Genomic DNA, 57,671 nt, shown 5'->3' with positions numbered 1-57,671 from the left:
TGAGCTGACTTACACACTGGAAGTGGCACTGGCTCGTTTAAGTAAAGAGCTGGATGTAGCCGCGAACTCTCTGGAAGAAGTGCATCTGGGTTCAGAGCAACTGAATAAGCAGCGTGTTAAAGGCTTTGGTAAAAGCTATTTAGGCACTCTGAACCATGTGTTAGGCGAGCACAGCAAACACCACGAAAGTGATCACAAAGAGCATCACTAAAAGTCTAAAGTGTCTCTAAAAAAGCCTTAAAGTGTCGCAGCCAAAAGCTTTGTGGTTGCGACATGGCGTTTCTTCCAATTGAAATTTCACAAATAGCTTCACCATTGATCTCTGCTCTTGGCAGCGGCAGTAGCATGACCCCAGTATTGCTGGCGTAATCCGTTATTTTCTCACCAAGCTCATTGGCAGACAAAGCAAAATGAAGGTGAAACATCGCGGCTTGCGGTATTTCCGGGTTTACCCTTAGCGCCTCTAACTCGTTTAGGGCGTAACCCAGTGCTTTGGCGTAGTTAACTGCGTCCGGCATAATGGGTAAGTTCTCTCTCAAGCCGTAACGGGCAGACAAAACCTGCGGGTACTGGGTAATGATATTGCCCCCGGCACGGCGAGCCCAGATTTTAGCTTGTTCTATGAAGGCCTCTGAACCCGCCAGAATGGCCCCCGAGATAGCGCCTAAATCCTTATAAAAACTCACATAAACCGAGTCAAATAACTCACAAATTTCGGGCAGTGAACAATCATAAGCGCTGGGTACTTGCCACAGCCTGGCTCCGTCTAAGTGCATGGCAATATTGTGCTGGCGAGCCCACTCTGATTGTGCCACTAAGTCATCCCACTCAGGCAATTGCCCACCAATTTCACGCATGGGCAGTTCCAGTAAAACGGCAGCCAGATCGTCCGTTTGCACAGATTTTAAGTCGCCAAGCGTTATCGGTTTATCAGCAAAGCCGGTGGTGGTGCCGTTGAGCCGCCACAAAGCTTCAAATCCCATCTGCTCGTGCAGCATCAAGTGCGAGGTAGGGTGCAGTGCCACACCATTGCGCTGGCGCTGGTCCGCATGTAGGCGCAGGGCAAGCGGTTGCGCCAGGGTTCCGGTCGGCAAGAACAAAGCGGCTGGCTTGCCGAGCAATTTTGCAACGTCGTCTTCAAAGTCATTAATGAGCGCCCCGCTGCCGTATACGTCTCTCTTCTCATTGCCCTGAAGTTGTTCAGACAATAATTTGAGCTCAGCCGCCATGCCGAGCTGGGGCTGACGCAGAAGAGATGCGCTCGCCTGTTCAGCAGCATGCTGGTAGGCCTGTTTTGTTTTTACCGTTATTGAGGTTGTCATGGTTTTCCTACTTTGAATGGACTTTACCGCCAATAATCTTGTAGGCAGGGGTGCCACGTATCATGGTCTCGCGCGCAAACTCCTGTCCACAGCCGGGGCAGTGGCATGGTTTGGTGGTGTGGTCTTCAACAATACGCTCAATAAAGCATTTTACCAAAGCGCCTTTACCACCCTTGCGGTATTTAAATATGGGCGTTTTGCATTGCAGACAAGAAATCTGCACGGTGCGAACCGGCCCTTTCTTGTTGGGTTTCGCCATAAAACAGTCGGTTACAATTTAAGCATTTCCATTAGTGTAACAAGCGCGCTATAGTTTTTCTTCCTGTATCAAAAGAAGAATAAAGGACACTGCTATGCGTTATTCCATTGTCGCCCTGGCTGTTTTGGGCTTACTAACGGCTTGTGGGCAACCGCAAGAGAACAATTCTGGTCAAAACTCTCAAACGGCTGCTGAGCAACCCAAACAGACTGAGCAAAGCTCGCAATCTGAAACCGAACGTCTGAATCAGTGGTTTGAAGAAAAGTACGAGCAACAACTTCAACAAAGCCCTATTCAAATGACCTTCCTGGGCCGCAAAGATCGATACGGCGACATTGATGATATGACCGTTGCTGCTGAAAAGAAGCAGCTCGATTGGCTGGAAGGCACGGTTGAAGAGTTGAAAGCGAACTTTGATTACGACAAGCTGAACCTAGAAGCTCAGACCTCTTATGATGTTTGGGTTTACCAATACGAACAAGCCAAGCGTAATGCCGAATTCCGTGGCATGGATTACGTGTTTGACCAAATGCGTGGGGCGCACACCTTCTTACCGCAGTTTTTAATTAACTTCCACCGGGTTGATGATGCGGAAGATATGGAAGCTTACATTTCTCGTATTAAGGGCGGTGCAACGGCTATTGAGCAGTTACTGCAGCGCGCGAAAGAACAAGTCGAGAACGGTGTTCGTGCGCCGCGTTTCGCGTACGAGCAAGTTATTAAAGAGGCGAAAGGCCTGACTTCAGGCGCCCCTTTTGATGAAGAAGGCGATTCAAGCTTATTAGAAGACGCGAAAAACAAGCTCAGCGCGCTTCAGGAAAATGATGCGATCTCCGCCGAAAAAGCCGATAAATACGAAAAAGAAGTGCGTAAAGCACTTTTAGAGCGTTTCCGTCCAAGCTACGAAGCGCTTATTAGCTTCCTTGAAAGCGATATTGAAAACACCGACGAAGTTGCAACCGGCGTACACCGCCTGGAAAACGGCGAGGCCTACTATAACGCTCGTTTGGCCAACTATACGACCACCGACTTAACCGCTGATGAAATTCATGAGATAGGCCTCAGTGAAGTCGAGCGCCTGACCAATGACATGATCGCCATTAAAGAAAAAGTCGAATTTGACGGCGATTTGCAGGACTTCTTTGATTATATCCGTACCGATGAGCGTTTCTTCTACCCGAACAACGACGAAGGCGCAGAGATGTATCTGGAAGATTCGCGCGAATACCTGGCTTATATCAATGAGAAGTTACCGGAGTATTTCGGTATTTTGCCAAAAGCCGATTTGGTCGTGAAACGCGTTGAGCCTTTCCGTGAGCAAGATGGTGCGGCTCAGCATTACTATCCAGGTTCGCCTGACGGTGAGCGTCCGGGTATTTACTATGCGCATTTATCCGATATGAGCTCGATGCCGAAAAATGAGATGGAAGCCATTGCCTATCACGAAGGTAATCCGGGTCACCATATGCAGATTTCTATCGCCCAGGAGCTGGAGTCCGTACCAGAGTTTCGCACTCAGGCTGGCTTTACGGTTTACAGCGAAGGCTGGGGCTTGTATTCAGAGCAGTTAGCCAAAGAAATGGGTGCCTATGAAGACCCTTACTCTGACTTTGGTCGCTTAACCACGGAAATCTGGCGCGCGGTGCGCTTAGTTGTGGATACCGGCATGCACGCTAAAGGCTGGACGGAAGAGGAAGCGGTTAAATACTTCCAGGATCACACCCCAATTGCTGAAGGCGCGGTGCGTTCAGAAGTTCGTCGCTACCTGGTGATGCCGGGTCAGGCAACGGCCTACAAAATTGGCATGATCCGTATTCTGGAACTGCGTGAAGAAGCCAAACAAGCTTTGGGCGACAAGTTCGATATCCGTGGTTTCCATGACACCGTTCTTGGTGGTGGCGCATTGCCACTGCATATTCTGGAACGTCGTGTAGAACAGTGGGTAGAGAAGCAAAAACAGGCTTAACTTATAATAAGCCTAAGTCAATGGCCTTTAAAACAGCTCGGGTGCGATCACGCACCCCGAGCTTGCCCATAAGTGACGATACCTGATTTTTAACTGTCCCAGTCGACTTGAATAAGCTTTCCGCTATTTCGTTGTTGCTGAGCCCGGCTGCTATCAGTCTTAAAACTGCAACTTCTTTATCCGTAAGCGGCTCTATCAGAGCACCCTCATCAGAATTTTGGCTCGTTCTGTTTTCCTTTAAGCCTTGTATAATACGTTCTGTTACAGCGGGCTGAAACCAGGTTTTACCGTTGGCCAAAGCTTCAATGGCATCAACCAGAACTTCCAGAGATACGTCTTTTAATAAGTACCCTTCGGCGCCAACTTGAATGGCTTTCATTATAGATTCGTGATCGTCAAAGGTCGTCAGCATTAAGACGGGGATTCGGGAGCCGTTTTCTCTCAGAAGCTGAACGGCTTCAATACCGTCCATGTCAGGCATGCGAATGTCCATGAGAATAACATCAGGTTCACACTTCGCGCTTTTTTGAATAGCCTCTTTACCCGAGCTGGCCTGCGCAGTTATTTCAATTTTATCTGACAAAGACAAAAGCGAATTGAGACCTTCCCGAACGAGAGTTTGGTCATCAACAAGCATGACTTTTATGTTCATAAGTCATCCTTCAGAGTTAACTGAATCCGAAAGCCTTCGGAAGCTGCTTCAATTTGTAATTCCGCCCCAACCTTTGCAGCCCGTTCGTGTATTCCGCGAAGGCCGTTTCCCTCTTTAACCTGTCTGACTTTACCGTTGTCTGTAATGGTTAGATTAAGTAATTTGCCTTGGCGCGATACCACCAGCGCTTGAGCATCTCCGTTGGAGTGTTTAAGAAAGTTAGTGACGGCCTCTTGAGAGACCCGCAGTATTGTATCGGCGATATCCACTCTTTGTATGTTGAGGTCTTTGTCGCACTTTACCTTAATCGTTTTCTCTCCTGATATACCAGAGAGAGCCTCTAATGTTTCTTCGATATTCAGCACCGCTGAGTCGCGTAAATCAGAAACGGCTTCACGCACATCAGATAATAGCAATTTGGTAATGCTTTGACTTTTCTCTAAAACGGGTCTCAAGTCGTCGCCCGCCTTGCGGGAGGCAACCTGCAGGTTTATAGACAGTGCGGTTAAATGATGGCCAATTAAGTCGTGAATATTCCGGGCTATTCGAGTCCTTTCATTCTGCTTACTGGCCTCTTGAAGCAGCATTTGTGTCGCGCGCAGCTCACGGTTGATAGCCTGCTCGCGCTCAAGTGCCTTGGTCTCTCTCATGCGAGTTCCCATGGTCACTATGGAGAATAAATTAAACGCCCAGAATAATAATGCGGATATCCACGCATAATTGTCGCTCCAGACAAACTGATAAATAAACCAAAGAGGCAGCGACAAAGGAACTGAGAGCAAAACTGAGTTGCGTATAGACGTGTAATAAGGCAGTTGGGCAACGCAGATGGTCATTAATATGGCGACAAAGCTGTAAGGTACTAAATAATAAAGGCTATAAATAGCAACGAGCTGAACGACAATAAGGCTTAAGCGCAGCCAGGGTTCGTTACTGTATGGTTTATCCCGAGTGGCAATTGCGAAGCTCACAATGAAGACCAAAAAGGCTGTTGCTGAAACAAGCCAATGCAAGCCAAAGAATGGACTGGTAGCCCTTTGCCCCAGCATATACAGGCAAAATGACGTCAATAGTGCCCAGGACAGTATGGCAACCCACTGTTCATGGTCTAGGTGTTCTGAAATTAATGACTTTATATTCATAGCCTTAGTATGACCCACCCTGACCTTTTCGCAATAGGCCAAAAGTCACGTTTTATAAAGTGACTTCTTACACTACTTGAAGCCATGAACCAAGCCTAACCTGTAACAAAACAGGAGGGTTTGTCATGTTGACGCTGCACAGCTTTTTACTTTATTTGCACATCGTTTTCGGTGCCATAGCAATGGCCTTGTTTTGGGTACCCGTGGCGACAAAAAAGGGAAGTCTGAACCATCGACGGTTCGGAAAGGCATATGTCTGGACCATGAACACAGTTGCCGTTTCGGCCATTATCATGTCAATTATGGTGTTGATTGCTCCCGCGTACTTTAAAGCGGATATTATTGAAAACAGCCAGCGACCAGAGGCCGTCTCTGAGGGTATTCGGTTCTTTTGGACGTTATTGTTGTTTCTTTCACTATTTACTTTTGTCTCGGTTCGGAACGCAACGGTTGTTTTGCGGTCGAAACGGAGTCGTGCTAATTTAAGAAAATTCAGTTACTTATCCATGCCAATGGGGTTAGTGGGCATGTCGCTGGTCTTATTATGGCAGTACCTAAGTGCACCAGCAGTTCAGTTCGTGAGCCCATGGCTTCATATTATTTTTAGTATCTTAGGGCTAGTAAGCGCATATCAGATGCTTCATTTTGCATTGGCCAAATCCGTCAAAAAGAATGGCTGGCTTATTGAACATTTGAGCTCAATGTGCAGTTCAGGTATTGCGGTATATACGGCCTTCTTCGCTTTTGGCGCCAGGCATATACTGGCGTATTTGGGTCAGTGGCAGTTATTATTTTGGGTTGTGCCGGGTGTTGTGGGTACGGTGCTTATATTTTTATGGTCACAAAAATACGATCAAGGAGAACTCTCGTGAAGTGGCTTTTATTTGTATTAACAACATTCATTTTGGTTTCCGGCGCTTATGCCGGGGAGTCACATCAGCAGATGATTCAACAGCATTTGTCTGAAAAGCAATTGGATGAGGCAGAAGACATTGCGGAAAACTGGGTTGAGAACGAGCCTGAAAATGCCACCGCCTGGCATACCAGGGGCATTGTCATGGCACAGCAGGCGCAGGATGCTTTTTTTAGTGCGCTCAGTTATGCCGGGAAGTCACTTGAGTCGTTTCAAAAAGCGGTGGAACTTGAGCCGGATTCGCTGAAATATCGCAACGCCTTAATGCAATTCTATTTGATGGCACCTTCAATAGCGGGTGGCGATGACGAAAAAGCACTGGCTCAGATTGAAGCCATTAAAGCGATTGACCCGGCACAGGGTACGCTGGCAAGAATTGGATACTTTCGACACCATGAGCAAGAAGAACAAGCAGCAGAGCTACTAACGGAAGCTTTAACTCAGTACCCCAATAACGCCGATGTTCTGGTTTATGCAGGCTTTCAGGAGCAAAGAAGCGAGAACTACGAAAAAGCGCTGTCTTTTTTTGAACAGGCCGCTGCAGGCGAATCTGCTGAGGGCGATTCTTCTGTCATGGCTTTGTATCAAATTGGAAAAACCTCAGTTTTGGCTGAAACTAAGGTAGAGGAAGGCATTCATGCTTTAAGGCAATACCTGAAATTGGAAGTACCGGAGAATGCGCCGGACACTCATTGGGCAAACTTCCGACTGGCTCAACTGCTGACCTTAAAAGGAAACGACGAAGAGTCTAAGCAGTTGCTGGCTGAACTTAAAGAGGTGGATGACAAAGCGTTACAGAAGCAGATATCCAGCTGGAACTAGTTATCTAAATAACCCCGGTTACGACCATCAGACTTGGCACGATACAGTGCTGAGTCTGCTTTTGATATCATGCGGCTGATGAGGCTTTCGGTATCTTCCTCGGCATCAGGTGTGTGAATGTAGCCGCCAATACTAATGCTCAGATAGGGCGCAACCTCTGACTCGTCATGCGCTATGTTGAGGGTCCGCACGGAGTCCAGCAACCGCTGTATGCTCTCTTTGGTTTTCTGTTCATCAGTGGCAGAAATGACTGCGACAAACTCTTCTCCGCCATATCTCGCGAGAAAGTCAGTGTTACGCTGCAATTGATCAAACATGGCATCGGCAACCGACTTGAGTGCCTGATCACCCTGTAAATGACCATAGTGGTCGTTATAAGGTTTAAACTGGTCGATATCAATGATGAGTAAAGCCAGCGGGGTGTTGTGACGAGAAGCACGCTGAATTTCATTGGTTATGCGTTCATCAAAGGCGCGACGGTTTGCAATGCCGGTTAATCCATCCTGTGCTACCTGAGCTTGCAACATACGGTTAGCCTTTTCCAGCTCCCGCTGGGTTCGGATGAGTTCCGCGTAGGTACGTTGCCGTTCAAGCGTATTCGCTACCATATCGGCCACCAGGCCTAAATGGCGGATGTCGGCGGATTGCCACTCTCGTTTTTTCCGGACCATATCACAGCCGACAAAACCCAGAAGTCGCTGATTGGCCACCAGGCCAACGCAGATAACCGATTTGATTTCTTCGCGGTCAAACTCAGCTTTTTCAGCACTGGCTTCTGCCGGCAATTGCTCAACATTGTTCACAATGAACTTGTGGTGTGCTTTTATTTCTTTAAAAAACCAGGGGAGCTCTTCTAATGCTATCGATTGCAAATCGTCGATATGTGCCTGATAACCATTTCTTACCCATTCATGGGTATTGGTCATATGCTGGATATTGTCATCGAATTCAAATACGTAACAACGATCGGCGTCAGTGTAGTTGCCAATGGCAGCAATGACTTCTTCAATGCATTCGTAGGTTTCCGCTGGCTCACTATTAATCAGGCGGGTCGACAATTCCGAGATGAGTTGATCAAAAGATACTTGCCCAGCTTTTACGTCCATGACTCACCTTTTTCGCCTGTATGGAGAATAGTTAACCATATCGTTAGTTTAGCGTAAATTGTTATTTTTATGTTGCCCACCGTTTCGTTTAACTAAAATAAAACCGCCATATGTCCAATACGACAGGAATCACAGAAAAGACCAGAAGTACCGCCATGGAGATATTAAAAACTCTTTGTGCTGTGTGGTTAGTCAGTAATTGCCTGAGTCCGGCACCGGCGACAAGCCAAATTCCCACACAAGGAAATGCGACGGCTAAAAAGGCCGCTGTTATTTCCATTACCTCTGACCACAGTGTTCCCGCCACGGTAGTAAATGCCGCAACGGCACCCGTTGCCATCACCCAGGCTTTGCCGTTTACCCACTGAAATAAAACCGCTTGCCAAAAGGTGAGTGGTTTGCGATTTCCTTTTTCAATGGCTTTGGGAGTTTGCGAAGCAATGACCCAGGCAAGCCAAAGCAAATAAGCGGTGCCCGCAATTTTGATCATTTGGTGCAGTAGTGGAAATTGTTCTAACACCGAGCCAAAGCCCATTCCGACGACCAGCACCATGGCCGGAAAGCCAAGACAAATGCCAAGAAAGTGCGGCAAGCTGGACTTAATGCCGTAGTTCACGCCCGATGACATGATCATAATGTTATTGGGGCCGGGTGTAATTGTGGTGGAAAAGGCGAAGAAAAATACCGCAATAAAAATTTCCATTATCCGATCCTTTTACGTCTTATCCAGGGTTGGCGGCAGACCAAAGTGTGCGACTAAATTCTGCAATTGTTCGTCATTGCCACCATCTTCACGCTTATTAAATTGCCATAACGAGCTGTCACCACTGCCTTTCCAGTTGATGAGTTTGGGGTTGTTGCCCACCCGGCGAATGACACAATGGTTCAAGCTGGCCAACCAGAACCACCACAAGTCATCGGCGTAAGGTGCCAGTGATGATGCCAGGTTCTGGTCGGTAACGCGTTGATCAAAGCAGCCCGGCGGGAACAGCACACCGGCGCCACTGGTAAAAAATAAGTTCGGATCGGGACCGCGTACTTCCGTTTTCGGATACCACTGCCGGTACGGCCTTATTTCTCCGTTGCTAGTACGGCGAAGGTAATGTGCTCGCCAACACACTATTTCCCGATTATTGCCCTGGTAAGCATTAACTAAAGTTGCCAGCCAGTCCGGACGGTAATAAATATCATCGTCAGCGGTTACATGAAAAGCGTCGGGATAGCTCTCAAGTGCCGGAATCAGTTTCTTATAAGAACGCGTGTCGGCCCTGACAGGCGCTATTGTTAATCCATCTTTTTGCAGCTCAGTGACACTTTCAGGAAGTTTGGCGATATCGTTTTCATACAACCATAAAATGACGGAGTCAGCTTTTACCGACTGCAGCAGCAGCGATTTTAACGTCAGATGCAGCTTAGCAAAGCGATCGGGGAACGAGGTTAGGTTCACTATCAGTTGAGCCGGCAGTAAGTGCTCCTGATGCGCTAACGTGTCACGCTGTTGCCATTGCAACTCTGTTATTGCCTGTGCGTTCCGCTTCAGGCCTGAGCCCGCCAGTGACTTATACTTTCGTAACCAGCGATAACGCAATTGTGCAAAAAACTCTCTCATTAAATTCATAGGTTTAACAACTGACCTCCACGTTCGTCATAGCGCGGTTACAAAGTACACAATTCTTCTGTAGCCTGTACGGAAAATACCACAGTACATTAAAAAAAAGCGAATACGAGGCAACCCTATAATGGCGTTACAACATTGGCTACAGCAGAGTAAAGAGTTCATGCTACGGTTTGCGGTGTCCAGCCCCGTTCCCGCCAGTTGGTTTTATGATGTTCCGGAATCAACGGAAATTGATGATATCACCAACACTCCGGAGCACATCGAAATTGTCAGTCACTGCTGGAACTACTCGCATTTATTTGTGTACCAGCTCAAATCACTGGTTGAGAACGCCCCTAAAGACTTTAAAGTCACGCTGACAGGGTTCTATTGTCCGGAAGATAAGGGCTCGGTTGCTTTGGTGGAAGAGTTTTCCCGTAAGCAGGTTGATAACGTCGACTGGAACTTTGTCGCGCTTGAAAAAGGTGACCTACTACGTCGTGGTATTGGTCGTAATAAAGCCGCAAAAGAGACCAAAGCTGACTGGATTTGGTTTACGGACTGTGACTTACTGTTTGGGAAAAATACCTTCCCAAGTTTAAAGCAGGCATTACGCAAAGAGTCCTGCATTTTGGCGTTTCCTGAGCAGGTTTCCCGCACGTCGTTACTGAGTAAAGAGCATGACGTACTGTGCAACGGCAAAGAGACCTCGATTGAAGAGTGTCTGGAAAAGGCTAAATTTAGTACCCACACCTTTTCAAAAGCGACGGGCCCGGTGCAAATTGCTCATGGTGATACCGCGCGTCGTTATGGTTACTGCGATCAGGTGGACTGTTACCAACAGCCAAAAGACCGCTGGGTCAAAACCTATGAAGACCGTGCGTTTCGTTGGTTATTAGGCACCCATGGGAAGCCGTTAAATATTGAAGATGTATCCATTATCCGCCATGTAGAAAAGGGTCGCTATAAAAGCGGTTCCGCTTTCTCTGAAATGCGCAAAGCGAATCGTCAGGCCAAGGATAAGTTACTGACCAAATAAGCGCGTCGATAAGTTGCTCTATAACTAGTAAGATAATTCGCTATTGATTAGGATGGATGTCTTACATTAACCCGACAGGGAGAGCAGCGAGTGAGTGAATTGACCCCCGGCTTTATTGTCGCGCATGGACATCGGCTGGAAGACCTAACCGATGTGGCGGTTACATTCACCCAAAACTACCCGCTGGCGCCGCTGGAGCAGGAAACCGTGCTGGTGCAAAGCAACGGTATTGCCCAGTGGCTTAAAATTAATTTAGCCCAGGCCAGCGGCATTGCTGCGATGATAGACGTCACCCTGCCGGCGCGGTTTCAGTGGAAAGCGTATCGTTCAGTGCTCGGCGACAACATTCCCAAAACCTCCCCCTTTGATAAAGACCGCTTAACCTGGCGGTTAATGCGTCTTTTGCCTGAGCTTATCGAGCACAACCCGCACTTTGCACCGCTTAAGCACTACACCTCTGACGATAACGACGGTCGCAAGCTTTATCAGCTAAGCGGGCGATTGGCTGACTTGTTTGATCAGTACGCGGTGTACCGTGCCGACTGGCTGGATAACTGGGTGCGTGGTCAGGATGTGCTGGAGCACGAGCAGCCGGTTGAAGCCGAGCAGTTGTGGCAGCCGGAGTTATGGCGCGCGGTCAGTAATGACATTGGCATAGATGACTACTGGAATAACCGGGCTGAACTGCATCAGCGCTTTATTGATACGGCGCAGGCGTTAACTGAGCGTCCGGCGGGCTTGCCGCCACGGGTGGTGGTGTTTGGTATTTCCTCGCTGCCGCAGCAAATGCTGCAGGTGCTGGATGCCATTAAAGGCTATACCCAAATTCTGCTGTGTGTGCATAACCCGTCGCAGTACCACTGGGCCGATATTGTCGATGGAAAAGAAGCCCTGCGGCAGGCGGTCAAAGCCTCTTCGCGCTTAAAGCACAAGCCGGAACTGCCCGACGACCCGAATGACGACGAACTGCACCAGCTGGCGCATCCGTTGCTGGCGTCCTGGGGTAAGCAGGGCCGTGACTACATTCGCCTGCTGGACTTATACGACGAAACCCTGGCCAAACAGGAAGCGTTTAACACCATTAAACTGGAGCTGTTTGAGCCGCATAACACCGACCATTTATTGGCTCAGTTGCAGGACGATATTTTGAACCTGCGGCCGGTGCAGGAAACTCGCGAGCTTTGGCCTGCGCCGAATGCCTCCGATAAATCACTGCAGTTTCATGTCTGCCACAGCCCGCAGCGTGAGCTGGAAGTGTTGCATGACCAGCTACTGGATGCCTTCGCAAAAGACCCCAAGTTAAAACCGCGCGATGTTATGGTCATGCTGCCCGACGTTAACACCTACGCGCCCTACATTGATGCGGTATTTGGTCGTTATCACAACCGCTTTGGCGAACGTGACCCACGTGCCATTCCTTATACCATTGCCGATCAGGGTGAACGTCACCAACGACCGTTAATGATAGCGCTGGAACTGTTGCTACAAGTTGATCAACTACGTTTTACTCAGACTGATTTATTTAACTTACTGTCGGTTCCGGCGGTGCAGCAACGCTTTGATATGAGTGACGATGACCTGCCGCAGTTAAAGCGCTGGGTAAAAGAAGCCGGCGCACGCTGGGGGCTGAATGCTGAGCAGCGCGGGCAGTTTTATATGCCGGCAGCGGAAGAAACCAACAGCTGGTGGTTTGGCTTAAAACGCATGATAGCCGGTTACGCCATGGGTGATTTGGCTGACGTTGGTATAGAAAACGACTCACCCTGGGCCAATGTAGAGCCTTATACCGAAGTTGCCGGGCTAAGTGCCGCGCTGGTGGGGTGTCTGGCAGACGTGGTGCGCACGCTGGAACAATGGTGGCATCGCGCGCAGGGTGAACACACCTTACCGGAGTGGGTCACTCAGGGCGAGTGGCTGCTGGAACAGTTTTTCGAGGCCGAAGAAGACAGTGATCGCTTACTGTTAGCCAAACTGAGTGACGAGCTGTATCAACTGCGGGACATTTGCGTCGAGGCTGATAACGAATCACAGCTGCGCCTGCCCATATTTAAAGACGCTTGGCTGGAGCGCGTGGATCAGCAGAACCTGAATCAACGCTTTTTAGCGGGCGCGGTAAACTTTGCCACCTTAATGCCCATGCGGGCCATTCCGTTTAAGTACGTGTGTGTGCTGGGTATGAACGAAAGTGATTACCCGCGTTCAACGCCGCGTGTCGACTTTGATTTAATGACTGACCGTTACCGTCCGGGCGACCGTTCCCGTCGTGACGATGACCGCTATTTATTCCTGGAAGCCATGCTCTCAGCCCGCGACTGTTTTTACTTAAGCTGGGTAGGTTACAGCGCTAAAGACAACAGCGAGCGCACGCCATCGGTGCTGGTGGCGCAACTGCGTGATCATCTGCAGCAGGGCTGGGATGTGGACATTAACAGCCTGATCGTTGAGCACAAATTACAGCCGTTTAACCCGTATTACTTTAACCAGGAAGACCCGGACTATTTTACCTATGCCAGTGAATGGGCGCAGGCGCATCAGGGTGCGGTGGCTTCTGTGAGCCGCAAGGCTTCGGAAACCGCCGCGGACGACGAGTTGGAACGCACCCTGAGCATTAACGACATTAAACGCTTTATTGAAGAGCCCGCACGGCTGTACTTTAACTGGCGACTGGACACCTACTTCAGCCGCAACAGCGAAGATCTGGACGACAGCGAAGCCTTTGTTATGGATAACCTGCAAAGCTGGTCGTTAACCACCCGTTTAGTGGATTCTGGAAAAAAGGCGTTATTGAATGGCGCAGGCATTGAAGCCTCGCTATTAAAAGAGCTGAACCGGATTAAACGCGAAGGTGCCTTGGGCATTGGTGCAATAGCCGAGCAAAATGGACTTCAGTTACTGGAGCAGTCACAGGAGATACTGGAAACCTATCAGCAGAGCATTGCCGGTCACTCGGGAGTGAATGAGTTTCCGGAAACGGTGTTTTTTGAGCACAGCGGGTTAATTATTGACGACACGGTGACCGGGCTGCACAGCAATGAAAATGGTGATCGCCTATGGGTTGTCACCTCTGCCAGCAACATTGCGGCTAAAAATGGTAAGGGTGTTAACAGCGGTGGCTGGAAACATGCCAGCGCGTATTACCTTGGCCTGTTGTTGTTGAATTTGAAGCAACCCACTCGGCTTTTAATTGTGTCCAAAGGTGGCTGCCAGCTGCAGGCGGCACCGGTGCCGGCTGAGCTTGCGGTGCAACAACTGGAGCAAATACTGGAGCTAGTGGCTCTGTCAGCGCAGCAACCGCAGCCCATGCATCTGGACGTGGGCATGACCTGGCTAAGCGCAATGGACAGGAACGAGCATGATGAAACGCTGGCGCACGAAGCCGCCCGACAAAAATACGAAGAAGACGGCTTTCAAGACCCGGCATTGGTCACCAAAAGTGATTATTGCGGGCGCGTAGCCGAAAGTTACGAAGCCATTCAGGCATCACCGCACTTCCGTCGCTTTATGGACGAACTTTATGACCCCATGCGCTTAACCCTGGTGCCGGAGAACAAGTCATGAGCCAGTTACCGTCACATACCTCAGGACATACGCTAGAGAATCCGCTCGATTTTCCGCTAAACAGCAGCCGCTTAATTGAGGCCAGCGCCGGTACCGGTAAAACCTACACCATTGCTGCGCTTTATGTGCGTTTGGTTATTGGACACGGCTCACATAATGGTACGGAAGAAACCGCGTTTGAACGTGAGCTGGTGCCGAAAAACATTCTGGTCATGACCTTTACCAAAGCCGCCACCGAAGAGCTGAGTGATCGTATTCGTGCGCGCTTAGCCGAAGCCGCAGCTTACTTCCGTGACCCGGAAGCCGTAGAAGGCGATCCCTTCTTAGCCAGCCTGCGCGAAGACTGCGCCGTGCAGGGACAGAACCTGATGCACTTGGCGCGGCTGCTGGATTTAGCCTCGCAGTCCATGGACGAAGCCGCGGTGAAAACCATTCACGGCTGGTGTCAGTCCATGCTGAAAGAGCACGCCTTTGCCAGCGGCAGCTTGTTCAGTCAGGACGTTGAAACCGACAACGAAGAGCTGCGCCTGCAGGCCGCCGAAGACTACTTCCGCCGCTTTATTTACCCGGCTGACGCTGAACTCAGCGCCCGGTTGCTGGAGGACTTTAAGTCACCGGAAACCTTGTTAGGGCTCACTTACAGCTTAAGTAAAAGCGGACAGGCACCGGTCAATGGTGACTTGCACCGCCTGTTGAAAGAAGCTGAAAGCGCCCATCAGCAACGAATGGTTGCTATAAAGCAGGAAGTTGCGCCTATTGTGAAGGAATTGGTTGATAAAACCTCACAAGCCAAGGGCGCGGCAACCAAGCTCAAACAGTTTCAGAAATTTGCGGACTGGTGCGGCGATCCTGACCTGGTTGAGCCGGAGGCTACGGCGGCTAACTGGAAGAATATAAGCATTGACGAGCTACAGAAGTTTGCCGATGCCAAACTCGGTGGCATGCCTGATAACTGGGCGGTGTTAGGTGAGCTGCAGGAGCGCATTAAACGCAGCAAAGTACAGCAGCAGGAAGAGCTGGCCAAAGTAAAACAACATGCGGCCTTCTGGGTCAGCAGCCGTTTTGCCGAACTGCAAAACCAGCGTGCCGAAATGGGCCACGACGACATGCTGACGCGTTTACGGGACGCGCTGAAAGGCCCCAGCGGTGAAGCTTTAGCTGCGGCTATTCGTAAGCAATATCCGGTGGCTATGGTGGACGAGTTTCAGGACACCGACCCGGTACAGTACGAGATTTTTAACCGCATTTATAACCTGGCGGACCCGCACCCGGGCACCGGTATTTTCCTTATTGGTGACCCCAAACAGGCTATTTACAGCTTCCGTAACGCCGATATTTACACCTATTTAAAAGCCCGGCGCGATACCGAAGGCCGGCATTATAATCTGGCACGTAACTTCCGTTCGTCGCAGGCCATGGTGGACGGCGTTAATGCTCTGTTTGAGCGCGCCGAAGAGCTGCCGCGCGGTGCTTTTCTGTTTAAAACCGAAGCAGAAAACCAGCTGCCCTTTAACCCGGTGGGTGCAAACGGGCTGAAGCGAACCTTCAAGCATTGCCTGTTATCCAGCAATTTAAAAACTGCACCGGCGCTCTTGTGGTCAGTATCCGATGAAGAAAAACGCAATAAAAATGACTTTTTCCGGGCTGCGGCGAACCATCACGCCAACCTGATAGCCTCCCTGCTTAATGATCCGCAGGCGGGTTATTACAACGGCGACGATAAACTCGAGCAGCGCGTAAAAACCAGTGACATTGCGGTGCTGGTAAACAACTTTAACGAAGCCAATGCTATTAAAAAGGCGTTGAGCGATCGCGGGCTGAAAAGCGTTTATTTGTCAGACAGGGAATCGGTATTTGCCCAGCGTGTTGCCAAAGACTTACTGGCCTTAGTGAGTGCCTGCGCCGAACCACGCGACCCGTCGTTGATACGCAGTGCCTTAGCTACTCAGATACTTGGCCTGCCGCTGAGTGAGCTGGAGCATATTCACAGCCACGAACGCGAGTGGGAACAGCGGGTAGAGCAGTTTTTAAGTTATCACGACCAGTGGCAGCGACAGGGTGTACTAGCCATGTTACACAGCCTGCTGCACGACCATCAGGTGCCGGCGAAGCTATTGGAAGACCGTATTCACGGAGAGCGCCAGCTGTCCGACGTACTGCACATTGCCGAGCTGCTGCAACAACAGAGCCTGGTACTGGATGGTATTCCGGCGCTGGTGAACCATTTTGCCGAGCAGGTGAATGAACGCCACGGCTTTGGCAGCAACAGCCGCACTCAGAGTGACGAGCAGCAGCTGCGCTTAGAAAGCGATGACGAACTGATAAAAATTATCACCATTCACAAGTCAAAAGGCCTGCAGTACCCGCTGGTGTTTATGCCTTTTGTGGCGTACACCCAGGCAGAAGCCTACCGGATAAAACCGCCGGCGGTGTACCACGATGAAAACGGTGAGCTACAAGTATTGTGGTCAAAAGACGACGACAACAAACAGCGCTTAAGTAATGAGATCCTCGCCGAAGACTTACGCAAAATGTACGTGGCCGTTACCCGCGCGCAATACGCCACTTTTATTGCGCTGGAAGCGGTGAAAGAACATCGCAATAACCCGCTGTTTTATTTGCTAAACGGTGGCGAGTCATTAACCGATGAGCTGTACAACGAAGTCAGCGAGCGCTGGCAGCAGGCACCGCACACACAACTAACGCGACTGGAAGACGACGAGCCTTTAGTCCGTGCGCTGGAGCAGGAACAAACAACGCCTAAACTCACACCGCGCAGCATGCCCGCAGACCGCAAGCTGGAGCGTTGGTGGGTAGCCAGTTACAGCGCGCTGAAGTACGAAGGTGCCGTGACAAAAAGTGTGCAGGCACCGCAGTCGCCCGATGAAATGAACCTGTTGGACGAGCGCGATGATGACGTAGAAGTCGCCAGTGCCGCCGAGCCAAGCCCGGACAGCATTCATCATTTACCCAAAGGCGCGGGGCCGGGCACGTTCCTGCATAACTTGTTGGAAGAGTCCGCCAATATCGGCTTTACGAAAGTCGCGGGTGACGCTGCCGAGCGTACCGAGCTGGTTGAGGGCTTTTGTGTCAGCCCGTATTGGCAGGAACACCAAAACAGTCTGGAACACTGGCTGGATGCTTATTTACACAACGAATTCCCCATTAACGACAGTGGTGAAAGCGTGAGCTTAAGCGCTCTGGAGCAATACAAAGCCGAGCCGGAATTCTGGTTCGGCGCCAGTGAAGTTAACGCACAAAGGCTGGACGCCCTGGTTCGTGAACACATTCTGCCGGGGCATGAACGCCCTGCACTGGAACCTAATGTGCTGAACGGCATGCTGAAAGGCTTTATCGATTTGGTGTTTGAGCACAAGGGTAAATATTACGTGGCGGATTATAAGTCCAACTGGCTGGGCGAAGACGACCACGCCTACACCGAACAAGCCATGCGCGAGAAAATTCTGCACAGCCGTTACGACCTGCAATACGTGATTTACACCCTGGCACTGCATCGCCTGTTAAAAGCGCGGCTAGGCAGTGAATACGACTATGACACCCATGTAGGCGGTGCCGTGTACCTGTTCTTGCGTGGGCACCGGGCGGAAACCGGCGGGGCATTTTGTGACAGGCCGCCACGGAAGTTAATAGAGCAGCTGGACGCACTATTTGCGGGTAAGAACCTTTCAGATAAGGAGTCGGTATGACAGAAGTAACCTTAAACACCTTATTTGATGCCCTGCGTGAGTGGCGCGATGCCGGCTGGATACGCTCAATAGACCTGGCCTTTGTGGAGTTTTTGCAGCAAGCTGGCGAAACGCGCAGTGAGGTATTGCTGGCAGCCCTGTGTGCATCGCACGAAGCCGGCCGCGGGCATACCAGCATTGACATAAATGCGCTGCAGAATGAGCCCGAAAGCGCACTGAATTTACCACCCGAGAACCGCTATTCACCAAGCTGCGAGACTCCCAGCGAGTTGTTCCGTCAGTTTGGTACCGATGTTGAAGCGGCATTAACCCAAAGCCATTGCGTAGACGTCGACGGAAAGGGCAATCAGCCGCTGGTGTTAAGTGGCGGCAAACTGTATTTGCGTCGCTACTGGCAGTACGAAGCTTTTATAGAAAGCGACTTGCAGACGCGAATGAGCGACCGGCCGGTTACCAACGACGAATTATTGAAAAGCACGCTGGCCAAGTTGTTTGATAAACCTGACGGTGACAAAACCGAAGAGATTAACTGGCAGCGCTTGGCCTGCGCTAACACCGTGCGCAACCGCTTTAGCGTAATAACCGGCGGGCCCGGCACCGGTAAAACTTACACCGTCGCGCGCTTGCTAACTGCGTTGCAGCATCAGACTTTATTCCTCGGCCTACCGCCGCTGCGCGTATCGTTGGCAGCGCCTACCGGTAAGGCCGCCGCGCGACTCACCGAGTCCATAGAAAGCGAGCTGAATAGGCTGCGGGGTGATGCAAAGCTCGCCACCCTGAAAGACGCCTTAGACGTCATAAAACCTGAAGGTAAAACCCTGCACCGCTTACTGGGTGTAAAACCGAATTCGCGCGCGTTTAAACACCACGCCGACAACCCACTGCGCACCAACGTTGTGATAGTCGACGAAGCCTCAATGATAGACATTGAAATGATGACTGCGCTGCTAAAAGCCACACCCAAAAACGCGCGGCTGGTGCTGATAGGCGACAAAGATCAGCTCGCCTCCGTAGAAGCAGGTGCTGTACTCGGCAACCTGTGTGAAGGCGCAGACGAGGGCCATTACCACACAGAAACCGCCCAGTGGCTGCAGCAAGTCGCTGATACACCCGAGTTCCCAGGCGACTTAATTGACGAAAGCGGCGAGCAACGTCTGCAACACGTCGTGAAATTCCGCAAAAGCTATCGCTTCAAAGGTCCTATTGCCGACCTGGCTAACGCCATTAACCAGCAAAACAACACCGCAACAAAACAGGAACTCGAAAAAGCCAAAAACGCCGATAAAGACTACCCCGTTAGCCTGTACGAAATCAGCAGCTTAGATGACCCAGCCTTCGAAGCGCTCATCAGGCGTAGCCTGACGTTACACGTCAGGAACGATGCCGACAAAACAACCGATGCCAACAACATCAACGATATTGCCCAGGAAGCCCTGCAAAACCTAAGCAACTTCCAAATACTGACCGCCCTGCGCGAAGGCCCATGGGGCGTAAAAGCCGTTAATCAAAAAGTCGGCGACATACTCGGCGTAAACGCCAACACCTGGTACGAAGGCCGCCCCGTTATGGTCACCAAAAACGACTACGGACTGAAGTTGAACAACGGCGACATCGGCCTAACCTTTAAAGACCCCGAACATGGCTACCTGCGCGTCGCCTTTCCCGACCAGACCAACAAGTCTGAAAATAAAGGCGTGCGCTGGGTACTGCCCAGCCGGCTCACCCACATCGAAACCGTTTACGCCATGACTGTGCACAAGTCTCAAGGCTCCGAGTTCAAACACACGGTTATGGTCCTGCCCGACCACGACAGCCCTGTGCTAAGCAAAGAACTGCTGTATACCGGGATTACTCGGGCTAAGGAGCAGTTGAGTTTGGTGGGTACTAAACTATTTAGCCAGGGAGGCAAGGGTGTCTAATTTACACCGTGGCATTTATGACTTGTTGCAAACTTCTGCTGTTAAGGATGGGTTATCTGAACAGGACGGTCATCTTGTTTCTGATTTAGAAAATCTAAGCCTTGAAGTTAGCCATAATCGTTTAGTGGAGTCATTGTCAGAACAACTTTCGCGTGTGCTAGCGGCAGTGGGAGAAGGTGAAAAACTAACTGATAACGAAAAACTGAGTCAACAAGTTGAGCTTTTAAACGGGCTACTTCAACACGCTCGCAGCGCGCTTAAAGATGAGACTGCTGCTGAAATTATTGACGAGTTTATCTCTCCTCCTCAAGTGTTGCGATCGCTTTACCGAAAAGGTGAGCAGCCAGAACTGCCTCAAATTGGGCTAGCACAGCCGTGGCTATTTACCGCGGGAAAAGACTCACCAGCTTTGCTTAATGAACTCATTGCAGAGCTATCCAGTTGCAACCATGTAGATATTCTAGTTAGTTTCATTACAGTCTCTGGTGTCCGAAAAATTCATGATGTTTTAAAGCAAATTACAGCGACTGACGCGACCGGAAAAAGTGAAACGTCGATTCGTGTACTTACCACGACATATATTGGCGCTACAGAGAAAAACGCGTTGGATATGCTCGCTAAGCTTCCTAACTGTGAGGTTCGTGTCTCTTTAGATGGACGGCGGACTAGGCTTCATGCAAAGGCCTGGATATTTGAACGTAAGACAGGTTTTGGTAGCGCTTATGTGGGCAGCGCCAATTTATCTGGAGCGGCCTTAATGGGCGGATTAGAGTGGACTGTGAAGTTCACAGAGCGAGGGCAAGAGAATCTCTATTCGAGAGCAAAGGCACACTTTGAGACCTTGTGGGAAGATGGAGAATTTCAACCTTATGATCCGAATGATCGCGAGCATGTTGACGCACTAGAGCAAGCCTTAATTCGAGAGTCTGGCGGCAAGTATTCACTTGAGCATGTCACCACAACGTTTTTTGATATTACCCCAAAACCGTTTCAATCGGATATTCTTGAGCAACTAGATAATGAAAGGGCACACGGGCGCTATAAAAATTTGTTGGTTGCTGCCACAGGGACAGGGAAAACAGTCATGGCGGCGTTTGATTACCGCCGAATTTGTGAACAGGAGAAAGGAATACCTCGATTATTATTTGTTGCGCATAGAGAAGAAATTCTTAGTCAGTCATTAATGACTTATCGGCAGATACTAAGAGATTCGAACTTTGGCGACCTATTAACAGGGCGACATAGACCTAAACAGTATGACCACTTATTTGCCACCATTCAGAGTTTACATTCGCAAGGAATCTTAGAGCGTTTCCCGGAGAACCATTGGCAAGTTGTGGTCGTTGATGAATGTCACCATATTGCGGCGCAAAGTTTTGATGACGTTGTGTCTCGTATGCAGCCGAAATACCTACTTGGTTTAACAGCGACGCCCGAACGTGCGGATAACAAAAACGTACTAGCGTATTTTGATTCTCGTCCAGATGGCTCCCCATCAGTACAAATGCGGCTTTGGAATGCGTTAGACCAGCAGTTGTTGGCTCCATTTGAATATTATGCCTGTGACGACGGACAAGACTATCGTAATGTTAACTGGGCCAATGGGGATGGACGTACAGATCTTCATAATATTCTCTCTGAAAATGACGTGCGCGCGCGCAATGTTATTCGAGCATGGTCCGAAGTTGTTAATACGGTAAGTGACTCAAGAGCGTTAGCATTTTGCGTTGATGTCGAACACGCACGATTCATGACGCAACAGTTTAACAAGGCAGGGATTTCTGCTGCACTGATTTATGGTGAAAGCTCTAGAGACGAGCGATTGTCGTTACCTAAAAAGCTGGCTAACAAGGAAATCAATGTCCTTGTGACGGTCGACCTTTATAACGAAGGCGTCGATTTGCCTTTTGTCGATACGCTTTTATTATTAAGACCTACTCAAAGTGTCACTTTATTTCAGCAGCAAATAGGGCGCGGATTGCGTTTACATCCCGAAAAAGAGAGTTGCCTAGTTCTAGACTTTGTCGGTCAACACCGAGCAGGATTTCGTTTCGACGTGTTATATGGAGCTATCACAGGTTTAACGCGAAACGAAGTATTTGAAGGTGTTAAAAATGGTTTTGGGAAATTACCTAGCGGTTGTTATTTACAGTTACAAAAACAGGCACGCGAGTCTGTTTTAGGAAGTTTGTGCGAAGCTATAAATCAAAGATGGAACCAGCTTCGAAACGAACTCAATCACTTTGCTCGAATAAAAGGCCGTAGCCGAGTTGGACTGTCAGAGTTTTTAACGGAACAACAGTTAGAGCTCACTGATATTTATCGAGGAAATGGCAACAATACGGGATGGACAAACTTACAGCGGGCAGCCCAACTGTTGCAAGGCGAAGCCAATGATGTGGAAACCTATTTTAGTCGTCGCTTTATTAGCTTATTGCATATTGATGATCCAGAGTACTTGCAGTCTATTCAGAGAATATCAGAATCCAGTCGCCCGGTTAGTCTGAGCCAACGAGAAAAGCTATACGCGCAGATGTTGGCCTATCAAATAGATGGGCAAAATAGGCAAGTCGGGAGCGGCAAAGCATTTATTCAGCGACTGCATGATGAATCGGAAGCATGCGGTGAATTAAATCAGCTATCGCGATATCTTGATGCGAAAACAAACTATGTATTTCACGACTTACCAGGGCTAGAAGATACAGCGTTAAAACTTCATGCGTCCTATCAAATACGCGAAATACTCACTGCAGTTGGTTTTCTAAGTGAAGATCATCGTGCCCCATTCCAAGCAGGAGTATTGCGTTTGCAAGATAGGAAAGTGGAGCTGCTATTTGTTACCTTGGACAAAGCAGACGCGTTACACGAAGGTGTTGCCTATAATGATTATGCAATAAGTCGCGATAAATTCCATTGGCAGTCGCAAAATACCGCTTCTTCGAATACTCCAACGGGTCGTCGCTATATTGAGAGTGATACTAATGGTTGGCAGTTCCAATTATTTGTAAGAGAGAATAAGCAAAAAGCTTACAAAGCTTGTGGGCCTGTGACGTTTATTGACAGTCACGGAGAGCGACCAATGAATATAACTTGGGAGTTGAAAAACAAACTTCCAACTCGGCTTTATCAAGCATTCAGTGTGTTGCGGTAGGGATAGCCTACCGTATCGCTTAGATCTAGCAGTTCTCCAATTGCCCCCACCCAAGAATAGTTCTAATATACCCCCACGACACAGTAACTTACTGATCTCATGCCTCTTTCCTTTAAAAGCCTAACCCGTTCATTTGCCTGTCTGCTCGTTCTATTCACCGCTGTCAGTGTGCATGCGTCCGAAATCTTCACTATGGAATCTAAGCTCCTTGATGAAGGGATAACGGCAAGGGTCGCGTTGCCGGAAAGCTATGAGCATTCAGACAGTTTTCAGTATCCGGTGCTGCTGGTTATGGACGGTTCAACGCAGTTTGAACACATAGCGGGTAACGTTAATTTTTTAAGTACGTTTTCTATTGTGCCGGAAATGATTGTTGTCGGGGTAAGTGCGAGGAACCGCTTAAAGCGTTTTACTCACACAAAAATGGAAGCCTACGCTGACCGCTCTGGCGGTGCTGAACAGTACACCCAGTTTTTGCAAGATGAGCTGATGCCAGCGTTGCAGAAAAAGTACAGAGTATCGCCTTACACTGTGGTTACCGGGCACTCGTTGTCGGGGCTCTATACCAGTTATCTGGCGACTCACCATTCAGATTTTATCAACGCCGCAATATCGGTCAGCCCAAGCCTTTGGTGGGATGACTTTGCGCTTATAAAAGACATAAAAGTGGCAGAGCAAGAGGCAGAAAAACCGGCGGTACGTTGGTTTGTCAGTATGGCGAATGAGCCCAATGAAATGGCTGAGGGCTATGAACGTTTATTGAACGTGCTGGAAGCGAAGCCGGAATCGACTTTTAACTGGGAGTCAAAGCAGTTCCCCAACGAAACCCATGACAGCACGCCATTAATTGGCAATGTTGAGGGGCTTAAATCCGTTTTTCGTGGGTTTAACGCGGTGCCGAACATCGAAATTAAGTCGCTGGAGCAGTTGCAGGCGTTCTACTCTGATTACGAAAAAACAGTGGGTTACGACTTTCCTATGTCGGTTCAGCAATACAACGTGTATGGTTTGAAGGCCGCTTATGAAGGCCAGGTTGACTGGGGACAGGCTATTCTGGAGAAAGGTGTTGAGGTATTCGACCAATCCGAAGTTTTATGGGACAGCCTGGCAACGGTTTATGCAATGAATGACAACAACGAGAGTGCGCTAAAGGCCTCGAATAAAGCTGTGCAGTTCGCACGCGAGCATCAGTCAAAGTACATCAGTGAAATTGAAGCGCAGAATAGTGATTTGAAAAAACAGACAGAAAATTAAATTGTACATATTTATGTATATTATTTTGTTTGTAATTTCGTATGTTTTGTGGCTATAATTTAGTCAATAGGTATAAAAGTGGTGAGGTAAAGTATGAACACACAAACTATATTGGCTGAAAAAACGGTATCTGCCAGTGACGTGCGCAAGCACCCCTGCCAGTATTTTGAAGCTGAGCCTGTGGCGGTACTTTCCCACAATAAAACCGCTGGTTACATGGTAGGTGCTGAGTTATTTGAAGCTATGGTGCGCCAGTTGGAAGCCTGTAACCCTAAAGTAGAGTCCCTTTTTAGGCCGACGACAGCGCGGCTAAAGGCTATTAGTGCCGAAGCAGAGAAGCTTTTAGCTGAAGCGAAAAAGTCTGATCTGGATGACTTTGAAGAGTGATTCGGGTTTTTAAAAGCAAACAGATTCGTCAGCAATTAACTGATATTGAACTGGATGCATTAGTAAAAGACTTTAAGCGGTATAAAAGTGGCGAGGGCGTGCCTGACCTGTTCGGGCGCGATGAACGTTACGATCATCCAGATACCTTTCCAGTTCTTCGTGACAACGAAGTAATGCATTTGCATCTACAAGATCCCGATGAACCTTGGCCTTTGCATTGTATTCAGTTTGCTAAGAAAAGTGATACGCACTTAGTCTATTGTCCGGCAGCTATGACGGCCAACTGCTATTTGCTTATGATAATTCTTGATCCTCCTGCCCACAACAAAGCATGGAGCAGTGCGATCATGCTACCCCTAGGAATAATGGCAGAAAAATTCCGCAATCGGTATTAGACTTGCCGTAAAACGTCCAATACACCCTGGGCTAACGCCTTCTCCTGTGGTGACGCGTCGAAGTGTTCGTTGGCTTTGACGCGATCCTGCCAATGCTTCACAAAGTCCATGGGTTCATCCGGGTCAATTTGTTCAGGTTCTGACATTAAGGTGTTTTGCTGGTCGGTTTTAGCCGTATGAAAATCCATGCGGTTACGCTGCTGCGCGCTAATTGCTCCGGCCTCAAACAACTGATTTGCCAGCTTGCTCATGTCGTTAGGTGATATGTCCCGTGGGTTAAAGTCCTCGGTTATAATTTTTTGAATATCGCCGGGGCTAACGGGTTGTTTACCGTCATTGCCGGCTTCAGCCTGGCGGCGCATAGCGTCTTCAAAGAGCTGGTCGCGCGCGGACATCAGACTTTCCAGCTTCTCTTTGTCATCTTTGCTCAGGTCGTCTTGACTTTCTAGCTCTTCAATTTTCTTTTCAATTTCTTCGAGCCTTTCGGTATCAACACCCATGCGGTTCAGCAGCATGCTGCGATAAGCTTTGTCTATTAATGTTTCTTTCTCTTCTTGCGATTTTTGCTGGTCAGCCTTGTTATCAAGCGACTCTTGATTCGCCTCATTTTTAGCCATTGCAGGTGTTGAATGGCTTACGCTGTTGATTAGTGAGTTAATGTTCATGACTCCTCCTTACCAAAAGTTGCCTGCCAGGTGGCAAAAGCTTGCCTGCTTAACGCTCTATTTGTGCGTTAACGGTGTTTTTGTATAAGAAACAGCAAGGAGTGTGCCATTTATGGTCAGGTTTCTCTGGGCAAACCCTCTAAAATTTGTTTTGCTGTAAGTAACGAGAAAAACAAACGAAGACATTTTGCTATGGACCAACGCCGCTCAGGAAAAACCACGACCTTTAATGCCGCGACACCGGACAGCGATGCGCAGCGCGACAGAGCGCGTATTATTCATTCGTCGGCGTTTCGCCGGCTGCAGGCGAAAACTCAGGTGTTGGGTGTAGGCGAGAGTGATTTTTACCGCACGCGCTTAACGCATTCTATGGAAGTGGCGCAGATTGGTTCGGGCATTTGTGAGAAGTTAAAGCAAAAGTATGCAGAGAACGATGCTATTTCGACGCATATTCCCTCTTACTTTCAAATTGAAGCCATTTGCCTGGCGCATGATATTGGTCACCCGCCGTTCGGGCACGGTGGTGAAGTGGCGCTGAACTATCACATGCACAGCAGCGGTGGTTTTGAGGGTAACGGCCAGACGCTGCGTATTATTTCAAAGCTGGGTGAGTATTCTGACCACGACGGTTTGGATTTGACCCGGCGCACTTTACTCGGTGTGCTTAAATATCCGGTTTTGCATAGCGAAGTTAGTACTCGCTCACTGTCTGCCGAAGACCATCTAAGCGCTTTTAAACCGCCTAAATCCATTCATGACGATGAACAGGATGTGCTGGACTGGATACTGGAACCGCTGACTCCCAACGACAAAGCGACTTTTCGTTCCACTAAAACTAAAGGTGGTAAAACCAAAGCGCAATACAAGGCTTTTGATACCTCTATTATGGAATTGGCGGATGATATTTCCTATGGCATACACGACCTGGAAGACTCGCTGGCACTAAATCTGGTGACCGAAAAGCAGTGGCGTGAAGATGTATTGGCTGTGCTCGGCGATAACAGCGTTATTATGCAGGAAGAACGGTTTTATACAGAAGCGCTGTTTTCCGGGCAAAGTCGGGCACGTAAGCATGCGATTAGTAAGCTGGTGGGTCACTTTGTCGATGCGATTGAAGTCTCTGCACAAAATCAGTTTGAGTCGCACTGGCTGGATTTACAGGCTCAGTTACCCGAGCGCATTGAACACACTCTGCAAGTACTGAAAGACTTTGTGTTTAAGCACGTTATTCGCAGTTCTTCGGTACAGGTGCTGGAGTACAAAGGTCAGATGATGATACTGAAACTGTTTCAGGTATTAAATGAGAACCCTGAACGCTTGTTGCCTGAGTCGACCCTGCAACAATACAAAAGTGCAGATAACTCCAAGCGTGTTATTTGTGATTACATTTCCGGTATGACCGACAACTACGCCACGAAGCTCTACAGCAAGTTGTTCAGTCCGGACACTGGCTCCGTATTCGACAAAGTTTAAGAGTTCTCTAAACAAAAAAGGGCGCCGGAAAGGCGCCCCCACTTTAAGACTTAACGACTTATTCCCATTCAACGAATAAATCAACGCCTGAGTAGTTAGTATAACCTTTTATACTAAAGTACCAGCGGTCTTCAGCCGGGTTCTCGATATCACAGGTTTCGTTGTTACCTGAAAGATAAGGACGGCACTCGTAGTTCGACTCGGTAGGCTGGCTGCCCTGACGAACATACAGGTCAGCGTCGCCGCTACCACCTGACATGCTCACGTTAAGTGATGACATGCCCGCTGGAATGTCGACGTAATAGTGCGACCATTCGTTGCTAGAGCCAGACAGGTCCGTAGCTGAGGCAGATCCGCCTTCGCCACCACCGCCGCCGCTAGGCGCAGTAAATGAGCCGGTTAGGTTAACGCCGGAGAAGCTTGAGTAAGCGTTAAGCATAACGTGATAAGTACCGGCTTGTACGTTAGAGATAGTACAAGTTTCAGTATTACCACTCTCGTAAGGACGGCAGTCATAGCTTGAAGTGGTTGGCTGAGAACCGAAGCGAACATACAAGTCTGCATCACCCGAACCGCCATTAGTGCTAAAGCTTAGGTCAGTTGCACCAGCTGGTACATCTAAGGTGTAGTAGATTGAGTCGCCAGTTGTCGCCGACAGGTTGCTAACGGTTTGACCATTAGTCAGCTCGTTATCTGTTGGTGGCTCTGGGTCTCCACCACCGCCACCTGAGCCATCACAGCCATTCGCGTCGATGTAGTCAACAGCGTCTTTGGTTTGTGCTAAGCCATAACCAAATTGGACGTCACGGCCAGAAGCGCCTAAATCTTCTGCGGTTTCATTCAGTACACTACGAATTTCCTGTGCACTACAGCTTGGATGATGTGACCAAACTAACGCTGCAACACCCGCTACGTGCGGTGATGCCATTGAAGTACCGCTCATGGTGCCGTAGTTACCTTGCTGGCCTGTGCCTTCAGGGTAGGTTGAAAGAACATCAACACCCGGGCCGGCAATTTCAACCTGGCTGTTTTTCTGCGAGAAGCCCGCTAACTGTTTGCTGCTATCGACGGCGGCAACAGAAACTACAGCATTGTAAGATGCCGGATAGGACATCGGATCCGTTGAGCTGTATGGCGAACCGTCGTTACCTGCTGCTGCAATAAGCAGTACGCCATCGTTATACAGGCTTTGCATAGCGTTGGCTTCGGTTTGGTTTGAACCGCCGCCACCTAAGCTCATGTTAACCACATCGGCACCGTTATCAGCACAAGTTTCAATAGCTGAAACCAGTGAAGATGAATAACCCCAACCATTAGAATTAAACACTTTCACAATGTGCAGGTTCGGGTTACTGCCAATAACACCGCGAACGCCAAGCCCATTATCAAGGGCGGCAATGGTTCCGGCTACGTGCGTGCCGTGAGGGCCGCCGTTATCGTACCAGTTGCCCGTGCCGCTGTCGTTTGTACCGGTAATGGTACCGCCCTGAGTTCCCATATCTTCGTGAGGTAACTCTAAGCCGGAATCGATGACGCAGACTTTCTTACCGCCAGCCGATGCTGCGGCCACGCTGTCGTCAACTAAGTCGGCTTGTACCTGACCGATACCGTAAGGAACGTCTTGAGCCATGAAGCGACGCTTGTGGTCAACTTCGATGTATTCAATGTTAGGGTTTTTCTCAAGGCGCTTTTTCTGTTTTGCACTAAGTTCAGCTGCAACGGCTAAGTTGTGACGCATGCTGAGCTTAACCTGACCGCCAGCCTTTTTGACTGTGTTATTGGCGCGTGATATCGCTAGCTCAGACCGACCACGATTGCCCATTTTTTGGACCGCTTTACCATTATTCTTAAACTTAATGATGTAACGTTGTGGCGCATCGCTTTCAACTTGCTGTTGGTTTTGGAGCAAAGGTTGAGCTTGAGAATGCTCAGGGGGCTTTGCATATGCTGATGAAACTGAAACTGCTAAAGCAGACAGTGTGAGGATACTTAGTTTTTTCATAACGTAATATTCTCTTTGTTTTTATTTTGGGTTGTAAGAACCCTTAAAGAAGGCAGCAGAGGATACAACGTTTGGCTGCATGAAAATGATGTCAAACGACGTCATTTGTTGCATTTAATAACAATTTGTAACGGATTTAAAGGGGGGTAGTGTAAAAAATGTTTAAAGATTCTACATTTTTTAAACAATTGAAGGGTGAAATCAGTGTTTAAGGCGGTTAAAACCATTAACAATAAGCTCTTCTAACCAAGAACGTGATCACCCCCGCCTGTTTGAGTTATAATTCGCACAAATTTCAGCCGCGAAGAGAGAATTATGGCTAGAAACAAGAAAGAATCGATTGTTTTGGAAACCCCGACGGGCTCTGATCACGTCCTGCTGCACTCGTGCTGCGCGCCGTGTTCAGGAGAAGTGATGGAACGCATGGCGGAAGCCGGTATTAAGTTTACTATTTTCTTCTATAACCCGAATATTCACCCAGAGAAAGAGTATTTGCTGCGTAAAGAAGAGAACATTCGCTTTGCCGAAAAGCTGGGTGTCGACTTCATTGACTGCGATTACGACAGTAAAAACTGGTTTGAGCGGGTGAAAGGCCTGGAGTGGGAACCGGAACGAGGCAAACGTTGTACCGAATGTTTCGATATGCGCTTCGAGCGTACAGCTTTGTATGCACATGAAAACGGTTTTGACACCATTACGAGTTGTTTAGGCATTTCGCGCTGGAAGAACATGGAGCAGATAAACGACTGTGGTAAGCGCGCAGTGGCACCTTACCCCGGCCTGCATTACTGGACGTTTAACTGGCGCAAGCAAGGCGGCGCCGCGCGTATGATAGAAATTTCCAAGCGCGAACGTTTTTACCAGCAGGAGTATTGCGGCTGCGTTTACTCGTTAAGAGACATGAACCGGTGGCGCCTGAAAAATGGTCGTGACCGCATAGAAATCGGCGTTCAGTACTACACCAACGATTAAATCATACCGAAAAAAAGCCCCGGACGCTGGGAAGAGAGACGCCCGGGGCTCCACGTGAAAGCTACACTCTGTAAGCCTTAAAAGTTATAACGGAAGTTCGCCATAATGGTGCGCTGTTGGCCGTAAAAGCAGTCGCCACGTGACAAGCACGAGGTGAGTACTGTTTTGTCAGTCAGATTGTCGACATCCAGACTCAGGCTGTAGTTGTCCCAGTCGTATCCGATCATGGCGTCGAATAAGGTGTAGCTCGGAGTTTCCAGATGTATTGGGTTATTATTGTACACTCCGTAGCCGCCAGAGGTGTTACCCACGTAACGAACTCCCGCACCAATTTTAAAGCCATTCCAGTTTTGGGGGCGGTAAGTAGTCCAAATCGCAGATTGATGCTCTGGAGTTGCTGCCAAAGGTGCATCGGTATATGCATAACTGGCATAAACATCCATTGAATCCCATGCCAACTGGGCTTCTAGTTCAACACCTTCAATGTCAATTTCACCAATTTGTACTTGTCCGTCCGGGTCAACAATGTCTGGATCAGCTGCTTGTTCGGGACCTACCGCTACCTGAAGATTTTCTTGTTTGATGCGATACGCCGAAGCGGTTAGTAAATGTTCCGTACCTTCAGGCTGGTACTTTATTCCGGCTTCCCACTGCTTTCCTTCAGTTGGCACAAAAGGCTTTCCGAAAGCATCAGTACCTATAACCGGAGAAAAGGACTCACTGTAACTAATGTAAGGAGAAATGCCGCCGTCCATTAAATACATAAAACCTAAGCGACCAGTTGTAGCGTACTGTTCGGTTACACTGCCCGTTTCAGGATTGTTGGTTGCTCTGTCACGACGCAACGCTGTTGAAATGAGCCACTTGTCGTCAATGCGCATATTATCCTGTACATAAAGGCCTAACTGGTGAGTCGTTAACGAATTCGTACCTTCCGTTAAGTCATCTTCAGTGGGTAGTCCGGTGGCCTGCCCGTATACTGGGTCATAAAGATCCAGTGGGTTCATTGCACCATAAACGGAATCGTTGTCAGTAAATGCATCTTGGAAATCTAAACCGAATACCAGTTCATGTTCAACTGGGCCGGTAATAACAGACCCATGCAGTTGAAGATCACTTGTCCAAGTTCTGGCATCTGCACGAGATAAATAAGAGACTCGGTTGACGGTACGATTATCTTCAGCAAAGACCGGTGGCCAGCCATACATGCTGGCGTAATCTGCATGACTATCACTGTAACGACTTGCCAGACGAAGGCGCCAGTCCAGATTGATGTCGTGCTCAACAATGGCAGTTAGCGCGTCCTGCTCAGTATCGTATTGATCGAAGCCCGGTTCTGACACGAATGTCGAGCTGTCAATTTGACCAAACTCATTAGGGAGCAAGGTGCCCTGCCAGGGAAAGAACTGAGTACTGGAACCCGATTCGTTGCGCTGAATGTTGCCAATAAGGGTAATTTTCGTGTCTTCGGAGGCATGCCAGCTTAACGATGGATTCAGTACCAGGCTGTTGTCCGGCACATAATCGGTTTGCGTATCGCTATCGCGGTATAACCCAATAAAGCGGCCGGTTAATGACGCGTCATCATTTAATGCCCCGGTAATGTCGCCGGCAACTTGCTTACGGGAGTAATTACCTAGCTGCGCCCAGAACTGACCATCGGTTTCTGCCTGAGGACGTTTGCTCACTAAGTTAATGATGCCGCCGGTAGAGCCTTGACCGTATAATACGGAACTGGGTCCTTTTAGTATTTCAATCTGGCCCAGGGAATAAGGGTTAACACGCACATTATTGTAGTAGCCGAACAGGGACTTCAGGCCATCTAAATATTGAACTGGAGCAACACCTCGAATCTGTGCCCAGTCGCCACGGGTATCAACCCCGTAAGGGCCATTGTATAAGCCGGCAACATAACCGATAGCGTCCTGTACAGTAACGGCACCCAAATCTTCAATACGGGCTTCGGTAAGCACAGAGACTGACAATGGTGTTTCGATAATGGGTGTATCGGACTTCGAGCCAGTCGCACTAACGTAAGAGATCAGGCCGCGAGAGCTGACATTGATGGTTTCCATCATCTCTTCTTGAGTCTTCTCTGGGGTTTCTTCTTGGGCGTGGGCGCTGGTGGAGGTTAAGGCGGCCAGAATACTAGCCGCCAGTAAGGTCTTGTGAATGTTCATTGTTCCCCTCAAAAATTAACTGCTGTCTAATTTGAGTTGGATCTTAAATGAAAACGATTCGTATTTAAAGTCCTATTTCACCCAATTATCCGGAAGTTCCCAATTTGCCTGGTGAACTTCTCCGTTCCAGGTTTGCAGCGTGACCCAGACACGATGCTGAGGTTCAAACTGCTGTGGGGCTATGGCGTGAACGTGTTGTAGCAGTTCGCTACCATGCAAAATACCAACATCATCTTGCTGTAGCGTGTCCAGAGGAACGGGTTCCTCGCCAATGTTGACGTAACCCTGGCGAATATCGCTTACCTCACCTTCATTAACGAAAGCAGAAAAATCTTTTACCCAGTCTTCGTGATGCGCATACGGTGCGTCGTTATTTAAAGGCTGGATGGCAATCTCAAAAGGCCCCACTTGCTTTTCTTCCCAGGCATCCGGGAAGACAGGTGGCTGCAACTGCTCATACAAAAAGTAGATGGGAAGAATCAATATTAACCCGCTGAGTTTGAACTTGTTGCGGTTCCAGAAGGTATTCTTACGGCGTGCCATTAGCTTGCTCCCTCACTTTGCAACGACTCGCGCAGCGGTGTCTTCTTTTCTTTTGCGGCTTTCACTGTTCGTGAACCCCAAATCAAGAAACCGGTAATGGACATAGCCGACAAAATAAGACCGAAGATAAACCAGATGGCCTTAGTCCAAATACCGCCAATGGTGCCGTAATGTAGCGGATCAACAACATGCTGAATGGTTTGTAGCGTATTCATATCGCCTGGTGAAACGGCACGGGCAATGTCGCCGCTCCAGGGGTTAATATCCAGCCGGTAAGAGTACTGATCGTAAAAAATGAAATCGCCGCCACCCATTATTTTGAACATGTCGCGATTGTGCTCCGGCATCATAATAAAGCTGGGTCTAATATCCGGAAAGCGTTGTTCGGCAATCTGCAGGGCCTCTTCAAAAGATACCGGTGGCTGGGCTTTATTGCCTACAGGAATGTCGGACACCTCAACTAATGGGGCATGACCTTCAATATCAATGTCCGCATGCCACAATACTTGTTGAGTGAAATACCATAAGCCGGTCAGGCTCATAACAATAAGGAACCAGATAGACCAGGCACCACCGTGCTTGTGTAGGTCGGTTAATAACGTTTTTTTGCCTTGCTTGGCACGGACTTTAGGTTGCGTGTAAGCACGCCAGAATTTCTTGTAGATGACCAACCCGGTGACCAGCGCACCCATCATCACGAACGACATAGCGGATACTAAATAATAGCCAACGCTGTAGCCGTCTTGCCACGGAAACAGCAACCAGCTGTGCAGTGAACGCATGAAGTTGATAAAGGTAATACCCTGGTTTACTTCCTGAATTTCACCGGTGTACTGGTTTACATAAGCAATACCTGACGGGATGTTCTCTGTTGAGAAAATCACGGCATTAATAAGATACGGCTCAAAAGTCATTACCGTTGTGACATTCGCTGTCGGGAACTGACTTTTAACGGCGTCAACGAGCTCAGAAATGGGTTGAGCGGCTAGACCATCAGGGTTCACAGCGCGTGCGTTCTCGTTAAACAGCCAGGTTAACTCGTGACTGAACACCGCGATAGTGCCCGTAATACAGATAAAGCAGAACAGTATCCATATGGGTAGCGAGCACCAACCGTGCAGCTTGAACCATTGTCGTTGCGTCATACTGACGACTCCCTAAAGAAATTTTTCGAAATGATATTGCAAATACGAACAATTATCAAATACAATGTAGCGATAACAATTCTCATTTACAGTATTATGTTCGGAGACAATTCATGAAGGCCTTTGCCAGAAATTTTTTAGCAACAGCAGTCACATCAGCGCTGTTAACCTCAGCTGCAGTAGCGGCCCAATCAGAGAGTTCGGCTGAGCAGCCAGAGAAGCAGGCGGAAACACAGGAAAAGATTTTTGAGCACGTTAAAGTAACGGGAAGCTCACTTGATAATGCAACAACAGCAACCGGGTTACCGTTAACTTTGCGTCAGACACCTCAGTCAATTTCTATTATTGATCGCACTTTTATCGACAGCTTCTCATTGGATACGGTTGCCGACGTCATGCAGTTCGCGCCAGGTATTCAGGCCCAACAAGCTGAGACGGACCGCTTCTTTTTCCGTGCTCGTGGTCGTGATGTTACTAACTTTCAGTTCGACGGCGTGCCTATTGCTTATGACAGTTTCTTTAGTGAAGCCTTAGCGGACTCCGTTATTTTTGAGCGTGTTGAAATTGTTCGTGGTGCAACCGGCTTGTTGACAGGGGCCGGTGAACCTTCTGCAGCGATTAACCTCATTCGTAAGCGTCCGAAAGCTGAAGATGGGGGGTATGCCAGCGTAGGCCTGGGTTCCTGGAGTAATTACCGACTGGAAGCGGATCATTCTCAGACTCTGTCAGAAAGTGGCAACGTAAAAGGGCGCGTTGCACTTGCCTACGAAGAAGGTGACAGTTATGTCAATTTATCTGAGAAAGAAAACGCTCAAATTTACGCTGTGGCAACGGCTGATTTAACGACCCAAACGCGTTTAACTATGGGAGCTGATTACAGCGAACGTAATCCGAAAGGCAGCATGTGGGGTGCCTTGCCTCTGTTTTACGAGGACGGTACCCAGGCGGATGATTTGCCGGTAAGCACAACAACAGCATCTCCCTGGAACCGGTGGGATAGAAAAAGCACCAACGTCTTCGTACAGATGGAACATGCGTTTGATAATGGCTGGGATCTTCAACTGGATGTTGAACGCCGCGAAGGTGAGATGGATGGCTATCTCCTGTATTTTTCAGGTTACCCGAACAAAGATACTGGCGAAGGGTTAGCTGCCTCACCCAATCATTATGTTGCTGAGCGAGAACAAACGTCATACCGAGTTTTAGCGTCTGGGCCATTTGAGCTGTTTGGAAGAGAGCACCAATTAACAGCCGGGGCCTTATACTCTAAGCAAAACCTTGATGCTCTGTCTTACGGTATTCAGGGTGGAATAAATGTACCCAGCCTATTTGACTGGGGGAATGGCGTTCCTCAGCCGACATTCTTAGATGGTCCGGCTTACGGAAGTGGAGGAGAAGAAACTCAGGAAGGCGTTTATGCAGCGGCTCAGTTTAGTTTAACCGATGATTTCACTGCTATTCTGGGTAACAGAATAACTAACTACAATATTGATAGTTACACGGTTAGTTATGCGACGAACCCGGCTGGTGATTTTGTTTACAGTGGATATGAAAACTCTAGCGTAAACACGCCTTATTTGGGGCTTGTGTACGATATTAGTGATGTCGTATCAACCTATGCTAGTTACACTGAAATTTTCCAGCCTCAGGAAGCAAGAGACGTTAATAACCAACTGATTGGTCCGGTAGAAGGTTCCAACGTTGAGGCTGGTATTAAAGGTGACTTCTTTAATGAGGCTCTGACTGCTAGCTTTGCGGTCTTCAAAGTAAAAGAAGATAACCTTGCAATAAATGATCCTGATAATATCGACCCATTGCCGGGCACAACGATTTTTCCATCCATTGGCGTTGATGGTGCAGAAAGCGAAGGCTATGAGCTGGAGCTAAACGGTAAACCTACCGACGCTTTAAACATTTTCTTCAGCTATACGCACAATGAGTCGACCGATCGCGATGGTTCAAATTACGCGCCTTACTTGCCAGAAGATATGGTTAAAGCCAGTGTGCTATACACGGTTACAGATGCATTGAAGCTGGGTGTAAACGCTAACTGGCAAAGTGAGATTTCTAACCCGGGTATTGGGCCAAATGGCGAAACGTTCACTCAGGACAGCTACACAGTAGTGAACGCTATGGCAAACTATCAGTTAAGCCAAAACTGGGATCTGAGCTTTAACGTGAATAACCTGTTTGATGAAAAGTACTATTCAAGCATCGACTTCTATAATCAGGGGTTCTTCGGTGCTGAGCGCAACTTTGAGCTGAGCCTGAAGTACGCTTGGTAAAACTGTATAGAAACGAGTCAGAAAGGGCAGTGTTAACGCACTGCCCTTTTCTTTTGCACGTTGCTAAGATCTTTCCAACTTGCTATAACTGCGCGCAAATCCTGTAACGCCAGTTCATTTCATGAGTCAGTCGTCTGATACCGTTGTTATGGTGCGCCCGCATCACTTTGCTTCTAACCCTGAAACTATGGCAGATAATGCCTTTCAGTCGATAGCGCAGCAAGGCGTCAATGTTGCTCAGGCTGCTTATGATGAAGTCACAAAGGCGGTTGAGCAGTTGCAGAGTAAGGGGGTTAAAGTCCATTTGTTTGAAGATACCGGAACCGAAACACCCGACTCCGTCTTTCCGAATAACTGGTTTAGCACGCACCGCACCGAGAAACTGGTGTTGTACCCCATGTATTGCAATAATCGCCGGAAGGAACGTCGTTCAGACATTGTTGAGTTTCTGAAAGCAACTTATGGGTACGATAAAACTCTCGACCTTAGCTGGTTAGAGCAAAGCGACATTTTCCTGGAAGGCACGGGTTCGGTGGTTTTCGATCACGATAACCAACTGGCTTATGCTGCTCGTTCAAAACGCATGAACGAGAACGCGTTGACGCCGTTGTGTGAAGAGTTGGGGTATCAGCCAATTGCTTTTGATGCCACCGGCAGTGATGGCAAGCCGGTGTATCACACCAATGTGCTTATGGCGGTGGGCAGTGACTTTGTGATGGCTTGCGTGGATATGATACGCGATGCCCACCAACAGCAGCAATTTGTTCGTTCGGTGAAGGGTTCGGGTAAAGCCTTAGTGCCGTTAACAGAGCAACAGATAAGCAACTTTGCAGGGAATACACTCGAACTAGACGTTAACGGCCGTAAAATTCTCGCTATTTCCGAAACAGCTTACCGTTCACTGACAATAGAACAAACCCGGCAACTGCAACAGTGGGTTGAGCTACTACCGATAGCGGCTCCGACCATAGAACTTGGCGGTGGCTCTATTCGTTGCATGCTGGCGCAGGTGTTTAAATCTTATGATTAAGCCGTTAACCGATTTTATCTGCCCGCTTGATGGCAAGCCGCTGCACTTAAACGAGCGCAGCTGGCGCTGTGATAATAACCACAGCTACGATGTCGCAAAGCAGGGGTACGTGAACTTATTGCCGGTACAGAATAAGCGCTCGAAAGACCCAGGTGACAGCAAAGCCATGGTGCAGGCGCGCCGGGAATATCTTGAGCAGGGGTATTACCAACCGTTGGCACAGGCTTTGGCCAATACGGTGTTGGCGGAAGGTGACCAGGCGTTGCTCGATGCGGGGTGTGGCGAAGGTTATTATTTGCGTTGCATAATTGAGCAGGCTGAGCAGAACGGCACTGATTTAAGCGTAGCAGGTCTGGATATCTCAAAGTGGGCAGTACAGGCCGCGGCAAAGCGCGATAAGCGCTTGAGTTGGATGGTGGCCTCTAATAGCTCTATTCCGCTCGCTGATAACAGTGTTGACACTATTCTGTGCGTGTTCGGCTTTCCGGTAGCGGATGAGTTTAAACGGGTTTTAAAACCCGGTGGGCGGCTGATTATGATGGACCCTGCCGCTGACCACCTGAAAGAGTTAAAAACCATTATTTATTCTGAGATAAAAACGAAAAATGAGACGCTGCCGATAGCTGATCCTGATTTTGAACTGGCTTCTGAACAAAAAGTGGCTTTCCCGGTATCCTTGGCATCAAATCAGGCCATAAAAGATCTGCTTACGATGACGCCCCACCTATACCGGACCAGCGCTGAAGGCCGTGAGCGTGCCGAAGCTCTCAGTTCGTTGAAGCTGACAGTCGATGTTTGGGTGCGGGTTTTTGGGCTAAGCACCTAACGTATGCGCGCTATTGTTCACTCCACAATAACCACAATACCCAAGGCAGACTGGCTTCGGCTATTTAAGAGTGACTACCCGTTTACTTGTTACGACTTTTTTCTGGCGCTTGAACAGGGCGGTAGTCTTGGGCCTCAGCGAGGCTGGCTGCCTCAGTATGTCGCGGTACATGACGACAACGATACAATAGTTGCGATTATGCCGTGGTTTAAAAAGACCCACTCCTACGGCGAGTACCTGTTCGACTGGGCCTTTGCTGAAGCCTTTGAGCGCTATGGTTTTCGGTACTATCCCAAGCTGGTTAACGCAATTCCTTTTACCCCGTGCCAGGGTCCTCGTTTGGCTACTGCCGAGGGCACCAACCTTAGCGATGTTCTGCCGGTTATTGAGTCAGCGCTGCTACAAGCCCATGATGTCAGCAACCTGCAGAGCTTGTACGTTGAACCTGATGTAAGCCAGGCTTTAACCGATGAGGGCTGGTGGCAACGCTTTGATATCCAGTTCCTCTGGCAGAACCGCAACTACGGCTGCTTCAATGACTTTCTCGCGGCTCTGGTATCGCGCAAACGCAAGTCGATACGTAAAGAGCGGCAAAAGGTGTCAGAGCAAAATGTGGAGATGCGAACTTTACAGGGTCGTGAGCTTACTGCGGAGTTTTGGCATCAGTTTATTTTGTTTTACCAACGCACCTACTTAAAACGCTCGGGTCACGGTGGCTACTTAACCCCGGCCACGTTCAGACTTTGGGGTGAACATTTGGCTGACCACATGGTGGTTTTCGCGGCTTACAGAAATGACGAAATGCTGGCGGCTTCATTGTGCTTTAAAAGTGACGACACACTTTACGGGCGTTACTGGGGTTGTCAGGAAGAGCTCGAGTTTCTGCATTTTGAAGCCTGCTATTACCAGGGAATTGAATACTGCATAAACCAGGGGCTAATTTATTTTGATGCTGGTGCGCAGGGTGAGCACAAACTGCATCGCGGTTTTGAACCGGTGTTGCGCGAAGGGTTTTATCGGTTTGCTCCGTCGGCTCTTAACGACGCTATTGAGCAGTATTGTCAGGATGAAAGCCGGGCGTTACGCGAACACCTGAAGACACTGCAAACCTACCTGCCTTATAAAGATCGCGGTTAATAAAGCGGCCACACAAGTAATATCATGACCAGCGCAACTGCCGATACGAGGACGGACAACGGCAGACCCAGACGCCAATAGTCGCTGAAATTATAACCGCCCGGACCCATAACCAGAATATTTGACTGGTGACCTATTGGCGTTAAAAAGGGCACCGCCGCGCCAATAGCAACCGCCATTAAAAACGGATCCATACTGGCACCAAAGCTGTTTGCCATGCTAATACCAATAGGCGCCATAAGCACCGCTGCAGCCGCATTATTCACAATGTTAGACAGCAGCATGGTGACCAGCAGCAATAAACCAACCGCAACAAAGTCTGGCGAACCTTCGCTGACATACAGTACAGCATTGGCAATGGTTTCCGCAGCTCCGCTGCGCTCGAGTGCCGAGCCAAGCGGGATGGTCGCTCCCAACAATACGATGATAGGCCAGTCAATGGCATCATACAGTTCGCGTAATGGCAGAATATTGGTAATAACCATCAGGCCCGCGGCGAGCGAAAAGGCGACGGGGACCGACATCAAACCAAGCGCAGCCGACAAAATAGTCGCGGCAAAAATACCCAATGGCAATATCAGCTTTTTGGGCGAACCGATGCGCAAGCTGCGCTGTGCCAGTGGGAAGCAACCAAACCGCTGAAACACGTCGTTAAGAATTTCGGCGTCTCCCTGCAGTAATAAAACATCGCCGGGTTTAAAGCGGATGTTGGCCAGTGCCGTTCCTAATTTTTGCCCTTCCCGGGCGACGCCCAGCACGTTGATGCCGTAGCGGCTTCGTAGCTTGATATCGGCGGCAGAGCGGCCGATAAGGCGTGAGTCGTGTCCGACAATTCCCTCAATGACGGCAATGTCGTCTGACTTCAGAAAACGCTCGTCAATTTCTTCTTCGGCATTCAGCTCCAGTCCGGTTCCGTCTATAACTTGCTGAATGGTTTCTGCGTTAGCTTCAACAATCAGTACATCTTCGGATTGCAGGCGCAAATAACGTGCAGGCGCTGACCAACGTTTTTCGCCTCGTTGCAATGCGACAATGACAAAGTCATCTTCACTACGGTTTTCGAGCTCATACAGGGTTTCACCAATAAAATTGGACCCGTCGGGGACATAAAGCTCGGTCAGATAGCTACTAACATCGTAGAGAGATTCCGACTTTGACTTGCCGGCTTTTTCCGGTACCAGCCAATGACTCAGCAGCCACATGAACAGCAAGCCGGCTATGGCGATGCTGAGACCAACCGGGGTAAATTCGAAAATGCCAAAGGACTCACCCATCGCCTCGCGACGGATGTCGGCAATAATGATATTTGGCGGCGTACCCACCATAGTAATGGCACCGCCCAGTAAGGAACCAAACGCCATGGGCATGAGCATTTTGGAGGGGTTATTGCCACTGCTTCGGGCTAACTGAAGCGCGACCGGAATCATAATGGCCATGGTACCGGTATTACTAATAAAGGCGGAACAGACGGTCGTGACCGAGGTCAGGGCTATCATCTGCACCCAGTGCTTATCGCCAATGTTTTTCATGGCTGAGGCCAGCGCATCAACGACGCCGGAGCGCCATAGTGCCTGACTTATAATTAATACGGCCGCTACGGTAATGACGGCGGCGTTACCGAAACCGCTGAACACTTCGGCGGTCGGAACTAACCCCAGAATGGCTGCGGACAGTAGCGCCATCATGGCAACCAGATCATAACGCCATTTATCAATGACGAAGAGCACCAGCATAGCCACTAATATGATTCCGATGAGCCATTGATCCAGCATTTAAGAGGTACCGTTTAATGTTTAAAGGTTGAAGATTGCACAGTGTTGGGTTTGACGCAATAGCGTCTATACTTACATACGAACCTATTTCAGGAGGCCATAACGATGAAGTATCTAAGTTTAACGAGTGCGGTAATCATTGGCCTGGCGGGAATGAGCAGTGCGCCGGCGAACAGTGATGACCACAAAAATAGCGGATTAGCGAACGCCGACATTCAGGAGTGGCAGGTTCCGTGGGAAGATTCCCGTCCGCGCGACCCATGGGTTCATGACGGTACAGTCTGGTTTGTTGGCCAGGGCAGTCATTACGCCGCAACCTTTAACCCAGAAACCGAAGAGTTCAAACGCTACGATTTACCCGACGGCGCTGGCCCTCACACTGTGATTGTTGATGACCGCGGTGCCTGGTACGCCGGTAACCTTATGAATCATATTGGGTTAATTGACCCTGAAACGGGCGACATCAAGAAATTTGAGCTACCGGGTGACGGCACTCGTGACAGCCACACCATGGACTTTACCTCCAACGACGACATTTGGTTTACGGTACAAGGGGGTAATCAAATTGGTTTTCTGGAAATCGGCGATGGTGAAATTATGCTGTGGGACGTTCCCACGGACTCTGCCAGACCTTACGGTTTAATTGTCGAAAATGATAAACCCTGGGCAACGCTTTTTGGTACCAATAAACTGGCGACCGTAGAAAACGGCAAGCTGCAGGAAATAGAACTGGATAGAAAAGACAACCGACCTCGTCGGCTGGGTATGACGGACGACGGCACCATCTGGTATGTCGATTACAACAAGGGGTACGTGGGCAGTTATGATCCGGTTAGTGGTGAAAATAGCGATTGGCGCGCACCGGCTGAAGAGAACTCACGTCCTTATGGTATGGCTGTGGATAAGCGCAACGATGTCTGGTTTGTAGAAACCGGTGTGCAGCCAAACCGACTGGTAGGCTTTGACACAGAAACCCATGAGTTTTCAAAGCCAATTGAACTGGAAAGTGGCGGCGGTACCGTTCGTCATATGTTCTATGATGAAAGTACCGATTCCATTTGGTTCGGTACCGACGCGAATACGCTGGGAGTGGTTCGCTTAGAGGAACCACCCGCTGTGACAGCCGATTAATTACATCGGCAATACTTCTAGCACGGCAACATAAGAGCCCTGGCGTTTACTGGCCGGGGCTTTCCCATTGTCATCCGCATACTCAGCTTCTAACCAGTACATACCGGGCTTATCTAACGTGAAGGTCACTTCGCCTTTCTCGTCAGTTTCTAGCTTGGTTGGTTGTGACTGGTCACGATAGCGCTCGCCGTCCTTTACCAGGACAATTTCAGTACCAGCAGCCGCTTTGCCATCTATGTTGAACTTAAAGGTAATGTTTTCACCGGTGTATAAGTCATTTGGATGAGTGACAGGAGCAAGCTCCAGGCCTTTGCCGGTTGGGCCCAGCGTGTCATAGGTTGGTGCGCCAGAGGTCACAAATGTTTCTACACGATGTGAACGCTCACTCACTTCCAGATCTTTTGCGTCCTGAGGTACTTCCTTGTAGAAATCTTCATTGGTTTTTTGTGAACCGCGTGGTGGCCAATATTGGCGTTCACCTTCGGCGTCTACCCAACGTGCTGATAGGCCTGAGCTGGCTGAGTAAATGGTGTAAGTGCCTTCTTTTTCCAGTTCAATATCGAATACTGAGCGGTACTTACCTTTATGGCCGTTTTCCAGAGTGATAGCTGAGCCGTCGGGTGCCATGGCTTCAACGCGATCCAGACCAAGAGGGTAATGGTCGGGATAAAAAATGCCATTAGCAATAGCGGCATCAAAGGTCACCCACTCCGAGTCGCCGGAGACAATGGTCGCGCTGGGCTTAATCCAGACACGGTGAGCTTCACTGCTGGTGCTGGCAAACAAGGTCAGAACAGCCAGGCTGGTGGTGAGTACAGAAGATAATTTCATGGTTAAGGCTCCAGTTTTAATGACACTCGACCAAGCTCATGCTCGCCAGTGTCTGAGATGGATATTGGGTTTTTAATCGGCAAAGACAATGGCAGTCGCAACATTTCACGGCCACCAAGTTCACGAGCAGCTTCGACGTACAAATAATATTGACCGGCTTCGAGCTCCGGTAATTGAGTTACTAAAGGCGTTAAATCCACACGGTTAGTGCCGGGACGACGCGTTGCGCCCGATACACCATCAATGGGCATGTCAGCCATGCGACCGCTGCGTCGCCACCATTGGCGCATGTCTTTCAGCCATTTTTCGCCTTCGTTGTCTTTCAAGTTCACGTCATACCAGACAGCAATGTCAGTAACGCGCTGGTGACGCTCGTTGGCTAGCCATACCGCCAGATAAGGTGCATGGTATTCGGCAACCGATAAGCGAGGAATTTCTACTGTCAGTTCATTTTCAGCCGCATGCGCTGAACCCATAATGGCGAATAACGGAATGATGAATCCGGCCAGAACCAGTGGCCAGGTGGACTTGCGCCCTTTGCTGTATTTTTTCAAAAGTAATAACCCCGTAACAGTAAATAGAATGCTGGCAATGGCAAAGACATCAATGAACAGGCTCCAGAAAAAACCGGTATTACGCGCTTTGTGGAGATCATTGAAGTAGGCAATCCAGCCGCGATCGGTGGTTTCAGAATAAAAAGCACCGCTGGATAAATCGACGCTGAACCAGCTGTCCCCGCCAGGTCGGGGCATAGCGACGTACAACTCGTAGTCACTCCATTCGATTTCGGCATTTGAACTGATGCTGTTTTGCGTCTTATCTTCGTACCAGCGGTGAAAAACGGCGGGTAGAGCGTCATTCCCTGACGCATTCACCAACCGGGCCAATTCCGTTTGTGGGAGAGAACTTTCATGGCGTTCGACGCTGGGCGCAGACTCTATCCAACCGGCATGATTCAAAGTTATGCCGGTAATGGAAAACAACAGCATGCCAATAAGGCAGACGGCAGAACTTATCCAATGCCAGTCTTTTAATGACCATCCTCTGCGGCCACTTGAGCGTCGAGCCATGACTTCTTAATCCTTTACAAACATCAGTGAATGTATCTTATATAAAAACCATTCTCATTTGCAATACTTAATGATAAAAATTCTCATTTAGATTTAATGTCTTTATGTTATGATGCGCACAAAATCGCCAATGAGGAAAAGTTATGAGAAGTATCATTGCGGAAAAAGTGACTCAGGTACGCCACTGGAACGATACCTTGTTCAGCTTCAGAACCACCCGTCAGCCAAGTTTTACCTTTGAGAACGGCCAGTTTGTGATGATGGGACTGCAGCTGGAAGAGAAGCCTTTGCTCAGAGCCTACAGTATTGCCAGTGCAAACCACGAAGAAGAACTGGAGTTTTTCAGCATTAAAGTGCCTGACGGCGCCCTGACCTCTCGCCTGCAACACATTCAGGTGGGTGATGAGGTCGTACTGTCCACTCGCCCAACCGGCACTCTGGTTCCCGGACACTTGCTACCCGGCAAAAACTTGTATTTGCTGAGCACAGGTACCGGACTGGCGCCCTTTATGAGCGTTATCAAAGACCCGGATATTTATGAACAGTACGATAAAGTTGTGCTGGTTCATGGTGTGCGCTGGGTGTCTGAACTCGCGTATCAGAAAGAAATTGGCGAAGACTTGCCTAACAACGAGTATTTTGGCGACTGGGTTCGCGAAAAACTGATCTACTATCCGACAGTGACCCGGGAGCCCTTCCGTGACGAGGCTCACCAACAGCGTATTACCGATTTGCTGGAGTCGGGCACTTTGACCAAAACCATTGGTATGCCAGATCTTAATCCGGAGCATGACCGCTTTATGTTGTGCGGTAATGACGCTATGCTGAAAGACTTAATGGCCATATTGAATGAACGTGGTTTCACAAAAGCAACATCACGTCGCCAGGGTGACTACGTGATTGAGCAGGCCTTTATTGAGAAGTAAAAGCATTGAGAAATAAGCGAGTGTATGACGCAAGATCAAGGCAAAAAGGCTCTGGTGGTTGAAGGTGGCGCTATGCGTGGCATTTTCGCTGCGGGCGTACTGGACGGTTTTCTTGAAACCGGCCAAACAGACTTTGATTTTGCGATAGGAGTATCGGCAGGTTCAACTAACCTGATTGGCTTTCTTGCCGGCGACCACGGGCGCAACCGAAAGATTCTTTTGCAGCATGCACGTCAGCCCGAATTTCTTAACTGGCGACGGTTTTTAAAGGGCGGTCATTTTTGTGATGTCAGCTGGCTCTGGCACGCCTCGTTTGATCAAGTACCACTGAATACTCAGTACTACCTGCAGCAAAATCGACCTTTGTACGTGGTTACCACCAATGTGGATACTGGGTTTCCCGTTTATACCCGGGTGACAGCAGAAAACTTACACGAGTTATTTCCGGCATCCTGTGCCATTCCACTGGCGTACCGGGACTTCCCCACCGTTGGCGATGCCCCCATGACAGACGGTGGGCTGGGCGATTCCATTCCGGTGATTAAAGCCTATGAAATGGGCGCCCGGGATATCACGGTCATTTTGTCCCGGCCTCGCGGGTTCCGTAAAAAGATACGACCCTTACCGACCTTCATGAAACGCTTCTTTAAGCATCACCCGGCTTTATTTGATGCGGTTGCCAGGCGTTCGGTTGTTTATAATGACGCCATTAACTTTATTGATAGTCCACCGGAGGACTGCACTGTTACCGTATTGGCGCCGCCGGCCGATTTTCCGGTAGGACGTTTTACTCAGGATAAAAAGTTATTGGAGCAGGGCTATGAAATGGGAAGAACCGCCGCACTGGCAACAACTGCTGCGTGATGTCAGGGATTGTACCCTATGTGAGCCTCAGCTTCCGTTAGGTGCCCGACCGGTTGTTCAGTTGAACCCTAAAGCCCGTATTTTGGTCGCTGGTCAGGCGCCCGGGAAACGTGTACACGCCTCCGGTAAGCCTTTTGATGACCCCAGCGGCGACAGGCTGCGAGAATGGATGGGCATTGATAAAGACACTTTTTATGATGCAGAAGCTCTGGCTATTATTCCTATGGGACTTTGTTACCCGGGAACCGGTAAGTCCGGCGACTTGCCTCCGCGTCCAGAATGCGCACCTGCCTGGCGTGACAAATTATTAGAGCAACTACCCAACCTGGAACTGACTCTGGCTATTGGTCAGTATGCCCAACAGTGGCATCTGAACGAACCTAAACGCAGTTTGACAGAGCGAGTGAAAGACTGGCGACATTATTGGCCAAGCTTATTGCCTATGCCCCATCCAAGCCCCCGAAATAATTTATGGTTACGTCGAAACCCCTGGTTTGAGGATGACGTCATTCCTGAACTAAAGCAAAGAGTTAGCGAACTGCTTTGACTTTTATGGGGCGACCCGATAATTTTAACGGCTAATAATAAAAAAGGCGGGTACGGATAACCCAATGAACCCAAGAAAATGGCGAGTCTGGCACCGCTGGTTATCTCTTATTGTCGGCTTACAGCTGGTGGTGTGGAGTATTAGTGGTGCCTATATGGTGTATTTTGATCTGAGCTTTATTCACGGCGATCATCTGGTGAAAAAGCTGGATCAGCCTATTGCTGAAAACACCTTGATTTCGCCTGTCAGTTGGGTGTTAGAACAAAACCCAGAAGCCACTTCTGTACGTTTAATGCGCCAATGGATAGACGGTTCGTTACAGACGGTTTATCGCGTTGAAAGTGAATCGGGCACGCAATTATTGAGGGCAGAGTCGCTCGACCCCATTCATCTGGATCGAATGGATATTGGTTACATAGCCCGCCAACACTACACCGGTAATGAAGAGACAAAAGCGCAGGTCAGCTTTATTGAAGACAAAGCTCCGGGCGAACTGAATTCTGCCTTATTGCCCGTTTGGCGCGTTGATTTTAATGACTTGCCCAGCACTACTTTCTACTTCTCTGCGGCAGCAGGCGAACTGGTAACCAAACGCCATGATTTTTGGCGAATGTTCGACTTCTTTTGGATGCTTCACATCATGGATTATCAAGACCGCGTCGACATTCAAACCTGGTGGTTAAAGGCTTTTAGCATAGCGAATATGCTCTTCATGATAAGTGGTGGTGCTTTGCTTTATTTTCATTATCGCCCGCGCAAAAGAAGAAGGCGGTCAGTATGAGGTTTATGCGTAAACTGCATCGCTGGCTAAGTTTAATCATTTGTATCCAGGTGCTGATATGGTTAGTGAGTGGTCTGTATTTCAGCTGGGTAGGTCATCAGAGTCTCGCCGCTCATGATTATTTCCAGCCGGTTCCTAAAAAGGCTATCGGTTCAGTTTTTTATCCAGAAAATGCGTTAACAGAGCGTTTTGACAGCATTGAAAGCCTGGAAATACGCTCAGTAGCTGGTACCGCTCAGTACGTGGTAACCACAACGGACACCAATAAGCATTACGTGAACGCATTAACCGGAGAGGACTGGAAAACATCGGTACCCATGGCGGCGGCATTGGCTCGTCAAAGCTATAACGGCCCCGGCGTTGTTGAGGAAGTGCGGGCGGTAACCGGCAGTGACGAAATAGTCGGCTGGCATAAGGCCGGTTTTAAAGTCACTTTTAGTGACGACATTGCTACGCGTGCCTATATTGATGCAGCTTCCGGCGAAGTGGTGGATCACCGCAACAGCCGCTGGTGGCTCAGTGACTGGATGTTCCGTTTACACTTTATGGATTACAGTGGTGAACGAGACTTTAATAGTCTTTTAAACATTGTTGCGGCAACGGCCGCGCTCTGGTTCAGCTTATCGGGCCTCATTTTATTAAGTCGCAGTTTAAAGCGCCGGCAGCTGTTCTGAATCAGGGCTACCACCAGCGACCGATTTTCTGACAGTAGTCTTTATAAGCTTCACCAAAGGTTTCTGTCAGAATGCGTTCTTCAGGAATAATCTGAAAGCGGTTCATATACGCCACATAAAGCGCTAAGCCCCACAACGAAAATACACTCCCCAGAAAAACACCCCAGGCCATCAACAAAAAGAAAAAGCCTAAATACATTGGGTTACGTGTTCGCTGGTAAATACCGGAGGTGACCAGCTTGGTGCTTTTGGCAGGGGCTCGTGGGTCCACGGTGGTTTGCGCGCGGCGGAACCCCACAACACCCAGTAAAGGAAGCAGCACACCTAATGCCAGCAGAAAAATGGCAGCCGCGCGCTGACCGACATAAAATTGATTAAAGGCTTCAGTATAATGGGCCGTTAGCCACATAAGCCCGGCAACAACGGCAACAACCAGCACGGGCGGTACTTTGAGTTCAAGTGATTTCATGGCAAAGTGGCTTCCTTTTCGGCAAAGATACGAAAAATGACAACTGATACAGCTAAGATTATTGAGCAAACCCGTCATTGGGTGCAACAGTTGATTGTAAAGTACAACATCTGCCCTTTTGCGCGCCGCGAAGTTGAGCGTAAAAGTATTCGATATGTTGTGGCTCAGCAACGCAAACCTCAGGCCGTGCTGCAACAGCTTGTGGATGAAGTTAACCATTTGGATACAGCGTCTGAAACTGAAACCACACTGCTTATTCTTCCTTCCGGGTTTGAAGGCTTTTATGACTTCTTGAACCTAGTTGATATTGCCGACGCCTTACTCATTGAAGAGGGTTATGAGGGCGTCTATCAGTTAGCGCATTTTCATCCCGATTATTGTTTTGACGGAGAACCACAAGATGACCCGGCAAATTATACCAACCGATCTCCTTATCCAACCCTACATTTGTTGCGCGAAGCCAGTATTGAAGAGGCTTTGAAAAACTACGATGATCCGGAATCGATTCCGGAACGGAATATCGAATTTGCCCGTCGTAAGGGCGTCGGGTTCTTTAAGGCAATATTGACAGATTAATCGACGAGTTCTTGCTACACTGTTAGCTAGCAGCACTCGTTATAGCTGTTCGCCCTATTGAGCTCTAAAGCGATGAGGCGCTATGTCAACAAACCGCATTACTCACAAAATTATTGAACAGCTGCCAACCATGGTGGCTTATGTCGACCGCGATAGGTGTTTCCGTTTCGTGAATACGGCCTATGCGTCGTTCTTTGGTTTAACGCCGGATGACATGCTGGGTAGATCGGTAAATGATGTGCTTAGCGATGAATCTTACCGAAGGGTAAAGGAAAGCCATGACCGTGTGTTTGCTAGTGGTGAGAAATTCGAGTTTTCGGAAGCCATTACTTTGCGGAATGAGCGTAAGTGTTTTTTGGATATTCGCTATTTGCCTGAGCTTGATGATCAAAAGAGGGTTATAGGCCTTTACGCCCTGATTGAAGATGTCAGCGACTACTATGCGTCGGTTGATCTTATGCGCACCATTCACGAAGTGATTCATAAGCGCGGGCGTAGAATCGACCCGGCCTCTATTGATGAACTGCTGCGAATCGGTGTGGATTATTTAGGGGTTGATATTGGTACCGCTAGCTCAATTAAAGACGATACTTACACCATTGAATGGGCACAAGCAGCAAAAATGGACTTTCCTGCTGGCGCGCAATTGCCTTTGGCCACAACTTATTGTTCTGTGGTTCTTAAAGAAAACAATTTAATTCATACGAATGGCGCTTCAGAAGACCTTCGATTCAAAGATCATTCCAGTTACCAGACTTATGGTTTGGAGACTTACATTGGTACACCGCTAATTATTAACGATAAAACCTGGGGCATTTTAGGTTTTTCCCGTAAAAACCGACGGGCTGAGGCTTTTAGTGATCTGGAAGTCGAAATGGTGCGAATGATGGGCACTGCGGTAGAAACCGTGGTTGCTGAGCAGCAAGTCCGTTCGGACTTAATTCGTCAACGAGATGATATGGCCGTTATTGCTTATACCGATTCGCTAACTGGCTTGAAAAACCGTTCGGCGGGTATGCAGATAGTCGAACAAAATCTACGGCGGCAAAACGGCGAGCGTGGCTGTGTGGTTGCGGTCATCGATTTTGACCACTTTAAGGCGGTTAATGACACTTACGGACACGATGTGGGTGATAAAGTACTCATTGCGGGTACAAAAGCGATGTCAGAAGCCGTTCGTAGCAGCGACAGTGTTGTTCGGGTAGGCGGTGAAGAGTTTATGGTGGTACTGGCTTATGCTGACCATGAAAGCGCGGCGCAAGTGCTGGAAAGAGTCAGGCTGGCGGTAGAAGAAACCGTTATTACGCTTGATTCAGGCGACGTCATTAATCCGACGGTGAGTATTGGCGTATCAGAGAGCAAAGAGGAAGACGACGTTTCCAGTCTGTACAGAAGAGCCGATCAGGCGCTGTATAAGGCTAAGCGGGCCGGTCGCAACTGTGTTGTGTGGGCAGATGAAAGTACTCGTTAAATTTATTATGAAAATAACTGCATAAATCGTTTGACTCACTGTGTAATAAGCGTAGACTCCACTGCGTCGGATAGATAGAAAGACAGTTAGTTAAAAAACTCCACTTCGTTGACCTATTATTATTAATACCATCGTCCTGTAGTTCTAAGTTCTTATTTTTACCCGCATCATCGCCTATATGGCACTTACTTAAAAGTTACAGGAAGATATATTATGTCTGATAAAATTACTGGTTCAGTAAAATGGTTTAACGAAGCAAAAGGCTTCGGTTTCATCGAACGTGAAAACGGCGCAGACGTTTTCGCACATTTCAGCGCTATTTCTAGCGACGGTTTCAAAACCTTAACTGAAGGCCAGCGCGTTGAGTTCGCAGTAACTCAAGGCCCTAAAGGTCCTCAGGCTGAAAACATCGTAGCGCTGTAATAACGCGCCTCGAAGTCTAAAAGGGCAACCCTCGGGTTGCCTTTTTTTGTGCCTGTTTTTCATTAGCGGCTGGTTAACCAAAGTGTTAAGCCTATGCCAATAGCCATTCCCAGCAATAGAGTGACTAACATGGGGAGCGCATCTAACCAACTTGGCGGACGTTGGGGGTTTACGGCATTATTATTGTTTGCCCTGGAAACAGTGTCCAACTCGATAACTTGCCGTTCAATTTCATACACGCTACATAAGGCCGCAACGGTTTCCTGAGACGCGATACCTTCTTTCTCTACGCGCTGTACTGTGCGTAAACTGACAGCGCAGGCGTCAGCCAGGTGCTGTTGAGTCCAGCCTCGTCTGTTTCGTAAGTCTATGACTTTAGCTGCATCGATTTGCATAGCTTACCCCAAAACCTTTAGCGCTATGGTCGCAGCGACATAACCAAAAGCCATGCCAACCAGAAAAAAGAGAACCAGGTTACGTATAAAGACCTTTTTATTATCGAACGCTGAACGCGTTTTGGTCTCTATGACGTTGCCATCGGCCATTAAGCTGCATTCCACTCGACAGAAGAGAAAACCAGTCACATTAAAGTGCAGTTCGTATTGAGTGCCATCCACGACAAACTCATGGCGGCTGGATAAACCCAGATTGCGCTTCTTTGATACTGACACGGCATCGACCAGAATCTCTTCTTTACCTGTAAGGCTGGAAGCCTTTGCGGTAACCGTGTGGCCATTATGCTCAAACTCGAAGTGATACGATAAATACAGTTGTTCAGCCAGTGATTGTTTCATAAGTTTTGTCCTTTTCATTTATTGTAAAGATTACACCGTTCGTGTGCTGAATAAAGCTATCAGTGTCAGAAAAATACCGTGACGTCAGTTTTGAGTCTGTCATATGACAGTTGCCTGTCATATTGCCTCCAGGCCTTTTGATGCGTGTAAATGTGAGTAAAGTAGCGATCTAAATTCAGGCAGAATTACGTAGAATCAGGCAGAGTAAAACTCATGGAGGTGGATGATGAAAGTAGCTGTAATTGGTGCGAATGGAAAAATTGGTCAGCATTTGGTTGAACAAATGCAGCAGGCAAAAACACACGAAGTAATAGCGGTGGTGCGTAAAGAAGCGCAGCAAAAAGCATTACAGGAGCAAGGTGTTACTGCCAAGTTAGGTGATTTAGAAGGGCCAGTGTCGCAGTGGCAGGAATTGCTTAATGGTTTTGATGCCGTGGTCTTTACCGCGGGTTCTGGCGGAAATTCTGGTGACGACAAAACCTTGTTGGTTGACTTAGACGGCGCGGTAAAAACCATGGAAGCCGCAGAAGCGGCCGGAGTTAAGCGCTTTGTCATGGTCAGTGCCTGGCAGTCGAATAACCGGGATAACTGGGCTGATGCCTTACTCCCCTATTATGCAGCCAAACACTATGCTGATCGCGAGTTGATGCGCACAGGTCTCAACTGGACCATTGTCCGCCCGGGTGCATTAACCGACGAAGAAGCAACTGGTAAAGTGGTGGTGGGTGAATCGCTGGCGCCGGGTTCTATTCCGCGCGAGGATGTTGCCAGTGTTCTACGCCGCTGCCTGGATGAAAGCGGCACTGAGATGAGAGCTTTTGATTTAATGGCAGGCGAGAGTGAAGTAGAACATTCTTTACAGTCGATGAAAGAAATGGCTTAACACTTCAATAGTCCGTTCAGTTTTCGCCGGTACATTATCTTTAATGGGTAATACCGCATGGACACTGTACGGACTGCCTTCCCAGTCTGGCAATAAACGAAGTAAGCGACCACTTTCAATGTAATGTTTCACCTCTGGTTCAGGAAGCAACCCGAACCCAACACCGTCGAGAGTTAACTGAACGACGGTTTGCATATTATTTAGCAGAACTTTAGGCTTCGGGAAATTGCGTGCTGGTAAACTGGGGATGTGTCCAATAAAGCAGTCTTCAGGCAACTCCTCTATTGTTTTAATTGAGCTGCTGGCCGCAGGATGCTCAGCAGCAATACAAGGGACCAGGTGCCAGTCGGCCAAATGTCTTGCGTATAAGGTTGAATTGGCTAGTGGACCAATGCGAATGGCAAGGTCCGCTCCCGCCGTAATTAAGTCCACAGGTTCGTCCGTCATGTGAAGTTGAAAGCAAACATTAGAAAATTCTTGTTGCAGTTGCTTCAACGGCTCGCTTAACAAACCACCACCAAAGCCAACCGGCGCAATAATTTTAATTTCGCCTTGCGGCTGCTTGGTTAATTGATCCCACCTTTCCTGATTCTTTGACGTAATAGCCAACATATCCAGACAGGATTGATAAAACACCTGACCGGCTTCTGTGAGTGAGAGTGAACGTGTATTGCGGTGAAAAAGCGAAACGCCGTTGTCGTTTTCTAATCGCTGCAGTTGTTGGCTAATGGCTGACACTGTCATGTGCAGTTCGTGTGCCGCCGCGCTCATGCTATTGAGCTCTACCGTACGGGTAAAAGCTTTTAGTGAGCGAATCATTTTCGGATTCATGTTTAAGTCCTGCTAAAAGAGCTTTCAATATTTTTGCAATTGCTGATTTCATACTACCAGTTAAAATTGCCAATGAAAATAATTCGCATTTAATAATTTCATTAGGGGACGGATATGAATCGCAGGATCAGCGGCATAACATTGAGCGTTTTGGCATTAACTGTAACGTCAGCGGTAGGCGTTGCTCAGGCTCAGGAACAAGAGCAGTCAAAACGGAAGCATCACAAGCACAAAGACATGGAAACAATGGTGGTTACGGCCTCGGGTGTTGCGCAGCATTTAAAAGAAGCGCCGGCCTCCATTTCTGTTATTGATAAAGATGACCTCTCGCAGCGTTTCTACAAAGATCTCACCGACGCAATGACAGACGCCCCGGGCGTTATCGTGACCGGAGGCGGTGACCGTCAGGACATCAGCTTGCGTGGTATGGGCAGTGATTACACGTTGATTTTGGTGGACGGCCAGCGGCAAAGCTCCCGTGAAACCCGGCCAAACAGCGATGGACCGGGTGTCGAAGGTGCCTGGACACCGCCACTGGCCGCAATAGACCGCATTGAGGTCATTCGTGGACCCATGTCATCACTGTATGGCTCCGATGCTATCGGCGGCGTTATTAATATTATCACCCGCAAAACGCCGGAAGAATGGCGCTCAGAAATTCGTGTCGACGGCACGTTGCAGGAACGCTCAGAGTCCGGAAACAGTTATCAGACCAACCTATTTACGTCGGGTTCGCTGATTAAAGATACGCTGGGTATTCAGTTGTCGGCAGGCTATACCCGACGTCTCGAAGACGAAATTGTGTCAGGTTATAGAGACAAAACCGCAGAGGATGCGGATTTAAAATTGGCTTACACGCCAAACCGTGACCATGAAATTTTGTTTGAAGTGGGTACCGCGACGCAAAGCATCGACGCGTCTTTAGGTAAAACGGTAGAGCCGCTTGCGCCCGGCGAAGAGTGTGGGCGCCGTGGATGTCCAGAGTCATCAACGACTGAATACGACAGTAACAGTGTGTCTATTGCTCATAATGGCCAATGGGGCGTGGTGGGTGCCCGCAGTTACCTAAAGCGTGATGAATACGAAAACAAGGCACGGTTAATGACCATCACCAATACCGATTTTCAGAGTCACTGGAACGTGCCCCTGCTGGACGAAAACACCATGAATCTTGGGCTGGCGTACCAAAAAGAAGAGCTGGAAGATTTAACCAGTAACCAGATAAGTGATCGTACCCGCATTGAAGGGTCTCAGTGGTCGGCCTTTGCCGAAACGGCCTGGCCACTATTTGACAAATTCAGCCTGACAACCGGTGTGCGCTACGATGACGACGATGTGTTTGGTGGGCATTTAAGCCCGCGCGTTTACGGTGTTTACACCTTAAGCCGTGCCACCACCGTAAAAGGTGGCGTTTCAACCGGTTTTCGCGCGCCAAGCTTGCGTGAAACCACGCCGGACTGGGGGCAAGTCAGCCGTGGCGGAAACGTTTACGGTAACCCGGATTTAGAAGCGGAAACCTCCACTAATTACGAGTTGGGGTTATACACAGACTGGGGTCGTCGCACCTCTAGCTCGGTCACCGTATTTTATAATCAGTTTGATGACAAAATTACGCGCGTAGACTGCCCGGCAAGCATTTGTGATGCTGGCCCTAACCAGTTTGGTTCAATGCCGACCACCCGGATAAATATCGACGAAGCTATTACTCGCGGAGTTGAAATGACTTTAAGCACTTATTTCAGCCGGGAATGGTCACTAAAAGGTAACTATACCTACACCGATTCAGAGCAAAAGTCCGGTGAGTACGCCGGTGAGCCGCTGAACCAGTTACCTAAGCATCTGGTGCAAACTTCGTTAAACTGGCAGCCCAGCAAGCGCTGGAACAGTTGGTTGCGGGTGCATTACCGTGGAGAAGAAAGTCAGCCGACCACCGGACCGTCGCAGGATGCGTTGGTAGCTCCTTCCTATACACTGGCTGACTTTGGTGTGAACTACTTTGTCACGCGTGACCTGAAGCTGGCCGCGGGGGTCTACAACCTAATGGACAAGGACATAGGTGTGGAAGAGTACGGCTATGTTGAAGACGGCCGACGCTTATGGTTGTCAGCCGCTTACAGCTTTTAACGCCTTATAAAATGTTGTTTAAGGCTATGCCGATACCGAAGCGAGTCTGTTTGTGGTTGTAATCAATCAGGCTCTCTCCGTAACCGGTAAATATTGAGGTGTAGCCTATAAATTTACCGCCAATTGGGAAGGTCCAGTTGAGTTCGGCGGATCCTCTGCCGGTATCAATGGCGTGACGAAGCTTTAACGTGTACTCGAAGTCACCATCGTTATAAGCCGTGGTAAATTCGTAGTCACCGACATAGTCGGTAATATTAGGGTTGTCATCGCCACTGGACTGCATAGGGTCGGTTTTCCGATCTTCCTGCAGACGGAGCCAGGGTTTCAGCGAGAAGACGAAACGGCCTTTTTCCACAACAAACTGCATATAACCACGGTTCCAGCTGCGTGATAGCGGCTGGCTACGCCCGTTAGATAAGTGTTCTAAACCGAAAACTAAAGCGGTGTTGGTGCCAAAAGGATGCCAACCGGTTGAGGTCGCGTAGAAAAACTCAGGCATGTAATTGGTTTCGCGGAATGGCTTAGAAATGTTATCAGAATACACCTGCCACCAGGACTGAACCGTTAACCCAAAGAACAGTTGGTCGTCCTCGAACAATAAGCTCTCTTTATTAAAGGGCACCTTAATACTAAACTGAATTTTAGCTTCATAATCTTCAAGATTTTTTTCATAGCCCTGAACATCGGCATACTGCAGTCGGTTGAGATTATTACTGGTCACTACCGGTAGCAGATAGTTGCGGCGGTGCGGCGTTAATACATAAGGGTCAAACTGAGTCACCTGCTCGCTTTTCATGCGGTTGGTTAATGCGCCAGGCTCTTCAACGGCATCGACATCGACAATGTCGTCATCTTCTGGAGCGGACCGCAGCTCTTCCTGGCACTGAGCCCGGACATCGGCAATAGTGGTGTCGGTGTCTGTGTTGTTCATTTTATCCAGCAGACATTGCTGCATATTTGAGAGTTCTTGCGCCTGGACATTAACCGCTATAGCGGAAACTCCTGTCGCAACTATCCAGATCCATTTTCTCATAAGCGCAATACTCCTTAATTAAAACTCCTTGTACTATAGCGTAATAGAGGGTTTTAGATCACTCGTTTACAAAACAGGGCCTGTTAAAAATTTCCAGGCCCTGTTGTCTTGGTCAGTTAAAAGTTATGAACAATGGATAGGTTAGCTGTACGACCGCGCAGATTATACTGGGTCATATCGTATCCGTAGGCTCCGCCAGCCGGATCAAACGGCGGCTGCTCGTCGAACAGATTACTGATATTCAGGGTCAGCTGAGTGTCACCAAAACCCTGATAAACCAGTTGCGAATCAACCTGCCAGTAGCTGTCGACCTTTTCATCTAAACCCGGGTTGCTGCTTTGCGTGGCCACCTGCTGCTCATAGCTACTGGTGTAGTTGAGGCTGACACCCCATTGCCAGTCGCTAACAAGCCAGCGCAGTTGGCTATTTCCTTTCCACTTAGGCAAGGCCCCGAGAATATTACCGCCAGCACCGTCAGTGGGTTCCTGACCCGCCACCAGTGCTTGCTCATATTCCAACAGCCGTGACCATGTGCTTTGAAGCTGAAGCGTCGAGTTGCTTAACTGCACCTGATAGTTCGCATCAATATCAAAACCGCGGGTAGAGCGGGTGCCCTGGTTGCGGTACTGGTTGCTGATAATTTGCAGTCGCCCGGCGTCGTCGCGCTGAATGCGATCAGCGTACAGTTCCTCATTATTGACAATAAACTGTGCGTTATCGGGCGCAATAATGTCGTCCTGTTCAATTTCGAATACATCGACAGCAATACTGGCACCTTTTTTCGGAGACCAGATAATACCGGCATTGAGGTTGGTTGAGCGTTCGGCATCAAGCTCAGAGTTACCCGTACGCACTTGCGTAAAACCGCGACGCACGCCCGGATCAATGGGGTCGTTCGGGTCAATAACTGAGCCATAACTGATGGTATTGCTTTCAGCGATTTCCGGAAGCGATGGCGCACGAAAGCCGCGTGACCAAGAACCGCGCAGCAACCAGTCGTCGCCTAAGACATAGTGGAACGCCA

Annotated in this window: 50 protein-coding genes (2 of these 50 cut by a window edge); 29 read left to right on the top strand and 21 right to left on the bottom strand. The window is 48.8% G+C overall.

Annotation, left to right across the window (positions count from 1 at the left end):
* On the top strand, positions 1-211 hold the end of the coding sequence (locus CWI78_RS12660; RefSeq protein ID WP_126783160.1) for a DUF6746 family protein. 215 nt of this gene lie to the left of the window's left edge; the window shows 211 of its 426 coding nt (coding positions 216-426); the start codon falls outside the window, past its left edge; it ends in the stop codon at positions 209-211.
* Between the two features lie 4 nt (positions 212-215).
* Here CWI78_RS12660 and CWI78_RS12655 read toward each other — a convergent pair whose 3' ends face one another.
* Together CWI78_RS12655 and CWI78_RS12650 are read right to left on the bottom strand one after the other, a co-directional pair.
* Entirely contained in the window at positions 216-1,322 is a 1,107-nt protein-coding gene (locus tag CWI78_RS12655; RefSeq protein ID WP_126783159.1) for a threonine aldolase family protein, read from the bottom strand.
* Positions 1,323-1,329: 7 nt separating this feature from the next.
* A complete protein-coding gene (locus CWI78_RS12650) occupies positions 1,330-1,581 on the bottom strand; it encodes a hypothetical protein (protein ID WP_053953456.1) in 252 nt (83 codons plus the stop codon).
* 94 nt (positions 1,582-1,675) lie between these two features.
* Here CWI78_RS12650 and CWI78_RS12645 point away from each other — a divergent pair, with 94 nt between their 5' ends.
* Positions 1,676-3,547, top strand: coding sequence for a DUF885 domain-containing protein (locus tag CWI78_RS12645; RefSeq protein ID WP_126783158.1), 1,872 nt, complete (start codon positions 1,676-1,678; stop codon positions 3,545-3,547).
* 1 nt (position 3,548) lies between these two features.
* Here the strand turns inward: CWI78_RS12645 and CWI78_RS12640 are convergent, their stop codons facing one another.
* A complete protein-coding gene (locus CWI78_RS12640; protein ID WP_126783157.1) occupies positions 3,549-4,199 on the bottom strand; it encodes a response regulator in 651 nt (216 codons plus the stop codon).
* Complete coding sequence (locus tag CWI78_RS12635; RefSeq protein WP_126783156.1) at positions 4,196-5,341, bottom strand: sensor histidine kinase; 1,146 nt, start codon at positions 5,339-5,341, stop codon at positions 4,196-4,198. Before CWI78_RS12635 ends, CWI78_RS12640 begins: the two co-directional genes overlap by 4 nt.
* A gap of 125 nt (positions 5,342-5,466) precedes the next feature.
* Between CWI78_RS12635 and CWI78_RS12630 the strand changes: the two genes are divergently transcribed.
* Together CWI78_RS12630 and CWI78_RS12625 are read left to right on the top strand one after the other, a co-directional pair.
* The gene (locus CWI78_RS12630; protein ID WP_126783155.1) at positions 5,467-6,213 is read left to right on the top strand and encodes a hypothetical protein; all 747 of its coding nucleotides are present in this window, start codon (positions 5,467-5,469) and stop codon (positions 6,211-6,213) included.
* The gene (locus tag CWI78_RS12625; protein ID WP_126783154.1) at positions 6,210-7,076 is read left to right on the top strand and encodes a tetratricopeptide repeat protein; all 867 of its coding nucleotides are present in this window, start codon (positions 6,210-6,212) and stop codon (positions 7,074-7,076) included. The genes CWI78_RS12630 and CWI78_RS12625 overlap by 4 nt, the downstream gene beginning before the upstream one ends.
* Here CWI78_RS12625 and CWI78_RS12620 read toward each other — a convergent pair.
* The 3 genes from CWI78_RS12620 to CWI78_RS12610 form a co-directional block, all read right to left on the bottom strand.
* Positions 7,073-8,182, bottom strand: a complete 1,110-nt coding sequence (locus tag CWI78_RS12620) for a sensor domain-containing diguanylate cyclase (RefSeq protein WP_126783153.1) — start codon at positions 8,180-8,182, stop codon at positions 7,073-7,075. The two genes, CWI78_RS12625 and CWI78_RS12620, sit on opposite strands and share 4 nt — an antisense overlap.
* Before the next feature lie 88 nt (positions 8,183-8,270).
* Positions 8,271-8,885 carry a LysE family translocator gene (locus tag CWI78_RS12615; protein ID WP_126783152.1) on the bottom strand — a complete coding sequence of 205 codons (615 nt, stop codon included), beginning with the start codon at positions 8,883-8,885 and terminating at the stop codon, positions 8,271-8,273.
* 12 nt (positions 8,886-8,897) lie between these two features.
* Positions 8,898-9,791: a glycosyltransferase family 2 protein gene (locus tag CWI78_RS12610; protein ID WP_126783151.1), complete on the bottom strand. Its 894-nt coding sequence runs from the start codon at positions 9,789-9,791 to the stop codon at positions 8,898-8,900.
* A gap of 130 nt (positions 9,792-9,921) precedes the next feature.
* Between CWI78_RS12610 and CWI78_RS12605 the strand changes: the two genes are divergently transcribed.
* From CWI78_RS12605 to CWI78_RS12570, 8 genes are all read left to right on the top strand, one after another.
* Positions 9,922-10,818, top strand: a complete 897-nt coding sequence (locus CWI78_RS12605) for a glycosyltransferase (protein ID WP_126783150.1) — start codon at positions 9,922-9,924, stop codon at positions 10,816-10,818.
* 90 nt (positions 10,819-10,908) lie between these two features.
* The gene (gene recC, locus CWI78_RS12600) at positions 10,909-14,376 is read left to right on the top strand and encodes an exodeoxyribonuclease V subunit gamma (RefSeq protein WP_126783149.1); all 3,468 of its coding nucleotides are present in this window, start codon (positions 10,909-10,911) and stop codon (positions 14,374-14,376) included.
* The gene (gene recB / locus CWI78_RS12595; protein WP_126783148.1) at positions 14,373-18,083 is read left to right on the top strand and encodes an exodeoxyribonuclease V subunit beta; all 3,711 of its coding nucleotides are present in this window, start codon (positions 14,373-14,375) and stop codon (positions 18,081-18,083) included. The genes recC and recB overlap by 4 nt, the downstream gene beginning before the upstream one ends.
* The gene (gene recD / locus CWI78_RS12590; protein WP_126783147.1) at positions 18,080-20,002 is read left to right on the top strand and encodes an exodeoxyribonuclease V subunit alpha; all 1,923 of its coding nucleotides are present in this window, start codon (positions 18,080-18,082) and stop codon (positions 20,000-20,002) included. The genes recB and recD overlap by 4 nt, the downstream gene beginning before the upstream one ends.
* Positions 19,995-23,153, top strand: a complete 3,159-nt coding sequence (locus tag CWI78_RS12585) for a DUF3427 domain-containing protein (protein ID WP_126783146.1) — start codon at positions 19,995-19,997, stop codon at positions 23,151-23,153. The genes recD and CWI78_RS12585 overlap by 8 nt, the downstream gene beginning before the upstream one ends.
* Positions 23,154-23,345: 192 nt before the next feature.
* Positions 23,346-24,407, top strand: coding sequence for an alpha/beta hydrolase (locus CWI78_RS12580; RefSeq protein ID WP_244213128.1), 1,062 nt, complete (start codon positions 23,346-23,348; stop codon positions 24,405-24,407).
* A gap of 93 nt (positions 24,408-24,500) precedes the next feature.
* Positions 24,501-24,794, top strand: a complete 294-nt coding sequence (gene yafN, locus CWI78_RS12575) for a type I toxin-antitoxin system antitoxin YafN (RefSeq protein WP_011235749.1) — start codon at positions 24,501-24,503, stop codon at positions 24,792-24,794.
* Positions 24,791-25,189, top strand: a complete 399-nt coding sequence (locus CWI78_RS12570; protein WP_126783145.1) for a type II toxin-antitoxin system YafO family toxin — start codon at positions 24,791-24,793, stop codon at positions 25,187-25,189. Before yafN ends, CWI78_RS12570 begins: the two co-directional genes overlap by 4 nt.
* Here CWI78_RS12570 and CWI78_RS12565 read toward each other — a convergent pair.
* Entirely contained in the window at positions 25,186-25,854 is a 669-nt protein-coding gene (locus tag CWI78_RS12565; RefSeq protein WP_126783144.1) for a hypothetical protein, read from the bottom strand. The genes CWI78_RS12570 and CWI78_RS12565 overlap by 4 nt on opposite strands.
* A 192-nt stretch (positions 25,855-26,046) precedes the next feature.
* Between CWI78_RS12565 and CWI78_RS12560 the strand changes: the two genes are divergently transcribed.
* A complete protein-coding gene (locus CWI78_RS12560; RefSeq protein WP_126783143.1) occupies positions 26,047-27,327 on the top strand; it encodes an anti-phage deoxyguanosine triphosphatase in 1,281 nt (426 codons plus the stop codon).
* A 58-nt stretch (positions 27,328-27,385) separates the two neighbouring features.
* On the opposite strand, the gene CWI78_RS12555 is transcribed toward CWI78_RS12560, so the two are convergent.
* Positions 27,386-29,329, bottom strand: coding sequence for a S8 family serine peptidase (locus CWI78_RS12555; protein WP_126783142.1), 1,944 nt, complete (start codon positions 29,327-29,329; stop codon positions 27,386-27,388).
* Positions 29,330-29,644: 315 nt separating this feature from the next.
* Here CWI78_RS12555 and CWI78_RS12550 point away from each other — a divergent pair, with 315 nt between their 5' ends.
* Positions 29,645-30,301 carry an epoxyqueuosine reductase QueH gene (locus CWI78_RS12550; protein WP_126783141.1) on the top strand — a complete coding sequence of 219 codons (657 nt, stop codon included), beginning with the start codon at positions 29,645-29,647 and terminating at the stop codon, positions 30,299-30,301.
* A gap of 77 nt (positions 30,302-30,378) precedes the next feature.
* On the opposite strand, the gene CWI78_RS12545 is transcribed toward CWI78_RS12550, so the two are convergent.
* From CWI78_RS12545 to CWI78_RS12535, 3 genes are all read right to left on the bottom strand, one after another.
* On the bottom strand, positions 30,379-32,481 hold the full coding sequence (locus CWI78_RS12545; protein WP_126783140.1) for a TonB-dependent siderophore receptor: 2,103 nt from the start codon (positions 32,479-32,481) through the stop codon (positions 30,379-30,381).
* A gap of 72 nt (positions 32,482-32,553) precedes the next feature.
* Complete coding sequence (locus CWI78_RS12540; protein ID WP_126783139.1) at positions 32,554-33,024, bottom strand: hypothetical protein; 471 nt, start codon at positions 33,022-33,024, stop codon at positions 32,554-32,556.
* Positions 33,024-34,169 carry a PepSY-associated TM helix domain-containing protein gene (locus CWI78_RS12535; RefSeq protein WP_126783138.1) on the bottom strand — a complete coding sequence of 382 codons (1,146 nt, stop codon included), beginning with the start codon at positions 34,167-34,169 and terminating at the stop codon, positions 33,024-33,026. Before CWI78_RS12535 ends, CWI78_RS12540 begins: the two co-directional genes overlap by 1 nt.
* 113 nt (positions 34,170-34,282) lie before the next feature.
* Between CWI78_RS12535 and CWI78_RS12530 the strand changes: the two genes are divergently transcribed.
* The 4 genes from CWI78_RS12530 to CWI78_RS12515 all read left to right on the top strand — a co-directional run bounded on the left by CWI78_RS12530 (position 34,283) and on the right by CWI78_RS12515 (position 39,447).
* Positions 34,283-36,454, top strand: a complete 2,172-nt coding sequence (locus CWI78_RS12530; protein ID WP_126783137.1) for a TonB-dependent siderophore receptor — start codon at positions 34,283-34,285, stop codon at positions 36,452-36,454.
* A gap of 121 nt (positions 36,455-36,575) precedes the next feature.
* Positions 36,576-37,484, top strand: coding sequence for a citrulline utilization hydrolase CtlX (gene ctlX, locus CWI78_RS12525; protein ID WP_126783136.1), 909 nt, complete (start codon positions 36,576-36,578; stop codon positions 37,482-37,484).
* The gene (locus CWI78_RS12520) at positions 37,477-38,310 is read left to right on the top strand and encodes a putative RNA methyltransferase (RefSeq protein ID WP_126783135.1); all 834 of its coding nucleotides are present in this window, start codon (positions 37,477-37,479) and stop codon (positions 38,308-38,310) included. The genes ctlX and CWI78_RS12520 overlap by 8 nt, the downstream gene beginning before the upstream one ends.
* Before the next feature lie 3 nt (positions 38,311-38,313).
* Entirely contained in the window at positions 38,314-39,447 is a 1,134-nt protein-coding gene (locus tag CWI78_RS12515; RefSeq protein ID WP_126783134.1) for a GNAT family N-acetyltransferase, read from the top strand.
* Here CWI78_RS12515 and CWI78_RS12510 read toward each other — a convergent pair.
* Complete coding sequence (locus CWI78_RS12510) at positions 39,444-41,219, bottom strand: SLC13 family permease (RefSeq protein ID WP_126783133.1); 1,776 nt, start codon at positions 41,217-41,219, stop codon at positions 39,444-39,446. The two genes, CWI78_RS12515 and CWI78_RS12510, sit on opposite strands and share 4 nt — an antisense overlap.
* A 105-nt stretch (positions 41,220-41,324) precedes the next feature.
* Between CWI78_RS12510 and CWI78_RS12505 the strand changes: the two genes are divergently transcribed.
* Positions 41,325-42,350, top strand: coding sequence for a Vgb family protein (locus CWI78_RS12505; RefSeq protein ID WP_126783132.1), 1,026 nt, complete (start codon positions 41,325-41,327; stop codon positions 42,348-42,350).
* Here the strand turns inward: CWI78_RS12505 and CWI78_RS12500 are convergent, their stop codons facing one another.
* Both CWI78_RS12500 and CWI78_RS12495 read right to left on the bottom strand, forming a co-directional pair.
* A complete protein-coding gene (locus CWI78_RS12500; RefSeq protein WP_126783131.1) occupies positions 42,351-43,181 on the bottom strand; it encodes a DUF4198 domain-containing protein in 831 nt (276 codons plus the stop codon).
* A 2-nt stretch (positions 43,182-43,183) separates the two neighbouring features.
* Positions 43,184-44,251, bottom strand: coding sequence for a PepSY-associated TM helix domain-containing protein (locus CWI78_RS12495; protein ID WP_126783130.1), 1,068 nt, complete (start codon positions 44,249-44,251; stop codon positions 43,184-43,186).
* 143 nt (positions 44,252-44,394) lie between these two features.
* Here CWI78_RS12495 and CWI78_RS12490 point away from each other — a divergent pair, with 143 nt between their 5' ends.
* From CWI78_RS12490 to CWI78_RS12470, 5 genes are all read left to right on the top strand, one after another.
* A complete protein-coding gene (locus tag CWI78_RS12490; RefSeq protein WP_126783129.1) occupies positions 44,395-45,177 on the top strand; it encodes a ferredoxin--NADP reductase in 783 nt (260 codons plus the stop codon).
* Between the two features lie 24 nt (positions 45,178-45,201).
* The gene (locus CWI78_RS12485) at positions 45,202-46,041 is read left to right on the top strand and encodes a patatin-like phospholipase family protein (RefSeq protein ID WP_126783128.1); all 840 of its coding nucleotides are present in this window, start codon (positions 45,202-45,204) and stop codon (positions 46,039-46,041) included.
* Positions 45,998-46,588, top strand: coding sequence for a uracil-DNA glycosylase family protein (locus CWI78_RS12480; RefSeq protein WP_126783127.1), 591 nt, complete (start codon positions 45,998-46,000; stop codon positions 46,586-46,588). Before CWI78_RS12485 ends, CWI78_RS12480 begins: the two co-directional genes overlap by 44 nt.
* A 64-nt stretch (positions 46,589-46,652) precedes the next feature.
* On the top strand, positions 46,653-47,369 hold the full coding sequence (locus CWI78_RS12475; protein WP_126783126.1) for a PepSY domain-containing protein: 717 nt from the start codon (positions 46,653-46,655) through the stop codon (positions 47,367-47,369).
* Positions 47,370-47,374: 5 nt separating this feature from the next.
* On the top strand, positions 47,375-48,043 hold the full coding sequence (locus CWI78_RS12470; protein WP_244213127.1) for a PepSY domain-containing protein: 669 nt from the start codon (positions 47,375-47,377) through the stop codon (positions 48,041-48,043).
* A gap of 7 nt (positions 48,044-48,050) precedes the next feature.
* Here the strand turns inward: CWI78_RS12470 and CWI78_RS12465 are convergent, their stop codons facing one another.
* Positions 48,051-48,512 (bottom strand): methyltransferase family protein, encoded by a 462-nt coding sequence (locus CWI78_RS12465; RefSeq protein ID WP_126783124.1) that lies wholly within the window; start codon positions 48,510-48,512, stop codon positions 48,051-48,053.
* Positions 48,513-48,548: 36 nt separating this feature from the next.
* Between CWI78_RS12465 and CWI78_RS12460 the strand changes: the two genes are divergently transcribed.
* The 3 genes from CWI78_RS12460 to CWI78_RS12450 all read left to right on the top strand — a co-directional run bounded on the left by CWI78_RS12460 (position 48,549) and on the right by CWI78_RS12450 (position 50,982).
* Entirely contained in the window at positions 48,549-49,088 is a 540-nt protein-coding gene (locus CWI78_RS12460; RefSeq protein WP_126783123.1) for a DUF1415 domain-containing protein, read from the top strand.
* 82 nt (positions 49,089-49,170) lie between these two features.
* On the top strand, positions 49,171-50,559 hold the full coding sequence (locus CWI78_RS12455) for a sensor domain-containing diguanylate cyclase (RefSeq protein WP_126783122.1): 1,389 nt from the start codon (positions 49,171-49,173) through the stop codon (positions 50,557-50,559).
* A 213-nt stretch (positions 50,560-50,772) separates the two neighbouring features.
* Complete coding sequence (locus CWI78_RS12450; RefSeq protein WP_054490368.1) at positions 50,773-50,982, top strand: cold-shock protein; 210 nt, start codon at positions 50,773-50,775, stop codon at positions 50,980-50,982.
* A gap of 62 nt (positions 50,983-51,044) precedes the next feature.
* Here the strand turns inward: CWI78_RS12450 and CWI78_RS12445 are convergent, their stop codons facing one another.
* Together CWI78_RS12445 and CWI78_RS12440 are read right to left on the bottom strand one after the other, a co-directional pair.
* Positions 51,045-51,377: a helix-turn-helix transcriptional regulator gene (locus CWI78_RS12445; RefSeq protein WP_126783121.1), complete on the bottom strand. Its 333-nt coding sequence runs from the start codon at positions 51,375-51,377 to the stop codon at positions 51,045-51,047.
* A 3-nt stretch (positions 51,378-51,380) separates the two neighbouring features.
* A complete protein-coding gene (locus CWI78_RS12440) occupies positions 51,381-51,776 on the bottom strand; it encodes a hypothetical protein (RefSeq protein ID WP_126783120.1) in 396 nt (131 codons plus the stop codon).
* Positions 51,777-52,002: 226 nt separating this feature from the next.
* On the opposite strand from CWI78_RS12440, the gene CWI78_RS12435 reads away from it, so the two are divergent.
* Positions 52,003-52,659, top strand: a complete 657-nt coding sequence (locus CWI78_RS12435) for an SDR family oxidoreductase (protein WP_126783119.1) — start codon at positions 52,003-52,005, stop codon at positions 52,657-52,659.
* Here CWI78_RS12435 and CWI78_RS12430 read toward each other — a convergent pair.
* The gene (locus tag CWI78_RS12430; RefSeq protein ID WP_126783118.1) at positions 52,633-53,490 is read right to left on the bottom strand and encodes a LysR family transcriptional regulator; all 858 of its coding nucleotides are present in this window, start codon (positions 53,488-53,490) and stop codon (positions 52,633-52,635) included. The two genes, CWI78_RS12435 and CWI78_RS12430, sit on opposite strands and share 27 nt — an antisense overlap.
* A gap of 114 nt (positions 53,491-53,604) precedes the next feature.
* Here CWI78_RS12430 and CWI78_RS12425 point away from each other — a divergent pair, with 114 nt between their 5' ends.
* Complete coding sequence (locus tag CWI78_RS12425; RefSeq protein WP_126783117.1) at positions 53,605-55,614, top strand: ligand-gated channel protein; 2,010 nt, start codon at positions 53,605-53,607, stop codon at positions 55,612-55,614.
* Between the two features lie 4 nt (positions 55,615-55,618).
* On the opposite strand, the gene CWI78_RS12420 is transcribed toward CWI78_RS12425, so the two are convergent.
* Together CWI78_RS12420 and CWI78_RS12415 are read right to left on the bottom strand one after the other, a co-directional pair.
* Complete coding sequence (locus CWI78_RS12420) at positions 55,619-56,647, bottom strand: phospholipase A (protein WP_126783116.1); 1,029 nt, start codon at positions 56,645-56,647, stop codon at positions 55,619-55,621.
* 116 nt (positions 56,648-56,763) lie between these two features.
* Positions 56,764-57,671, bottom strand: partial view of a TonB-dependent receptor plug domain-containing protein gene (locus tag CWI78_RS12415; protein WP_126783115.1) — the end only. The gene runs 1,705 nt beyond the window's last position; only the last 908 of its 2,613 coding nucleotides appear in the window; the start codon falls outside the window, past its right edge; its stop codon occupies positions 56,764-56,766.

Source organism: Idiomarina ramblicola, from assembly GCF_003987255.1.
Classification (GTDB): domain Bacteria; phylum Pseudomonadota; class Gammaproteobacteria; order Enterobacterales; family Alteromonadaceae; genus Idiomarina; species Idiomarina ramblicola.
Note: the sequence above shows the minus strand (reverse complement) of the source record. Positions and strands in the feature narration are given on the sequence as shown.

Bases quoted from the DNA above. Each gene is read 5' to 3' on its own strand.
- CWI78_RS12495 (WP_126783130.1), bottom strand. From the start codon at position 44,251: ATGGCTCGACGCTCAAGTGGCCGCAGAGGATGGTCATTAAAAGACTGG.
- CWI78_RS12490 (WP_126783129.1), top strand. From the start codon at position 44,395: ATGAGAAGTATCATTGCGGAAAAAGTGACTCAGGTACGCCACTGGAAC.
- CWI78_RS12530 (WP_126783137.1), top strand. From the start codon at position 34,283: ATGAAGGCCTTTGCCAGAAATTTTTTAGCAACAGCAGTCACATCAGCG.
- CWI78_RS12450 (WP_054490368.1), top strand. From the start codon at position 50,773: ATGTCTGATAAAATTACTGGTTCAGTAAAATGGTTTAACGAAGCAAAA.
- CWI78_RS12560 (WP_126783143.1), top strand. From the start codon at position 26,047: ATGGACCAACGCCGCTCAGGAAAAACCACGACCTTTAATGCCGCGACA.
- CWI78_RS12465 (WP_126783124.1), bottom strand. From the start codon at position 48,512: ATGAAATCACTTGAACTCAAAGTACCGCCCGTGCTGGTTGTTGCCGTT.
- CWI78_RS12445 (WP_126783121.1), bottom strand. From the start codon at position 51,377: ATGCAAATCGATGCAGCTAAAGTCATAGACTTACGAAACAGACGAGGC.
- CWI78_RS12515 (WP_126783134.1), top strand. From the start codon at position 38,314: ATGCGCGCTATTGTTCACTCCACAATAACCACAATACCCAAGGCAGAC.
- CWI78_RS12565 (WP_126783144.1), bottom strand. From the start codon at position 25,854: ATGAACATTAACTCACTAATCAACAGCGTAAGCCATTCAACACCTGCA.
- CWI78_RS12485 (WP_126783128.1), top strand. From the start codon at position 45,202: ATGACGCAAGATCAAGGCAAAAAGGCTCTGGTGGTTGAAGGTGGCGCT.
- CWI78_RS12520 (WP_126783135.1), top strand. From the start codon at position 37,477: ATGATTAAGCCGTTAACCGATTTTATCTGCCCGCTTGATGGCAAGCCG.
- CWI78_RS12555 (WP_126783142.1), bottom strand. From the start codon at position 29,329: ATGAAAAAACTAAGTATCCTCACACTGTCTGCTTTAGCAGTTTCAGTT.
- CWI78_RS12540 (WP_126783139.1), bottom strand. From the start codon at position 33,024: ATGGCACGCCGTAAGAATACCTTCTGGAACCGCAACAAGTTCAAACTC.
- CWI78_RS12435 (WP_126783119.1), top strand. From the start codon at position 52,003: ATGAAAGTAGCTGTAATTGGTGCGAATGGAAAAATTGGTCAGCATTTG.
- CWI78_RS12635 (WP_126783156.1), bottom strand. From the start codon at position 5,341: ATGAATATAAAGTCATTAATTTCAGAACACCTAGACCATGAACAGTGG.
- CWI78_RS12640 (WP_126783157.1), bottom strand. From the start codon at position 4,199: ATGAACATAAAAGTCATGCTTGTTGATGACCAAACTCTCGTTCGGGAA.
- CWI78_RS12580 (WP_244213128.1), top strand. From the start codon at position 23,346: ATGGAATCTAAGCTCCTTGATGAAGGGATAACGGCAAGGGTCGCGTTG.
- CWI78_RS12430 (WP_126783118.1), bottom strand. From the start codon at position 53,490: ATGAATCCGAAAATGATTCGCTCACTAAAAGCTTTTACCCGTACGGTA.
- CWI78_RS12440 (WP_126783120.1), bottom strand. From the start codon at position 51,776: ATGAAACAATCACTGGCTGAACAACTGTATTTATCGTATCACTTCGAG.
- recD (WP_126783147.1), top strand. From the start codon at position 18,080: ATGACAGAAGTAACCTTAAACACCTTATTTGATGCCCTGCGTGAGTGG.
- yafN (WP_011235749.1), top strand. From the start codon at position 24,501: ATGAACACACAAACTATATTGGCTGAAAAAACGGTATCTGCCAGTGAC.
- recB (WP_126783148.1), top strand. From the start codon at position 14,373: ATGAGCCAGTTACCGTCACATACCTCAGGACATACGCTAGAGAATCCG.
- CWI78_RS12470 (WP_244213127.1), top strand. From the start codon at position 47,375: ATGCGTAAACTGCATCGCTGGCTAAGTTTAATCATTTGTATCCAGGTG.
- CWI78_RS12460 (WP_126783123.1), top strand. From the start codon at position 48,549: ATGACAACTGATACAGCTAAGATTATTGAGCAAACCCGTCATTGGGTG.
- CWI78_RS12605 (WP_126783150.1), top strand. From the start codon at position 9,922: ATGGCGTTACAACATTGGCTACAGCAGAGTAAAGAGTTCATGCTACGG.
- CWI78_RS12425 (WP_126783117.1), top strand. From the start codon at position 53,605: ATGAATCGCAGGATCAGCGGCATAACATTGAGCGTTTTGGCATTAACT.
- CWI78_RS12475 (WP_126783126.1), top strand. From the start codon at position 46,653: ATGAACCCAAGAAAATGGCGAGTCTGGCACCGCTGGTTATCTCTTATT.
- CWI78_RS12550 (WP_126783141.1), top strand. From the start codon at position 29,645: ATGGCTAGAAACAAGAAAGAATCGATTGTTTTGGAAACCCCGACGGGC.
- CWI78_RS12655 (WP_126783159.1), bottom strand. From the start codon at position 1,322: ATGACAACCTCAATAACGGTAAAAACAAAACAGGCCTACCAGCATGCT.
- CWI78_RS12500 (WP_126783131.1), bottom strand. From the start codon at position 43,181: ATGAAATTATCTTCTGTACTCACCACCAGCCTGGCTGTTCTGACCTTG.
- CWI78_RS12610 (WP_126783151.1), bottom strand. From the start codon at position 9,791: ATGAGAGAGTTTTTTGCACAATTGCGTTATCGCTGGTTACGAAAGTAT.
- CWI78_RS12620 (WP_126783153.1), bottom strand. From the start codon at position 8,182: ATGGACGTAAAAGCTGGGCAAGTATCTTTTGATCAACTCATCTCGGAA.
- CWI78_RS12535 (WP_126783138.1), bottom strand. From the start codon at position 34,169: ATGACGCAACGACAATGGTTCAAGCTGCACGGTTGGTGCTCGCTACCC.
- CWI78_RS12505 (WP_126783132.1), top strand. From the start codon at position 41,325: ATGAAGTATCTAAGTTTAACGAGTGCGGTAATCATTGGCCTGGCGGGA.
- CWI78_RS12650 (WP_053953456.1), bottom strand. From the start codon at position 1,581: ATGGCGAAACCCAACAAGAAAGGGCCGGTTCGCACCGTGCAGATTTCT.
- CWI78_RS12455 (WP_126783122.1), top strand. From the start codon at position 49,171: ATGTCAACAAACCGCATTACTCACAAAATTATTGAACAGCTGCCAACC.
- CWI78_RS12615 (WP_126783152.1), bottom strand. From the start codon at position 8,885: ATGGAAATTTTTATTGCGGTATTTTTCTTCGCCTTTTCCACCACAATT.
- CWI78_RS12645 (WP_126783158.1), top strand. From the start codon at position 1,676: ATGCGTTATTCCATTGTCGCCCTGGCTGTTTTGGGCTTACTAACGGCT.
- CWI78_RS12545 (WP_126783140.1), bottom strand. From the start codon at position 32,481: ATGAACATTCACAAGACCTTACTGGCGGCTAGTATTCTGGCCGCCTTA.
- CWI78_RS12420 (WP_126783116.1), bottom strand. From the start codon at position 56,647: ATGAGAAAATGGATCTGGATAGTTGCGACAGGAGTTTCCGCTATAGCG.
- ctlX (WP_126783136.1), top strand. From the start codon at position 36,576: ATGAGTCAGTCGTCTGATACCGTTGTTATGGTGCGCCCGCATCACTTT.
- CWI78_RS12480 (WP_126783127.1), top strand. From the start codon at position 45,998: ATGAAATGGGAAGAACCGCCGCACTGGCAACAACTGCTGCGTGATGTC.
- CWI78_RS12630 (WP_126783155.1), top strand. From the start codon at position 5,467: ATGTTGACGCTGCACAGCTTTTTACTTTATTTGCACATCGTTTTCGGT.
- CWI78_RS12510 (WP_126783133.1), bottom strand. From the start codon at position 41,219: ATGCTGGATCAATGGCTCATCGGAATCATATTAGTGGCTATGCTGGTG.